This is a genomic window from Paenibacillus litoralis, from assembly GCF_046244365.1.
Lineage (GTDB): Bacteria > Bacillota > Bacilli > Paenibacillales > NBRC-103111 > Paenibacillus_V.
Genome location: NZ_CP176395.1, coordinates 1,326,068 through 1,383,738 on the forward strand (window position 1 = coordinate 1,326,068; position 57,671 = coordinate 1,383,738).

The 57,671-nt window shown below is 57.1% G+C and carries 45 protein-coding genes (2 of these 45 running past the window's edge); 40 read left to right on the top strand and 5 right to left on the bottom strand.

Annotated features, from left to right (window positions below; translation table 11 throughout):
* The 7 genes from ACKGJP_RS05660 to ACKGJP_RS05690 all read left to right on the top strand — a co-directional run.
* Positions 1-816, top strand: the end of a protein-coding gene (locus ACKGJP_RS05660) for a plastocyanin/azurin family copper-binding protein (protein ID WP_409344708.1). It extends 816 nt beyond the left edge of the window; 816 of the gene's 1,632 nt are visible here — the last part of the coding sequence; its start codon lies beyond the left edge, outside the window; it ends in the stop codon at positions 814-816.
* Positions 817-1,066: 250 nt separating this feature from the next.
* Positions 1,067-1,636 carry a sigma-70 family RNA polymerase sigma factor gene (locus ACKGJP_RS05665; protein ID WP_409344709.1) on the top strand — a complete coding sequence of 190 codons (570 nt, stop codon included), beginning with the start codon at positions 1,067-1,069 and terminating at the stop codon, positions 1,634-1,636.
* An 8-nt stretch (positions 1,637-1,644) separates the two neighbouring features.
* Complete coding sequence (locus tag ACKGJP_RS05670; protein WP_409344710.1) at positions 1,645-2,421, top strand: anti-sigma factor domain-containing protein; 777 nt, start codon at positions 1,645-1,647, stop codon at positions 2,419-2,421.
* Between the two features lie 199 nt (positions 2,422-2,620).
* Positions 2,621-3,037 (top strand): DUF2203 domain-containing protein, encoded by a 417-nt coding sequence (locus ACKGJP_RS05675; protein WP_409344711.1) that lies wholly within the window; start codon positions 2,621-2,623, stop codon positions 3,035-3,037.
* 50 nt (positions 3,038-3,087) lie between these two features.
* Positions 3,088-4,719: a copper resistance CopC/CopD family protein gene (locus ACKGJP_RS05680; RefSeq protein ID WP_409344712.1), complete on the top strand. Its 1,632-nt coding sequence runs from the start codon at positions 3,088-3,090 to the stop codon at positions 4,717-4,719.
* 179 nt (positions 4,720-4,898) lie between these two features.
* The gene (locus ACKGJP_RS05685) at positions 4,899-5,981 is read left to right on the top strand and encodes a glycosyltransferase family 4 protein (protein ID WP_409344713.1); all 1,083 of its coding nucleotides are present in this window, start codon (positions 4,899-4,901) and stop codon (positions 5,979-5,981) included.
* Between the two features lie 100 nt (positions 5,982-6,081).
* Complete coding sequence (locus ACKGJP_RS05690; protein WP_409344714.1) at positions 6,082-6,282, top strand: YwbE family protein; 201 nt, start codon at positions 6,082-6,084, stop codon at positions 6,280-6,282.
* A gap of 79 nt (positions 6,283-6,361) precedes the next feature.
* Here ACKGJP_RS05690 and ACKGJP_RS05695 read toward each other — a convergent pair whose 3' ends face one another.
* Positions 6,362-7,291, bottom strand: a complete 930-nt coding sequence (locus tag ACKGJP_RS05695; RefSeq protein WP_409344715.1) for an aldo/keto reductase — start codon at positions 7,289-7,291, stop codon at positions 6,362-6,364.
* Positions 7,292-7,506: 215 nt separating this feature from the next.
* Between ACKGJP_RS05695 and ACKGJP_RS05700 the strand changes: the two genes are divergently transcribed.
* From ACKGJP_RS05700 to ACKGJP_RS05715, 4 genes are all read left to right on the top strand, one after another.
* Positions 7,507-8,199, top strand: coding sequence for an HAD family hydrolase (locus ACKGJP_RS05700; RefSeq protein WP_409344716.1), 693 nt, complete (start codon positions 7,507-7,509; stop codon positions 8,197-8,199).
* Positions 8,200-8,618: 419 nt separating this feature from the next.
* Positions 8,619-9,650, top strand: a complete 1,032-nt coding sequence (locus ACKGJP_RS05705; protein WP_409344717.1) for a FecCD family ABC transporter permease — start codon at positions 8,619-8,621, stop codon at positions 9,648-9,650.
* The gene (locus ACKGJP_RS05710) at positions 9,650-10,675 is read left to right on the top strand and encodes a FecCD family ABC transporter permease (RefSeq protein WP_409344718.1); all 1,026 of its coding nucleotides are present in this window, start codon (positions 9,650-9,652) and stop codon (positions 10,673-10,675) included. The genes ACKGJP_RS05705 and ACKGJP_RS05710 overlap by 1 nt, the downstream gene beginning before the upstream one ends.
* A 24-nt stretch (positions 10,676-10,699) precedes the next feature.
* The gene (locus ACKGJP_RS05715) at positions 10,700-11,671 is read left to right on the top strand and encodes an ABC transporter substrate-binding protein (protein ID WP_409344719.1); all 972 of its coding nucleotides are present in this window, start codon (positions 10,700-10,702) and stop codon (positions 11,669-11,671) included.
* An 85-nt stretch (positions 11,672-11,756) separates the two neighbouring features.
* Here the strand turns inward: ACKGJP_RS05715 and ACKGJP_RS05720 are convergent, their stop codons facing one another.
* Together ACKGJP_RS05720 and ACKGJP_RS05725 are read right to left on the bottom strand one after the other, a co-directional pair.
* On the bottom strand, positions 11,757-12,677 hold the full coding sequence (locus ACKGJP_RS05720; protein WP_409344720.1) for a helix-turn-helix transcriptional regulator: 921 nt from the start codon (positions 12,675-12,677) through the stop codon (positions 11,757-11,759).
* A gap of 136 nt (positions 12,678-12,813) precedes the next feature.
* Positions 12,814-13,500, bottom strand: coding sequence for a phosphatase PAP2 family protein (locus ACKGJP_RS05725; protein WP_409344721.1), 687 nt, complete (start codon positions 13,498-13,500; stop codon positions 12,814-12,816).
* Positions 13,501-13,858: 358 nt separating this feature from the next.
* Here ACKGJP_RS05725 and ACKGJP_RS05730 point away from each other — a divergent pair, with 358 nt between their 5' ends.
* The 23 genes from ACKGJP_RS05730 (at position 13,859) to ACKGJP_RS05840 (ending at position 49,671) form a co-directional block, all read left to right on the top strand.
* Positions 13,859-14,530 (top strand): N-acetylmannosamine-6-phosphate 2-epimerase, encoded by a 672-nt coding sequence (locus ACKGJP_RS05730; protein ID WP_409344722.1) that lies wholly within the window; start codon positions 13,859-13,861, stop codon positions 14,528-14,530.
* A 32-nt stretch (positions 14,531-14,562) separates the two neighbouring features.
* Complete coding sequence (locus tag ACKGJP_RS05735; protein ID WP_409344723.1) at positions 14,563-15,543, top strand: N-acetylglucosamine kinase; 981 nt, start codon at positions 14,563-14,565, stop codon at positions 15,541-15,543.
* Between the two features lie 37 nt (positions 15,544-15,580).
* Positions 15,581-16,666, top strand: a complete 1,086-nt coding sequence (locus tag ACKGJP_RS05740) for a hypothetical protein (protein ID WP_409344724.1) — start codon at positions 15,581-15,583, stop codon at positions 16,664-16,666.
* Positions 16,667-16,691: 25 nt separating this feature from the next.
* The gene (locus tag ACKGJP_RS05745) at positions 16,692-18,137 is read left to right on the top strand and encodes an ABC transporter substrate-binding protein (RefSeq protein WP_409344725.1); all 1,446 of its coding nucleotides are present in this window, start codon (positions 16,692-16,694) and stop codon (positions 18,135-18,137) included.
* 121 nt (positions 18,138-18,258) lie between these two features.
* A complete protein-coding gene (locus tag ACKGJP_RS05750; protein WP_409344726.1) occupies positions 18,259-19,371 on the top strand; it encodes an ABC transporter ATP-binding protein in 1,113 nt (370 codons plus the stop codon).
* A gap of 33 nt (positions 19,372-19,404) precedes the next feature.
* The gene (locus tag ACKGJP_RS05755; protein ID WP_409344727.1) at positions 19,405-22,239 is read left to right on the top strand and encodes an extracellular solute-binding protein; all 2,835 of its coding nucleotides are present in this window, start codon (positions 19,405-19,407) and stop codon (positions 22,237-22,239) included.
* Complete coding sequence (locus tag ACKGJP_RS05760) at positions 22,236-23,210, top strand: carbohydrate ABC transporter permease (protein WP_409344728.1); 975 nt, start codon at positions 22,236-22,238, stop codon at positions 23,208-23,210. The genes ACKGJP_RS05755 and ACKGJP_RS05760 overlap by 4 nt, the downstream gene beginning before the upstream one ends.
* Before the next feature lie 5 nt (positions 23,211-23,215).
* Positions 23,216-24,088 carry a carbohydrate ABC transporter permease gene (locus ACKGJP_RS05765; RefSeq protein ID WP_409344729.1) on the top strand — a complete coding sequence of 291 codons (873 nt, stop codon included), beginning with the start codon at positions 23,216-23,218 and terminating at the stop codon, positions 24,086-24,088.
* Between the two features lie 16 nt (positions 24,089-24,104).
* Positions 24,105-25,544 carry a hypothetical protein gene (locus ACKGJP_RS05770; RefSeq protein ID WP_409344730.1) on the top strand — a complete coding sequence of 480 codons (1,440 nt, stop codon included), beginning with the start codon at positions 24,105-24,107 and terminating at the stop codon, positions 25,542-25,544.
* Positions 25,544-26,170, top strand: coding sequence for a YIP1 family protein (locus ACKGJP_RS05775; RefSeq protein WP_409344731.1), 627 nt, complete (start codon positions 25,544-25,546; stop codon positions 26,168-26,170). The genes ACKGJP_RS05770 and ACKGJP_RS05775 overlap by 1 nt, the downstream gene beginning before the upstream one ends.
* Positions 26,163-28,472, top strand: a complete 2,310-nt coding sequence (locus ACKGJP_RS05780; protein ID WP_409344732.1) for a DUF5696 domain-containing protein — start codon at positions 26,163-26,165, stop codon at positions 28,470-28,472. Before ACKGJP_RS05775 ends, ACKGJP_RS05780 begins: the two co-directional genes overlap by 8 nt.
* Positions 28,469-29,371: a carbohydrate ABC transporter permease gene (locus tag ACKGJP_RS05785; protein WP_409344733.1), complete on the top strand. Its 903-nt coding sequence runs from the start codon at positions 28,469-28,471 to the stop codon at positions 29,369-29,371. The genes ACKGJP_RS05780 and ACKGJP_RS05785 overlap by 4 nt, the downstream gene beginning before the upstream one ends.
* A 12-nt stretch (positions 29,372-29,383) precedes the next feature.
* Positions 29,384-30,376: a carbohydrate ABC transporter permease gene (locus ACKGJP_RS05790; RefSeq protein ID WP_409344734.1), complete on the top strand. Its 993-nt coding sequence runs from the start codon at positions 29,384-29,386 to the stop codon at positions 30,374-30,376.
* Between the two features lie 171 nt (positions 30,377-30,547).
* Complete coding sequence (locus ACKGJP_RS05795) at positions 30,548-31,651, top strand: Gfo/Idh/MocA family protein (protein ID WP_409344735.1); 1,104 nt, start codon at positions 30,548-30,550, stop codon at positions 31,649-31,651.
* Between the two features lie 113 nt (positions 31,652-31,764).
* Entirely contained in the window at positions 31,765-32,625 is an 861-nt protein-coding gene (locus ACKGJP_RS05800) for a PmoA family protein (protein ID WP_409344736.1), read from the top strand.
* The gene (locus ACKGJP_RS05805) at positions 32,622-33,632 is read left to right on the top strand and encodes an NAD(P)-dependent oxidoreductase (protein ID WP_409344737.1); all 1,011 of its coding nucleotides are present in this window, start codon (positions 32,622-32,624) and stop codon (positions 33,630-33,632) included. The genes ACKGJP_RS05800 and ACKGJP_RS05805 overlap by 4 nt, the downstream gene beginning before the upstream one ends.
* A gap of 415 nt (positions 33,633-34,047) precedes the next feature.
* The gene (locus ACKGJP_RS05810; RefSeq protein WP_409344738.1) at positions 34,048-37,152 is read left to right on the top strand and encodes a hypothetical protein; all 3,105 of its coding nucleotides are present in this window, start codon (positions 34,048-34,050) and stop codon (positions 37,150-37,152) included.
* Between the two features lie 210 nt (positions 37,153-37,362).
* Positions 37,363-37,929, top strand: a complete 567-nt coding sequence (locus ACKGJP_RS05815; RefSeq protein WP_409344739.1) for a hypothetical protein — start codon at positions 37,363-37,365, stop codon at positions 37,927-37,929.
* A 165-nt stretch (positions 37,930-38,094) separates the two neighbouring features.
* On the top strand, positions 38,095-38,211 hold the full coding sequence (locus ACKGJP_RS05820) for a YjcZ family sporulation protein (RefSeq protein ID WP_409344740.1): 117 nt from the start codon (positions 38,095-38,097) through the stop codon (positions 38,209-38,211).
* Positions 38,212-38,811: 600 nt separating this feature from the next.
* A complete protein-coding gene (gene pheS / locus ACKGJP_RS05825) occupies positions 38,812-39,846 on the top strand; it encodes a phenylalanine--tRNA ligase subunit alpha (RefSeq protein ID WP_409344741.1) in 1,035 nt (344 codons plus the stop codon).
* A 74-nt stretch (positions 39,847-39,920) separates the two neighbouring features.
* Positions 39,921-42,353 (top strand): phenylalanine--tRNA ligase subunit beta, encoded by a 2,433-nt coding sequence (gene pheT / locus ACKGJP_RS05830; RefSeq protein WP_409344742.1) that lies wholly within the window; start codon positions 39,921-39,923, stop codon positions 42,351-42,353.
* A gap of 1,711 nt (positions 42,354-44,064) precedes the next feature.
* Positions 44,065-49,119, top strand: a complete 5,055-nt coding sequence (locus tag ACKGJP_RS05835) for a hypothetical protein (RefSeq protein ID WP_409344743.1) — start codon at positions 44,065-44,067, stop codon at positions 49,117-49,119.
* A 12-nt stretch (positions 49,120-49,131) separates the two neighbouring features.
* Positions 49,132-49,671: a CvpA family protein gene (locus ACKGJP_RS05840; protein WP_409344744.1), complete on the top strand. Its 540-nt coding sequence runs from the start codon at positions 49,132-49,134 to the stop codon at positions 49,669-49,671.
* A gap of 134 nt (positions 49,672-49,805) precedes the next feature.
* On the opposite strand, the gene ACKGJP_RS05845 is transcribed toward ACKGJP_RS05840, so the two are convergent.
* Positions 49,806-50,483, bottom strand: a complete 678-nt coding sequence (locus ACKGJP_RS05845) for an SDR family NAD(P)-dependent oxidoreductase (protein WP_409344745.1) — start codon at positions 50,481-50,483, stop codon at positions 49,806-49,808.
* A gap of 179 nt (positions 50,484-50,662) precedes the next feature.
* Positions 50,663-51,031 (bottom strand): phage holin family protein, encoded by a 369-nt coding sequence (locus ACKGJP_RS05850; protein WP_409344746.1) that lies wholly within the window; start codon positions 51,029-51,031, stop codon positions 50,663-50,665.
* 261 nt (positions 51,032-51,292) lie between these two features.
* Between ACKGJP_RS05850 and ACKGJP_RS05855 the strand changes: the two genes are divergently transcribed.
* The 6 genes from ACKGJP_RS05855 to cysK form a co-directional block, all read left to right on the top strand.
* A complete protein-coding gene (locus ACKGJP_RS05855) occupies positions 51,293-53,665 on the top strand; it encodes an endonuclease MutS2 (protein WP_409344747.1) in 2,373 nt (790 codons plus the stop codon).
* Positions 53,666-53,960: 295 nt separating this feature from the next.
* The gene (locus ACKGJP_RS05860) at positions 53,961-54,638 is read left to right on the top strand and encodes a PspA/IM30 family protein (protein WP_409344748.1); all 678 of its coding nucleotides are present in this window, start codon (positions 53,961-53,963) and stop codon (positions 54,636-54,638) included.
* Between the two features lie 136 nt (positions 54,639-54,774).
* On the top strand, positions 54,775-55,194 hold the full coding sequence (locus tag ACKGJP_RS05865; protein WP_409344749.1) for a DUF350 domain-containing protein: 420 nt from the start codon (positions 54,775-54,777) through the stop codon (positions 55,192-55,194).
* 181 nt (positions 55,195-55,375) lie between these two features.
* On the top strand, positions 55,376-55,972 hold the full coding sequence (locus tag ACKGJP_RS05870) for a hypothetical protein (protein WP_409344750.1): 597 nt from the start codon (positions 55,376-55,378) through the stop codon (positions 55,970-55,972).
* Between the two features lie 224 nt (positions 55,973-56,196).
* Positions 56,197-57,537, top strand: a complete 1,341-nt coding sequence (locus tag ACKGJP_RS05875) for an MFS transporter (RefSeq protein WP_409344751.1) — start codon at positions 56,197-56,199, stop codon at positions 57,535-57,537.
* Positions 57,538-57,647: 110 nt separating this feature from the next.
* On the top strand, positions 57,648-57,671 hold the start of the coding sequence (gene cysK / locus ACKGJP_RS05880) for a cysteine synthase A (protein ID WP_409344752.1). It continues 897 nt past the right edge of the window; 24 of the gene's 921 nt are visible here — the first part of the coding sequence; the start codon lies at positions 57,648-57,650; the stop codon falls past the right edge of the window.

Genomic DNA, 57,671 nt, shown 5'->3' on the forward strand with positions numbered 1-57,671 from the left:
TATTACGCGGAAAACATCCAAATCCCCAGCGAGCTGAGCGCCTCCGATTTCCTGACGATCGTTCGCGCGGACGGCAAGAAGCAAACGACCTACAAGGGAATGCCGCTTTATTATTTCGTTAAAGACACCAAAGCGGGGGACGTGAACGGCCAAGGGGTAAACAATGTCTGGTACGTTGTCAATCATGCGGCGGTTTCCGTTTCGACGAAGGACGGCCTCGGCAAGTTCCTGGTCGATTCGACAGGCAAAACGCTTTACTTGTTCACGAAGGACAGCAAGGACATGAGCGTCTGTAAAGGGACTTGCGAAGCGAATTGGCCGATTTTCTACTCGGCGCATATAGCCGATACGGCAGATTTGAAAGCGGCAGACTTCGGCACGATTACACGGGAGGACGGCACGAAGCAGACGACCTATAAGGGAATGCCGCTGTACTACTTCGTCAAGGACATGAAAGCAGGGGACGCGACCGGCCAAGGCGTCAACAACGTCTGGTACGTCATCGACCCGTCGGCTAAACAATCCGCACCGCAGCAGCCGGCGGCAAAGACCTATGCCATCGAGATGGCCGACTTCGCTTTCTCGCAGGCGACATTGACGGTTGAAGCAGGTTCGACGATTACGTTCACCAATAAAGATAAGTTCGAGCATAACGCCGTATCCGACGCGCTGACGGCGGACGGCAAGCCGGTGTTCGCCACCAAGCTGCTCGCCACGGGCGAATCGGCGACGATTACCTTGGATAAACCGGGCGAGTACACGTATTATTGCGAGCCGCATAAAGGCTTTATGAAAGCGACGATTATCGTCAAATAACGAAGGGCGGGCGCGTACGCGCCGCCAGAATAACGTATCCCGTCAGGCCGGAGCGATCCGGCCCGAACGGGGCTTTTTATTTTTGCCGCGTGTATGGGGAGCGCTTGAATGCCGCATGTTTACTTCCCTAAAGGTCGCCAAAAAGCGCTTGCGGAAAGGAGCCGGATGTTAGATGATGACGGTAGTTCGTTTGCCCGTTAGGGGCCTTAACGATCAAAAGGGTTATAAACCCCCGGGGAGTGCCGATCGCGTGCATGATGTTTCGGATGAGCAATTGATGCGGATGATAGGAGACAAGCAAAGCGAGGCGCTGCGCGTGTTGTACGACCGGTACGTGCGTCTCGTCTACTCGTTTGCATGGAAAGCCAAAGGCGATCCCCAGTTTGCAAACGACGTGGTGCAGCTCGTCTTCACGAAGCTATGGACGACGGAAACAAGCTACGACAGCGCCAAAGGGTTGTTCGTCAACTGGCTGCTGACGGTAACGCGTCATGTCACGATCGATCAGCTTCGCAAAGAACGAAAGCAGGAGGCGCTCGTTCCCTATGACGACTTGTCCGTTCCCGGACTAGGAGAGGACGAACGGCACGACCGCACGCAGGATATCGTGGCGCAGCGGCTGCTGAAGCAGCAAATCGAAGAAGCTTCCCGGCAGTTGTCGGACAGTCAAGCCCGTCTTATCCGCGAGCTGTACTGGGAAGGCTATACGCTAAGCGAAATTGCGGAACGCAACCGGGAGCCGGTGGGCACGGTCAAAAGCCGGCTGCACCAGTCGCTCAAGCGGCTGCGCGAATATATGAAATCGTGGAGAGAGGAGTGAGCGGGAAGATGTCTACGCAACCGAAACCGTGCGGATCGTTGTTTTCGTATTTTCTGCAGGAGCTTTCGCCGGTAGAAGCGGACGCTTTTGCCGCTCATGTACAGGAATGTCCGTCGTGCCGGGAGGAGCTTGCGGAGCTGCGGCAGACGTGGGAGGCTTTGCCTTATGCGATGGAAGAGAAAGAGATGCCGCAGGAAGCCAGGGAGCGCGTGCTGGAGGCGATTTTGAACGGGGAAGGGCTGAACGAAGCGGGAGACGTACGGAAGGAACAACCGTCCGCAGCTTCGTTACCTGCGTATTTGCCTGCCCCTGCCTTCAGAAGAAAAACGTTGGCGTATGCCGCCGCGGCGGCCGTCGTCAGCCTGATGGTCGGCGGGTTGGCCGCATGGGGGTGGATGGCGGCTCGCGGCGGCGAAACGAACCAAGCCGACGTTCGGCTGCTGCCGCCCGCGCAAGTCGTGAAGCAGCTTTCGCTCAAGGCGTTCGACAAGTCGATGCCGCAGGCGAGCGGCACCGGGTGGCTTACCCGGCAAGGGGACCTGGAGCAGCTAGTGCTGCAGCTGAACGGACTCGCTTCGACGACTGGAGAAGAAGCTTATCAAGTATGGCTGATCAAGGAGGGCAAGCGTTATAACGGAGGAACGTTCCGGGTGGACGCGCAAGGGCGGGGCGTGCTGACGCTTGAGCTCCGTGAGTCCGAAACCGCGTTCGAGGCCGTGGGCATTACGCTTGAGCCCGACGCGAACGGCGTTCAGCCGAGAGGGAGAAAGGTGCTCGGCACGTGATGCGGGAAGCCGGCGGAAGCGCGGCGTCCCGCCGGCATGGAACGGTTTGGGCGTCGCATCGTTCACGTCTTGTTCACCTTTCCCTCCTCCGGTCCGTGGCTTTTGCATGTACTTTTTAGTAAACTGTTCTGGAAGCCGGAGGATCGTTAGGTCTTCAGCAAGCTCGCCGATTTCGCATTATTGGGGGGAAATGGCTCTGATGAGAAAATATTTTACGGTACAGGAAGCGAACGCGCTGCTGCCGGTTATCCGAACGGAGCTGGAAGCTTTGCAGGAGACGGTTCGGAAGATGGAAGATAAGGTAGCCGAGCTGAGGCTGCGCAAAATCGTCTCTGCGGCGAACGGGAGCGATGAAGAGGCCGATCCGTTTTTTGAACTGGAATGCGAGATCGAGTTTCTGCAAATCGAAGCGCGTACGCAAATAAACGGCATTCATTTGAAGGGCGCCGAGCTGAAAGATATCGAAAGCGGACTGGTCGACTTCCCTGCGCTGCTGGAGGGGCGGGAAGTGCTGCTCTGTTGGCGGCAGGGCGAGGAGCGCATTCTTTATTATCATGGCGTGGAGGACGGATTCAGGGGAAGAAAGCCTCTTGGGCAGGCGGATTGCGGCTGCTGAGCTTCCGCGCGGGAATGCGTGAACTATTGGTAAGGAAGAAGGGATACCTGTTGTTGAACTTATGGATGCCGGCGAAACGGACGACAATCTGGAAGCCGCTGCTGCCGCTGTTGCTTTTGCTTGCGGCGCTGCTTGCCGTTCCGTCGACCGCTTTCGGCCACGCTTCGCTCGTTCAAGCGGTGCCGGAGCCGAACAGCCAGATGGATACGCCTCCGCGGCAAATCTCGCTTACGTTTAACGAACGAATCGAAGAGAAGCTGTTCTATATGAAAGTTCTCGATGAAATCGGCCGGCCGGCCACGTCGGAGAAAGCGAAGCTGAATCCGGACAATACCGGATTGACGCTCGATTTGCCGGAGCTTCCGAAGGGAGCGTACCTCGTTACGTACCATGTCATTTCCGCTGACGGCCACCCCGTCGACGGAAGTTATGTCATTACGGTAGGCCCGCCGCGCAATACGACGGCATCGATCGGCAACGAGCACCAGCATAGCCTTTCTTGGAATATGGGCTTTCAGGATTTGCTGAAATATGCTTCCCGGATCGCTTCGTATTTGACCCTGCTGACGCTTGCGGGATGGATCGTTTGGTCGGCGCTGTTGTCCGGACAAACGGGAGAAACGAGAAACCGGCTCAACTTATGGGCGGTCGGGCTGCAGCGCGCCTATGTGATCTCGCTTCTGGTGCTTATTTACTCGCATTATGACGAGCTGCTCGGCGAAGGCGGCATTTCGGAGCTGTTCGGCTTGTTTACCGGGACGAGCATCGGCTTGTCATGGATGGCCTCGCTCCTTCTGGCGCTAGCCGGCTTCGTCCTGCTCCGGCGCCACCGCATCCTGGATATGATATGGGTTGCCGCGCTGCTCGCCGCCAAAAGCGTAAACGGACATGCGATGGCATTCGATCCGAGGCTCGCGACGGTGCCGCTCGATTGGATTCATTTGGCGGGAGCCGCGCTTTGGGTCGGCGGTATCGTGATGGTCGCCGTGTTTTGGCGAAACTCGGACGTACGGGAAAGGCTTTTGCCGCGTTTCTCGCGAATGGCGTTTCTGTCCATCATTGTGCTGACCTTGACCGGAGCCGCTTCGACGCTGCTCTTTCTGCCGAAGCTCGATTATTTGCTGTATACTCAGTGGGGTACGCTGCTGCTGATTAAAGTCGGCCTCGTGCTGCTTGTGCTCATATCGGCAGGCACGATCAGACTCATGCTCCGCAAACGGCAAAATACGGGAGCGAGGCTGTGGCTTCGGATCGATTTGACGCTGATGGTTCTGATCGTCATTGTTGTGGGGGTTCTCACGTACGTGGCGCCGGTGCCTCCCAATCAGCCGTTTGCCTACCATGAGATGGGCACCAAAGTGCATATGACGACGCGCATCACCCCGAACGTGCCCGGCACGAATACGTTTATCGTCAAAGCATGGCTGCCGGACAAGCTGGGCAAGCCGAAATATGTGCAGCTTAACATGATCTACAACGACGACAAGTCTATCGCGCCGATCGAGGTGCCGATCGAGCCTTACGACGATAAGGAGCTCGACGCCTTCCTGGACTTCACGCGCTACAGCTTCAAAGCGACTGGGCCTTACATGCCGTTCGCCGGCAGCTGGACCGTCGAAATCCGCGTGATGGACTCGAACGACGACGAGACTGTCTATAAGCAGCAAATGCGCATATACTGACGCACGGAGTACCCAAGCCTCCAAGTCCCACTTCACAAGTGGAGCTTGGAGGTTTTTGCTTGGGAAAAGGCTTTAATGCACGGACACCCTGTCGTTTCCTTTTCTCCGGAATATATTGAAGAGGAGGTAGAATAGCGTTTATTTGCAAGAGAAGGGAATGAAGAGCAATCAACATTCTGATGCTCGTCTATCGTTTGGATATCGGCGGTACCGAAAACTATATCATCAACTTGGCGCTTGCCTTAAGACCCTTGGGTGTTCGTGTCGGAATCGCGACATCCGGCGGCCCGCAAGTGGGAAGGTGCCGGAGGCAGGGAATTAAGGTTCATCTGCTCCCAGGCTTGGCTAACGCGAAATCCGCCGCCTCGAAACTGTCCCGTTTGATCGCAGCCAATGGGTACCAAATGGTGCATGCTAACGATTCGCTTACTTTCCGGCTGGTCGCAGCCTTATACCGCCGCCGCCCAATGCCCGTTGTCTTGACGGTGCATGGCCGTTATCACAGCCTTTCGTCTTTACGGGAGGCGGCGAGGATCGCACGCCGGATCATTACCGTTACGCCGAACCTGTCGGACTGGCTGCGAACGCTGCGAATTCCCGTTCATAAATTCGTCCATATCCCGATCGGCATCCGCACCGATCTTTTCCGACCGCTCGATCAAACGGCATGCAGAAGAAAGCTCGGTCTTCCGCTATCGGGGAGCATGCTGGCTTATGCAAGCAGATTGGCCGCGGACAAATATCCGATTGCTCGAAAGGTCATTCAGGCAAGCGAACGAATCGCCCGAATATCGCCGAAGTTTACCGCAGTGTTAGCCGGACCGGGCGTCTATCGCAAACGGCTGTCCCGACTTGCGGCTCAAACCAATCGGCGTATCGGAAGAAGGGCCGTGCTTGTGCGTCCTCCGATCATGGACGTTTGGCATCTTTACGGAGCGGCTAACGCAGTCGTCGGCACGGGAACGGTTGCGAACGAAGCGATGGCCTGCGGGAAACCGCTTATTGCGGCCGGAACCCAAAGCTATTTCGGCATCATCGGGAAATCGAATCTTGCGTCGGCGCTGCGCAATCAATTCGGCGATCACGGCGGCAGACGGCCGCTGACGGTCGGAAGCTTGGTTAAAGACATCGAGCTCGTACTTAACGCCCCCGCTTGGAGTGCATCGCTTGGGAGAATGGGACGCGCCGTTACGGTCCGCCGGTATTCCGTCGGCAAAGTGGCCTTGCGGATTCGCGAGGTTTATCGGAGCTGCGGCAGGTAGAGGGGACGCCGCAGCTTTTTATTAATCGTCCGAATTGTGGTAGACTGCTACAGGGAGTGCGAGACTCTCCATTGCAGCAGGACGGACAGGAGGACGAACCATGAACGGGCAAATCCGTAACCATATCGTGCCGGGCATCGAAGTGAACATCGTGCTCAAGCAGGACCAGCGCACCGGCAAGCTGACCAGGGGTATCGTCAAGGAGCTGCTGACTAAATCGCCGACCCATCCCCACGGCATCAAGGTAAAGCTGACCGACGGCCAGGTCGGCAGGGTAAAGGAAATTATTCAGGGCAAGTAAACGATCTTATCGGCAGCATGAAAACCCGCATGGCCTCTTCCGAGGCGCATGCGGGTTTTCGGTTTCGGCAGGTTGCCGCTTAGGCTTGTTGGCCTTGCCAGGCTTGGGGGTGGGTTTCTGCAACGTAGTCGACAGCGGCGGCGTTCGCCTCGACCTGGGCCTCGTCCTTGCAGCCCGGGATAACGCAGGTAACGGCATCGTGCTTCAGCACCCAAGCGAGAGCCCATTTGGCCATGTCCATGCCTTCCGGCACTTCATGCAGCCGGATTTCTTCGACCTGCCGCAGTTTCTCTGCGGTTTTGGCCGCGTCGTGGCTGCGCCTTACGTCATTTTCGGCAAACACTGCGCCCGGCTTGTATTTGCCGCTCAAATAGCCGCTGGCCAGCGGCACGCGGGCCAGAACCCCGAGGTCCTGTTCCCGGCAGGAAGGGAACACGCGGACTTCCGGCTGGCGGTCCAACCGGTTGTAGACGACCTGAATCGCCTTTGCGTTCACGCGGCTTGCCGCGGAGGTTTGATGGAGATTGTCGTTGCTGCCGATCGATATACCGAGGTGACGGATTTTACCGGCCTGCACCTGCTTATCGAGCAGCGTCCACAAATCGTCGTTGTCGAATGCCTCATCCGTGCCGGAATGGAATTGATATAAGTCGATATAATCCGTTTGGAGCGCTTGCAGCGACCGCTCAAGCTGCTCTTGCACATCGGCCGGCGTCCACAGCTGCGAACGGTCCAAATGGCCGTGGAACCGGTGGCCGAACTTCGTCGCGACGACCCAGTCCTCGCGTTTGCGGCCTTTCAAGTAGCCGCCGATCAGCGATTCCGACAGATGATCGCCATAGCATTCCGCCGTATCGATGAGATTGACACCGACGTCCTTCGCTTTATCCAATATGCCGTCGACCTCTTGCTGGGAGTAAGATTTCCCCCACTCGCCGCCAAACTGCCAAGTGCCGATGCCGATGACCGAAACCTTCAAATCCGTTGCGCCGAGTCTGCGGAACTTCATAGGATCACTCCTTCGAAAATGGGTTGAAATATCGCCGTCGCTGTTGGAGCGGGCGGCAATAGGCTCCTCTTGACTATAGGTTTTCCTCGCTGCAAGCGCAAGTCGGCCGCATACAAAATTGTAGCATGGCGCCATGTTTTGCTTTATGCTAGAAGTTACCAGTCATCAAAATTAGCGGCGGCTTGGAAGCCGGGGGGAGCGGGGAGGCGAGAGCCATGTATAAAGCGATTATATTCGATATGGACAATACACTTGTAAACTATGAGGTTTGCGAGCTTCAATCCATGCGGCTGACCTGCGAAAGGAATCGGCTTTTTGATGAGCGTTCCTTTGAATGGGAGCGGTTCTGGCCCAGCTATTTAACCAGCAACGCCGTTCATTGGGAAAGCTTCGTCACCGGCGGCGGGGTGAAGACGATCGGCGAGGTGCTCGCCAATTCGTTCCGAGATACGCTTGGCGGCGAGCTGGCGAATCCGGATGAGCTGGCGCGGACATACTGGGAGCATTTTTGCCAGATGTGCGTGTTCGAGGAAGGGGCCGACCGGCTGCTCGAGGATATAGCAGGCATCTACAAGCTGGGCATCATTACGAACGGAATCAGCGAGTCTCAGCGGGCGCGCCTTAAGGCGGGGAATATATACGATCGCTTCGATTCGATCGTCATTTCGGACGAGGTCGGCTTCCGCAAGCCGAGCAAAGCGATTTTCGACATCGCTTTGAGGCAGCTGCAGGCTGACAGCCATGAAGTGCTGTTCGTCGGCGATTCGCTGAGGGACGATTACGCCGGAGCCGTGAACGCCGGTATCGATTTTTGTTATTACAACCGGAACGGAACGGATGTGCCCGGCGGCATGCGTCCGAAGTTCGTTCTCGACAGCATGAGCGAGTTCAAGCGGATTTTCGGGTAATCCTAGTTCGGCAAGTCGTATGCTTCAAGGCCCGCGGTATTCGCAGGGCTTTTTTTGACGATTCAGAAAGTATATCTCCGCTGATTGTTCATCGTCTCGGTAAACGCAAGGCACCAAAAGGACGCCGGTAGGCGTTTATCCTTGTCCTTGTAAGCAAGGTTAGCCCCTTTGTAAGGCCAAAGCCTCTTGGGTGGCATGCCAATGACTGCTTTAGAGTCGGGCGGGGATGTTTGGGATAGCGGATTTTCGAGTGCTTATTGCTAGGGGGAGCGGCTTCGTTCGGGCGATAGAGGATTTCGAGCGGTTACATAAATATACAAAAAAATCCGTACAGGGGCCAAAAAAATCCGTCTGTGAGCAGCGCCATCTTCATGATAATGATAATCTTTATCAATGATTATGTTTTGGAGGCGTTGATCTTGATAACGGAAACTCAGAAGCAACCCGAAATCCGGACGCGTCCGGTTGCGGCTACGGTTATTTTAGTCGGGGGGCTTTTCGCGCTCGTCGCCGGTCTCGTTCTATCCGTTTCGTTTGGTGCCGCGGATATCAAGTTTCAAACGGTGTGGCAAGCCGTGTTTCAATTCGATCCAAGCCTTACCCAGCACCAGATCATCCAGGAGCTGCGGCTGCCTCGCGCGATGGCCGGGGCGATTGTCGGCGCGGCTTTTGCGGTAGCGGGGGCGATCATGCAAGGCATGACACGGAATCCGTTGGCCGATCCGGGCTTGCTTGGCATTAATGCGGGAGCGGGCTTCGTACTTGCGTTCTGCTTTGCATTTATGCCCGGTCTGCCGTTTCATACGCTTATTTTGTTTTCGTTCGTCGGTGCGGCGGTCGGTACGGGCCTCGTATACGGAATCAGCTCGCTTGCCAAAGGTGGCTTGACGCCCGTACGGCTGGCGCTGGCAGGCGCCGCAGTGGCGGCCTTGCTGGTCGCGCTGAGCGAAGGCATCGCCATTTATTTTAAAATCGGCCAGGACCTTGCGTTCTGGTATGCGGGCGGTGTCGCCGGGACGAAATGGCTGCAGATCAAAGTTTTGCTGCCCTGGGTGCTCGCCGGAATCGCCGGGGCGATCGCGATTTCCCGTTCCATCACTATATTGAGCCTCGGTGAGGACATCGCGGTCGGCCTCGGACAGCGGACAGGGCTGATCAAGCTGTTCGGCGTGCTGCTGGTGCTCGTACTGGCTGGGGCCGGCGTGGCTACGGTCGGTTCGGTCGGCTTTATCGGATTGATTATTCCGCATATGGCGCGATATTTGGTCGGGGTCGATTACCGCTGGATCATTCCTTGCTCGGCCGTTCTCGGGAGCTTATTCGTCGTATTGGCGGATCTCGGCGCGAGAATGATCAATCCGCCTTACGAAACCCCGATCGGCACGATCATCGCTCTTATTGGAGTTCCGTTCTTCCTTTACTTGGCGCGTAAAGAAAGGAGGGAGCTGTAATGACTCATACCATTGCGGCAAGGGCAAGAAAAATCCGCTTCATAACCGTCATGGCCATCATGGCGGCGCTGGTCACGACGGCTTTTATCGTCAGCATGAACACCGGCTTTATCCGGCTTTCGCCGATGGAGGTGCTCCGGACGCTGTTCGGCGGGGGCACCGAGAAGCAGGCGCTGATTCTTTTCGAATTCCGGCTGCCCCGCATCGTGATCTCCGTTCTGGTCGGCGCCGGGCTGGCGGTAGCGGGCGCTATTTTGCAGGGGCTGTCGCGCAACGGGCTGGCCGATCCGGGAATATTCGGCATCAACGCAGGAGCGGGCTTGGCCGTCGTGCTGTTCATCTCCTTCTATCCGACGAAGCAGGCGGCTCCGGTATTTATGATGCCGTTCCTTGCGCTTATCGGCGCCGGCGCTACGGCCGTGCTGATCTGCGTGCTCGCCTACAGACGGGGGCGGGGGGTAACCCCGGTACGCTTGATTTTAGTCGGTATCGCCGTCGCGGCGGGTATTTCGGCCGCGATGATCGTCTTGACGCTGCGCCTCAGTCCGGAGAACTATCAGTTCGTTTCCGTTTGGCTTGCGGGCAGCATTTGGGGCTCGAATTGGAAATTCGTCATCGCGCTGCTGCCGTGGATCGTCGTTTTGCTGCCGATCGCTTTCTATAAAGCGCGCACGCTTAACGTATTGAATCTGGGCGACGAGATGGCCAAAGGGCTCGGGACGCCGATCGTTAAAGAGCAGCTGTCGCTGATTGCGGTCGCCATCGGGCTTGCCGGCGCATGCGTGGCAACCGGCGGCGGGATCGGCTTCGTCGGGCTGATCGGACCTCACTTGGCACGGCGGCTGGTCGGACCGCAGCACGAGTTTCTGCTGCCGGCGTCGGCGCTTGCGGGCGGCTTGCTGCTGATCGTCGCCGATACGCTGGCCAGAACCGTTGTGCAGCCATCGGAAATCCCGACGGGTATCGTGGTCGCTATAATCGGCGCGCCATATTTCCTTTACTTGCTGGCCAAATCGAAAGCCTGACGAATGAGTAAGAGGAGGGGCTCCATGAAAACGAAAGGAATGGACAATATGACAAGACATCAAGCTTTTTTGTGGATAGGCATTCTGGCTGTTATTTTGACGCTGGCCGGCTGCGGGGGGAAGAAGGACGATAAGGCCGCTGCCGGCGGTTCCGCCGAGACTTCTACCCGCACGTACAAGCATGCCATGGGCGAGACGGTCATTCCGGCGAAGCCTCAGAAGGTGGTTACGCTGCAGTATGTCAGCCAAATGCTTTCCGTCGGCTTGAAGCCGATCGCCGCGCCCGATCATGTATTGGAAGATATGGGCGACGCGGTCAAGGGCATCGAGAGCCTCGGGAACGCAGAGAACGTGAACTTCGAGAAAATTTTACAGCTTCAGCCCGATCTGATTATTGCCGGGGACGCCGAGCAGGACGTTTATGACAAGCTGAGCAAAATCGCGCCGACCGTAGTCGTGCCGTGGATGAATTACGACGTGTCGGGTCATGTGAAAGTGATCGGCGATATTCTGAATCGCCAGAAAGAAGCCGAAGCTTGGCAAAAGGCGTTCGATGCGAAAGTTCAGGAAGCCAAGAAGCAGATCGAGGGAAAAATCGGACAAGGCAAAACGTTCGCCATTTACAACATCCGGCCTAAAGAGATTTATGTGTACGGCGTAAGGAATTTAGGATTTACGATCTATAAAGCGCTAGGGCTGACGCCGCCGGAGCCCGTGAAGAAGGAAATCGAGAAGGATCCGAATTTCTGGGCGAAGCCGGTTTCGCTGGAGGTACTGCCCGAATATTCGGCTGATTATTTGCTCGTTGCGACATTCCTGGACGACGACTCGAAGAAAAACCTGGAGAGCATCAAGAAGAGCGCGCTATGGGCCAATTTGCCGGCCGTTAAAAACAATCATGTGTACGAGCTGGATCTGAATCGCTGGTTCGGTTACACGCCGCACGATATCCAGAATCAGCTGGACGATGCCGTAAAGCTTCTGTCCAAGCCATAAGAAAAAAGCCGCAAGCTGCGCATGGCGCCGTTTGCGGCTTCTTTCTTTTTTGTTTGTGCGGCCGTAAAGGGCAAGCGGCAGGCTTTCACCCGTACTCGGCTGCGACCTTAAGCGCTAAGGCTTTAAGCCGGGAGCGGATATGGTCGGGCTCGATCACTTTGAGATCGGTGCCGAAGCTAAGAAGCTGGTTAATGATCCACGCTTCATCCGGAAATTCGGCTTGCACGAGGAGCGTTCCATCCGCTTGAGGCTCGATATGTTTGGTATAGTTTTCGAGCCTTCCCCGCGCGGCAGGCGAAATGCGCAGTGTAATCGGGATTTGAGGACTGCGCGATTCCCATTGATCGAGAGGTACGGGCGGGTTGGGGCGCCGCTCGAACGTCTCGAGCTCGATCCGCAGATCCTGGATTCTGGACAAGCGGAACGTCCGGAAGTCATTGCGGAGCCTGCAATATCCGTACACATACCACGATACCCATTTCAGCGCGAGCCCCATCGGCTCCAGGATCCGTTCGGTCGATTGTCCGACGGAGCTCATATACCCGAAGCGGACCACGTTGTTATTTTTGACCGCTTGCCGCAGAGCGGCGAATATTTCCTTCTCGGCGTTGCCGTTCCGCCAAGGATTAATGTCGATGACGAGTCTCTCCGAAGCCTCGTCCGTTTGCCGTTTCTCCGTCCGGGCGACCATCGCGCCGACCTTCTCGAGCAAGCCCCCCATTTCCTGCTCGCCAAGAGCGCTTTGAATGCCTTTCAGCGACGTTACAAGCGAGGAAAGCTCGCCGAATGACAGGAATTGGCGATCCAGCCTGTAGTGCTCCATGATTTCGTAGCCGCCCGAGGAGCCGTCGTAGGACACGATCGGGATACCTGCCTGATTGAGCGCCTCCATATCGCGATAGACGGTCCGTAAGGACACCTCGAAGCGCTCCGCCAATTCTTTGCCGCTCACTCTTTTCCGGTTCAAGAGCAGCATGGTGATCGCCAACAGCCGATCCAGCTTCATCGTTTCTCCCCCGTTTGAAATCCTCGCGATCCGGCATTGCCTTGAAGACCGGACCGTTTCCGTTTTCAACCAGTATACCACGAATAGCCGAATATCGTTTCCGCGCGGTTGATAAGCTGCGAGCGTTCCGCCCCTCTTAAGCGGATAGCTTCCGGGAAGAAGACGGCAGCGGCGATTTGTCTTGTACGGCGTTATCGGACCGGAGCTTGCGAGCTGCGTAGGCCCCCGTGAATAATCCGAAAAGCGGGAAAAGCAGTTCCACCAAAACGATGGCGCCGACCGCGTCCATAATGACATGCTGCTTGATCAGCAGCGTCGATGCGATAATCGCCCAGCTGAAAAATCCTACGGATGCCCGCGTCAGCAAACCGAAATTGCGGCTTGCCGTTACGCCCTTGATCATCAAATAGCTGGTAAGGACGTGGATGCTCGGGAAGCAGTTATAGGGTTGATCGGTCGAGTAGATGAACCGGACCAAACCTTCGAAGAACCCGTTTTCCGTAATGGCGGCCCGCGGAACCGTCGTTTGATAAACGGCATAAGTCGCGTAGGAGACGAGCAATCCGGCGCATAGCGTGAGCAGCGTACGGTAGTAATTTTGTCGGTTCTTGAAGAAAAATACGAACATCATGCCGAAAACGAACGGGTACCAAAGCAAGTACGGAACGGCAAAAGCCGGGATAAACGGGATCATGGCGTCCAAATCGGTAGCGAGGCTGCCGGCGCCGTTATTTCCGTGATTCAACACGCCGTAAAAAAGGTTTAAAACCGGAATGGCAAGCATCCAGAGCAGCGGCTTATTGGCCGAAAGTTTGTATTTCACGACCATGCCCCCTTTTGCAGCCCGTTCGGGTAAATCTTCTTCATGACATCCCTCACCCTTCGTTTCAACGTTTATGGATTCATTGTAGCGGCGGACGCAGGGAGGGGAAACGGACCGGCGGCGGTGCCGAAGACTGGACTTAAGGCGGGTTAAGCCAAACCGGGTATACGGCTTCCCGGTTCGGTATTTCCCAAGCCTCAACCGTTGAATTAGCCGCTTGCAAGTCAATGTCGAAAAAATATTTTTCTATATATTAATTATCGAAAAAATATTCTTGCCAAATATTCCCCGCCCACTTATACTGAAGTCAAATATTCCAAACCAGCCGGAAGGTAATGGAAAAGGAGAGGTGAACGCAATGATCGCATCCATGAAAAACAAGCTGATCGTGTCGTGTCAAGCATGGGAGGGGACCCCGTTCTACGGCGATCCCCGTATGATGCGGGCGATGGCGGAAAGCGCGCTGATGGCGAACGCAGGAGGCATTCGCGCCAACGGGGCGGACGATATCCGGGAAATCAAGAAGACGGTCCCTCTGCCGATGATCGGCATATACAAGGGGCTCGACAAGCGCGGGATCCGCATCATTACGCCTGACTTCGAAAGCGCCAAACGATTGGTCGACGCCGGCTCCGATATTGTGGCGATCGACGCCACGTTCGATGCGAGAAGCGACGAGACGGAGCTGCTCGAGCTCATTCAAGCGATTCGCGGCGACCTAGGCGTACCCGTTATGGCAGACATATCGAACGAGGAGGACGCGGTGCGTGCGGCGCGCTGCGGAGCGGATATCGTCGCGACGACGATGGCGGGGTATACCTCGTATACCTTGAAGACGGTAGGGCCTGACCTGGATTTGATCGAACGGCTAGTGCAAGCGGTAGACGTTCCGGTGATCGGGGAAGGCCGTTTCGCCAAACCCGAGGAGGTGCATGAGGCGATCCGCATCCGCGGCGCTCACAGTGTCGTGGTCGGCACGTCGATAACGGCTCCTTGGGAAGTGGCGGCACGGTTCGTACGGGCGATTTAGCATAGCGACAGAACATACAGCGGAGGGATACCATGTATTTGCTTGGGATAGACGGCGGTCAAACGTCGACCAAATCGTGTCTGTACGATCAGGAAACCGGAGTGTGTCTGCTCGCGAGCGGCCCTCCGATCGACCACATGCTGACCTTGAACGGGCAAATCAAGTCCAAGCAAGGCATACAGCTGTCGCTCCAGAAGCTGCTTGAGCAGGCGGCTCTGATCAAAACGGTCGAGATGGCGTTCGTCAGCATCAGCGGCGTTCACAAAGAGCATGAAGAGATGATCAAAAGCTGGATTCAGGAATGCATCCATGTCGATCGCTTTCTCGTCGAGGGTGACGTCAAAGCCAATTTGGCCGGCGCTTCCGCGGGGAAGAACGACGGGGTGTTGATTATAGCGGGGGGTGGTAGCATAGGATATTGCTTCAACGGTGAGAACGAATTCGTCGCCGGCGGATACGGGCATATTCTTGGCGACGAAGGAAGCGCTTACTGGATTGGACTGCAGGCGATCAAGTCGGGCATCCATTACAGTGACGGACGCGGGCCGTTTACGGTATTGCATGACCGCATTCTCGATCAATTCCGCGAAACGTCGTTCTGGGGCGTCAAAAAGCAGCTGCACGCTGACAAAATTCAGCGGAGCGACATAGCGGACCTGGCTATGCTCGTGGAAAGGGCCGCTGGAGAAGGCGACGCCGTCGCGCAATCGATTCTTCGGCAAGCGGGAGCGGAGCTCGGACAGCTGGCTATTTCCGTGCTGCGGCAAATAGCCGAACAGCCGGGAGCATCGGCGGTGCGCAAGGTGTATCCGACAGGCGGGGTTTTTCAATCGACGAACTGGGTACGGCGCAGCTTGACCGAAGTGCTTCACGTTTACGACCCGTCGCTTGAAGTGTGCACGCCCAGTTACTCGCCGGTTATCGGCACGCTTATTTTGTCGGCGCAGGCATTAGGGAGAACCATCCAACTGGGGAATGTGGAAGAAGCGGTAAAGGGAGGGCATGCTTCATAGCTAGGATAAGTCTACCATGCCGAAGGAGGTCCTATCAATGACGGACTATAGAGCGCCGGACGCCAGCAGGGCGGAGAAAGGAAGCTACGCTTTCTATGAAGATATCCTTCAAGGGGAAGCCGGCTGGATCGCCGGTCTGCAGTTTGAAAGCGGTGCCATTCCGACATATGGCGCTCCGGTTGATCGCTATGGCGGCAAATATAGAGTCGTTCCGTATTTCACGCATCTCGCTTTGCTCGGGCTGCTGGAACGGCCGGAGCATGCGCCTGTCGTCCGAGGCTATATGGACTGGTACTTCGCCCATCTGAACCGTTCGTCGGCGGAAACGGCCCCCGACGGCTCGGTTTACGATTACACGGTCGAAACGGACCGGTTGACCGAAACCGCAACAGGCGATTTCGACTCGACCGACTCGTACGCTTCGACATTCCTGAACGTGCTTCGCAAATATGCGGTTACGACGGGCGACATTGCCTATTTGCAGGCGCACCGAGACGATATCGCGCTGATAGCGGGGGCGATGATCGCTACGAAGCAGGAAGACGGATTGACATGGGCGAAGCCGGATCACCGGGTCAAATACTTGATGGACAACGCCGAGGTGTATGAAGGCTTAGGCGATATGGAATGGATCAGCGGCGCCGTATACGGCGACGAGGAAGAGGCGGCTGTTTATCGGCGGCATAAAGAGGAAGTGCTCGCAGGCATTCAAGGCGAGCTTTGGAACGAGTCGAAGCAAGCTTACGCCTATGCGAAAGCCGAAGACGGTTCGCTGCTGCAGCCGGACTGGGACCGCTTCTACCCCGACGCGACAGCCCAGCTGTTCCCGGTCTGGACGGGGGTGCTTGCGCCTGACAGCGGGCGGGCTCGGCATTTATACGATACGTTCAACTCGCACCATTCCGGATGGCCGGAGCTGCGCATAAGGGATTCGTTCCCGTGGGCGCTTCTCGCGTATACGGCGGCAATCATGCGAGACCGCGACAGAAGCGACCTTTTTCTCCAATCGGTTAAAGCTGCGTATGCCGACCGCGGCCGGCCATGGCCGTGGTATGTGATGGAAAGCGGCGTCACGATGCTTACGGCGGCGCGGCTGCAGAGTCTTACGGATGACGTTCTGTAATTTTCACTAATGGGGAGGGTTTATTTTGAAAGCTAAGAAACGGATGTCCATACCGTTGTCTCTCGTCCTTGTCTCAACGTTATTCGCCGGCTGTACCGGCAATTCGGCATCGCCGGCGAGCAGCTCGAATTCGCCGAAGCCTTCCGCGGACGCCAAGCCGGCGACGTCAGCCCCTTCAGCCGCGGCAGCCGACAATGGTCTCATTCCCGACGTCAAGGGAGAGCTTTCGACGCTGGTCGTGCTCGGCCAATTGAACGGGACGGATCCGGATCTGGGAGGCGTCTACGATTATTTCAAAAAATATTATCCCGACTTGAAGCTGAAGCAGCAGGACATTGCGCATGAGGAATATGCCCCGGAAACGCTCACGAAAGCGATTGCCGCAGGAAATACGCCCGACGTTTACGTCACCGTGCCGGGCGATATCCCGGATTTGATCAGCAAGAAATATATCGAGCCGCTCGACAGCTTGCTCAAGGCGGAGCCGAACTACGTCAAGACGCTCAATACCGCGGCAATGGACGTGAACAAGATAGGCGGCAAAACGTACGGCGTCACATGGATGACGCTGCCGCAGACGTGGATGATCAACACCGACCTGTTCGAAAAAATGGGCGTGCCGGTGCCGACGGACGACTGGACGATCGACGACTTCATCGCCATCAATAAGAAAATGGTCGATAAGGCGAACGGAATTACCGGCTCCAATCCGAACGTCAAGGACCCGTGGGTGCTGTATTCGTTCCTTGAAGCCTATGGGGTGAAAGGGGTCAAAACCGTCGACAACAAACCGGTTTCGAGCTTCGCCGAAGACCCGAACGCGATCAAGGCGCTGGAAAAATGGATCGAGTATACGTCCAAGAGCAGCATCGCCTTCACGGATCAAGAAATGACCAAATTCGGCCTCAATGATCCGTGGTCCGCCTATTGGTATAAAGGGCATGCGGGCATGGTGCCCTGGTCGCTTTGGGGGCAGCCGTATAACGCCGATACCAAGAAGAATGCATTCAACTGGACGGTCGTCCGCCAGCCCAAAGGTCCGGGCGGCAGGGCGGCGATCGCTTATGGCATCACGATGGCGATCTTCCCGACCTCGCAGAAAAAAGAGCTGGCGATGAAATATATCCAAATCGTCACCAGCAAGCATTTCTATGAAAATGCCAGGATCAAGGATCCGAAAACCGGCAAATTGAGCCCGCTTACGCTCAGCCCGAACGAGCCGGTATTCCCGATCGGCATTCCGGCGATCAACGTGAAGTTTCAGACGACGAAGGACAATCAGGCGGCGCTCGACGGCTTCGTCAGAGCGATGCAGGACGGCAAAATCGCCGACTACGGCGGTTTTGGCCAGACTGCGCTCAATGAAATGACCGCCAAACTCCCGGACGTCGCGGCAGGCAAAGTGCAAATTCCCGATATGCTGAAAGAGCTGGATCAGGTGTTGAACACCAAATATTACAACGCGAAATAAAGGCTGTCCCTCTCGCATGAAGCGGGCCGATGGAATACGGCGGTCCGTTTCATGCTTCAAGCTTCATGCAAGCGCCCGCGCAGAGCAGCGGTTCAACGATATGGACAAAGGGGAGAGAACGTTGGCTAGAGTCGTGTTAAAAAACTTGTGGAAAAGTTATCCCGGGGCCAAAAACGTCGCGCCTGCCGTGCAAGATTTCGAACTTGATATAGCTGACCGGGAGTTCGTCGCGCTCATCGGCCCGTCAGGCTGCGGCAAATCGACGACGCTGCGCATGATTGCGGGCCTCGAGAGCGCCACGCAAGGAGAAATCTATATCGACGATCAGCTTGTCAACGATTTTACGCCTAAAGAGCGCAACGTGTCGATGGTGTTTCAGAACTACGCTTTGTATCCGAGCCTCAGCAATTTCGAAAATATCGCATTCGGCCTTCGGGTCGGAAGAGTCCAGAAATATTTGATCGAGGAGAAAGTAAAGCGGGCTGCCCGAAATTTGGAAATCGATCATTTGCTTGACCGTTATCCGCGCCAAGTATCGGGCGGACAGCGGCAGAGGGTTGCGCTGGGACGCGCGATCGTCCGCGATCCGAAGGTGTTCCTGATGGATGAGCCGCTCTCCAATCTCGATGCCAAGATGCGCGTGCAAATGCGGATCGAAATTATAAAGCTGCATAAAAAATTGAACGCGACCACGATCTATGTAACGCACGATCAGATCGAAGCGATGACGATGGCGGACAGAATCGTGATTATGGATAAAGGCGTCATTCAGCAGGTTGGAACGCCCGAAGACGTTTATAATTATCCGGCAAATACGTTCGTAGGCGGTTTTATCGGCAATCCGCCGATGAACTTCATCCCGGGAAACATCGAGCGGCGGCAGGAGGCTTGCGTATTCCACAACAAAACGATGGCGCTGACGATCCCCCGCGACAAAGCGGCTCCGCTCGAAAGACAGCAGGTTTACTCGGTCATCGGCGGCATCCGGCCGGAACAAATGCGGATCGAACGCGGGGCAAGCGCCGGCGGAGACAACGCGTTCACCGGCAAAGTCGAAGTAACGGAGCTGATAGGCGCAGACCGGCATGTTCATGTCGATTTGGGCAACGCCGGCAGCGTGATCGTCAGAACCGGGGCCGAGACCCGGTTTAGCGAAGGCGAGAACGTGACGCTGAGCGTAAATTTGGACAAATTGTTATTTTTCGACCCGAATACGGGAACCCGCATCCACTAGAACAACGGTTTACGGAAACGGAGTGAGACGGAGTTGATCCCAATCAAAAAGATGGTGCCCGTTCTATGCATCCTTGCGCTGGTCTGCGTGCTTCCGTTCCCATCGCTCGCTCAAACGACCGGCGATAGGAACAAGGACGCGTACCCGGCCAAGATCAAGGAGCTGGAAAAAGCGGGCGCGGCCGACACCTCCAAGCAGGTTGTCGAAATAGCGGGAGACCGGTTCGCGGCTAAATCCGGCAACGGCGGCATTCGCGCCGGCGATTGGCAGGGAAAATCGAACGTGCTTCTATGGGACGATGCGGCGGGCGAGGTGGAATACGCCGTTACGGTGCCGGAGGGCGGCTTCTATTACGTGTATGTGGAATATGCGGACACGAATTCGTATGCCGAGACGATCGAACGAGGGCTGCTCGTCAACGGCATAGTCCCTTATGCGGGAGCCGATTCGTTTATTTTGGGGCAGCGGTACCGTTACGACGCATATCCCTTCTCCAAAGACGCGGAAGGGAACGAGAAGCGTCCCAAGCAAGTGGACGTGAAGGAATGGCAGACGGAGCCGGTCAGAGACAAAACCGGTATGACAAGCGCTCCGCTCAAGTTTTTGTTCCAGTCAGGCGCGAATACCGTCAAGCTTACCGGGATCAGAGGAAGCGTTGCGATCTCCAAGCTGATTGTCCGGTCGCCCGAGCCGGTTCCCGGCTACGGCGAATATGCATCGGCTCAGCCTGCCGCACCATCCCCCGCGAGCTTCGTCCATACCGTCGAGGGAGAAAACCCGTACGAGCTATCTTCGAAGGCCATCCAGCTATTCAACATTTCCGAAGCCGGCGTAAGTCCGGAAGCTTACGGCAAGCGGAAGTACAACGCGATCGGCGGACTGTCGTGGCGGCATCCCGGGCAATGGGCGGAGTGGCAGATCGAGGTGCCGCAGGACGGCGTGTACCAGCTCGGCATCAAATACAAGCAGAGCGACAACAACGCGCTCAGCTCCTACAGAACCGTCGAGATCGACGGCCGGGTGCCGTTCCGGGAAATGCTGAACGTGGCGTTCCCTTACAGCGCGTCTTGGGCCAATAAAGCGTTCGGAGACGCCAAGCCGTACGGCTTTTACTTGACCAAGGGCAAGCACCGGATCCGCCTGACCGTGACGTCGGAGCCTTATCAGGACGTATACAGGGCGCTCCTCCGGGCTGCCGATGCCCTTTACGAAACGGATATCGAAATCAAGCAAATTACGGGCGTATCGAGCAGCAAACAGATCGACATGTTCAAGCAGTACGACCTGCCCAAATATATGCCGGATTTGGATAAGCGGCTTTCCGGTCTGGCGGAAGACATCGAGAAGCAGATCGCCGCTCTGTCCGAGCTCACGGGCTCCGCGGAGAGCGGGTTCGATGTGCTGGGAACGGAAGCGGGCAGGCTGAAGGGCTACGCCAAGCATTTGAACGACATTCCCAAAAGCGTCGATTCGCTCAGCAGAATTCAGGCGAACGTAGCCAATTTTGCCGCCAGCCTTGCCTTTCAGCCGCTGCTCATCGACAACCTGACGGTGAAAAGCGCGGACGAACGGTTTCCGAAGGCCAAGCCCGGCATCTGGCGGGCAGCCGGTTATTTTGTCAAAAGCTTCTTGGCTTCCTTCACGAACGATTACGATACCAAAAAGGGATCCAAAGGCACGATCGAAGTGTGGGTGCAGCGCAACCGGGATTACGTCGATTTGATGCAGCAGTACACGAACGAATATTTCACGCCGCAAACCGGCTACAAAGTCAACGTGAACTACATACCGGGGGCGGACGTTCTCGTTCTGGCCAATGCCGCCGGCAAGCAGCCGGACGTCGTGACGGGCGTGGGGATGGATACGCCTTTCAATTTTGCGCTGCGGAACGCGGTCGTGAAGCTGAACGACTATCCGGAATTCGCGGAGCTTAGCAAACGGATTTCCCCGGGCACGGCCATTCCGTTCCATTATGAAGGCGGCGACTATGCCCTTCCGGAGGAAGCGACCATGAGCTTGATGTATTACCGGGAGGACGTCTTGAACCGCAACAACATCGCGGTACCGCAGACGTGGGAGGACGTCAGGAAGATCATTCCCACCCTGCAGCAGAACAATATGAATTTTTGGGCGCCGCAGGGCGACTGGCTGACGTTCTTCTATCAGAACGGCGTCGATATTTATTCCCCAGACGGCTCCGACGTCGGTTTCGACACGCCCAAAGGGTTCGCTTCCTTCAAAACGATGACCGACCTGAATGTCAAATACAATCTCCCCGAGGTCATCACGAGCTTTTATCAGCATTTCCGGCAAGGGGACGTTCCGATCGGCATTTCCGGCATGAGCGACTACTTGCTGTTCCGGCTCGCGGCTCCCGAAATCTCCTCGTTATGGAAAATCGCGCCGATTCCCGGCACGGTCGATGCCGGCGGAACGAACGTCAGGTGGCACGGCGGCGACGTCAGAGGGGTCATGATGATGAAGACGAACAAGGAACGTCAGGACCGGGCATGGCAGTTCGTGCAATGGTGGATGTCGACGGAGACGCAGGCTCAGTTTGCGGGCGATTTGGAGAACAATTACGGTATCGAATTCAGGTGGTATTCCGCGAATCCGGAGGTCGTGAAGCGTACGCCTTGGACGCCTCGGGATAAGGAAGTCGTGCTGGAGCAGCTGAAGTGGTTCAAGGGGATACCTTATGTGCCGGGAGGCTCGTATATGACCGGAAGAGAGCTGGCGAACGCGTGGACCGGCACCGTTATCGACAAAGGAAATTACCGCGAGAAATTGGAGTACGCAGTGGACGGCATCCGACGGGAGATAGCCAGATACCGGCGGGAATACGGGCTTTCGGAGGGATCGCAATGAGCGGCAGAGCGGACGCGGCGATGCGTACGGCAGATCAGAGAGGGCGGAAGCTGGCCGGCAGGACGGCCGTCCTCTGGCACGATATGAAACGAAACAAACTGGCCTACCTGTTTCTGGCCCCTTTCTTGATCTGCTTCTTCATTTTTATCGTTCTGCCGGTTTTATCGGCTTCGCTGCTGGCGTTTACGCGGTTCAACTCGATCGAAGCGCCCGTCTTCGTCGGGCTGCACAATTTCAAGGTCATGTTTACGGAAGACATCGTCCTCATGAAGCACGTCATTTCGAATACGTTCTTTTTCGCGGTATTCGTCGGGCCTGCCGGCTATGCGCTGCAATTTATGATGGCCTGGCTTATTTTGCAAATACCGAGAAGACTTCGCGCGATCTTCACGATGGCGATTTACGTGCCGTCGATTGCGGGCGGGGTCATGATGTCGGTCGTTTGGGTTATCGCCTTCAGCGGCGACCGGTACGGGTATTTGAACCAAATTTTGCTCTACCTCGGCTTTATCGACACTCCTGTCGCCTTTACGCAATCGAGCGGCTACCTGATGGGGGTCATGATATTCGTTACGCTGTGGAGCAGCATGGGCGTCGGCTTTCTGTCGCTGCAGGCGGGGATGATGACCGTCGATCCGCAGCTGTACGAGGCGGGCAAAATGGACGGCATCCGGAACAAAATCCAAGAGGTCTGGTACATCACGATTCCGGCGATGAAGCCGCAAATGCTGTTCTCGGCGATCATGGGCATCGTCGGCGCGCTGAAGGCGGGAGGGATCGGCGTCCAGCTGTCCGGAACGAACCCGACGCCGAACTATGCGGGCCAGCTTCTGCAGAACCATATCGAGGACTTCGGGTTTATCCGGTTCGAGCTCGGCTACGCGACTGCGCTTTCGCTCATGCTGCTCGTGCTCATGTACATGATTAACCGGGTATGCTTCCGGCTGCTTGGCACGAAGGAGGATGAATAAGGCGCATGCTGATCAAAAAGAGGATAAAAAAGCTGCTTCCGTTATCGGCGTCGGACGGAGTCAGGCTGTTGTTCGTCACACTGTATGCTTTGATGTCCATCGCTCCGATCGTGTACATCGTCAATACGGCGTTCAAGCCGTTATCCGAGCTGTTTTTGTATCCGCCGCGGTTTTTCGTAAACAACCCCTCATTTCATAATTTTTACGATCTTTTCTTTGCGCTCAAGCTATCGGTGCTTCCCTTCTCGCGGTATATATTCAACAGCGTCGTCGTCACCGCCGTCACGATCGCCGTTGCGGTCGCGATCAGCACGATGGGCGCGTATTCCCTTTCCAGAATGCGGTTTCCGGGGAAGGACTGGATTTTCGGCGTCATTATCATTTCGCTCATGTTTTCACCGGAAGCGGTCAAAATTACGCGCTACCTGATCGTGACGAAGCTCGGGCTCATGAATGCGTACGGCGGGCATATTTTGCCGCATCTGGCTTTGCCGATCTGCATTTTTCTGATCAAGCAGTTTATGGACCAAATCCCGCACACGCTTAGCGAAGCGGCCAAAATCGACGGGGCGAGCGAATGGAAAATATTCGCCTCGATTATTGTCCCGAACGTGAAACCGGCCATCGGTACCGCTGCGATTTTGACGTTTCAGGCGGTTTGGGGCGATACGGAAACGTCCACCTACTTCATGACCGACGAATCGATGAAGACGCTTCCGTATTTTGTGCAGACGCTGACCGGCGGCCTGTCCACGGTCGTCGCGCGTCAGGGGGCTTCGGCGGCGGCGGGGCTGCTGCTGTTTATTCCGAACCTGATCATTTTCGTTATTTTGCAAAAGTCGATGATCAACACGCTCGTCAATTCGGGGATCAAATAGGACGGAGGGATGCAGCTTGCTTACACGGAAACGGCTCGCCGTTACGCTGCTCGCCGCCATGCTCGGGCTGTTCGGCGCAAGCGGCGAAGCGGGTGCGGCAGCCCCTTACCGTTCGTTCGGTTATTTCGACGGTCACGGGTACAGTATCCAATCGCTTTACGTGCCGGAGCGCGTCATCGGCGGCCAGTTGTACAAGAACGGGAACGGCGTACAGGAAAGCGTCCCCGGACTGAACGGTCCGACCGGGATGTTCATCGATGCCGAAGGGTATCTGTACGTCTCCGATACGAACAACAACCGGGTTGTGAAAATGGACGACAGAGGCCTGCTGCTGATGGAGCTCGGACTCGGGAACGAGGACAAGGCGAAGCTGAAGGCGCCGGAAGGCGTCTACGTATCGGACCGCGGGGACGTCTACGTGTGCGATACGGGCAATAACCGGATAGCCGTTTACAACGCCAAAGGCGAGTGGATCGACGAAATCGTCAAGCCGGACGCCGTCAGCCTGAAGGATGTCACCTTCATTCCGTCCGGGATTTCCATGGACATCAGGGGATTTCTGTACGTCGTCGCCAAAGGGGTGAACGAGGGGCTGATCGTCATTTCGCCCGACAAGAAGTTCGACGGTTTTTTCGGCTCCAACAAGGTTCAGCCATCTGCGCTCGACCGGCTGAAAAACGCCCTGTATACGGACGAACAGAAGAAATCGGCGACCGCAAACGCGGCAAGCGTGTCCGACGTGTTCATCGATCAGGAAGGATTTGTTTATACGAGCACAATGGGCGCCCAAACCGAGCAGATCAAAAAATACAACGTCGGCGGCCAAAATCTGTTTGCCGGCAAAAACATGCAGGTAGGCAGCTCGGCGACCCTCATCGGCTCCTACTCCGGGATTACGGTGGACCGGCTCGGCAATATTTTCGGCATCGACACGGGGGCGGGAAGGGTCTACCAGTTCGATTCGGCGGGAGAGCCGGTGTTCTCGTTCGGCACCAAGCTGCCTGATAATAAGCTGCGTATGGGCATGTTCGGCGATCCTGTCAGCATCAAGGCGAACGCCAAGGGATACTTGTTCGTCACCGACCGCATGTTCAACGGCGTACAGGTTTTCCGGCCCACGGAGTTGGCGGCCAAAATCCATAAAGCAAATGAGCTGTTTAACGAGGGCGATTATGAGGAAGCGAAGAAAAGCAGCGAAGAGGTGCTGAAAAGCAACGTGTTCTACTCGAAAGCGCACTATATGATCGGCAAAGCGCTCTATCGGGAAGGGCAGTGGGAAGCTTCGATGGACCGTTTCGAAACGGTCTACGACACGAACGGCTATTCCGACTCGTTCTGGGAATGGCGCATCAAGTGGGTGCAGAGCCATTTCAGCTATATCGCCGCCGGTATCGCCGCCGTCTTATTCGCTCTTATGGCCGCAGGCAAATTGAAAAGAAAACGGAGGAACGACTAATGCGAAGATTGGGGGATCAGCTCGCCTACTCCTGGAAGTTTTTGTGGCATCCAATCGACGGCTTTTACGATTTGCGATTTTCGGGAAAAGGAAGCGTAGCGTCCGCCTCCGTTTTGCTGGCTCTCTATTATGGATGCCAACTGCTCAAGCTGCAATTTACCCATTTCGTCTTCAATCCGTTCGGTCTTGCGTTTACGTCGCCGTTCCAGCAGCTGCTCGTCAGCTTGCTGCCTGTGCTGATCTGGGTGCTCGCCAATTATCTCGTCAGCTGCATTACGAAAGGACAGGGGACGTTTAAGGCGGTCTATATATCCACGGCATATTCGATGGTTCCTTTCATTTACTTTTCGGTTCCGGTAGCGCTCGTATCCAACGTATTTTCGAATGCGGAAGGCGCCATATACGGCTTTATGAATGTCTTGATATCGGCCTGGATCGCCGTCTTGTTCTATATTCAGGTGAAGGAAGTGCACGGCTTCGAGGTGATGGAAACGTTTACGAATATAGGGTGGATGCTGTTCGCGGGCGTGGCGATCATCGCGTTTGCCGTCGCACTGTTTGGCATCGTGATCCAGTCCGTCAATTTCGCGGTCTCGTTCCTTAGGGAGGCGATCGGCTATGTCTAGAAGCGCACTGCTCCGAAAGCTCAAAATAGGTGCCGTTCTGGCGGTTATTGCGGTAGCGCTGTTCGGCGTGCGGATGCTGCTTGTCAGTCAGGCGAACATCGGCGTCTCCCAGGAAACGAGCGCGCAGCCGCTTCACGAAGCGGTGACGAACGACCGGCTTAAGCGGATGGAAGGCTCCGGGCTCGTCCGGGCAGCGGACAACGCGAACTTGTCGTTGTCGATTGATTTGAAGGACGGCAACATCGAAGTGCTCGACAAGGCGGGCGGTTTCGTTTGGCGAAGCAAGCCGGCCAAGGAGGAAGTGGACAAGGACGCCTCCAACAACTTATGGAAAAACAATCTGCAGTCGCCGCTCATCGTGGAATACGTCAAAAGCTACACCGAAACCGTGCCGACGTTCGCGAACGCCTTCACCCCGAATACGAAAGTGACGGTTTACGAGATGACGAATGGCGCGAGAGCCTACTATGAGTTCGAAAGCATCGGAATCAAGATGGCCGTCGACTATTATCTGCACGACGATCACCTGGAGGTCGAGGTCCCCCATTACATGATCGAGGAGCCGGCGGACGTTTACGAGACCGACGAGCAGGGTGTGACGACGCTCGACAGCAGCAAACTCCGCAAGATCGTCGCTTACAACGTGCTGCCGTTCTTCGGCGCTGCGCAAGCCGGCTCGTCGCAGGGGTATTTGATGGTGCCGGACGGTCCGGGCGCGCTTATCCGTTTCGGGCAAAACAAAACCTATAACCTCAATTTTACGGGGACGGTTTACGGAAGCGATCTATCGTATGCCAATTCCTTCGATTCGTCCTTGTACGCCGGTTTGGAGGAGCCGCGCGCTTTCTACCCGGCGTTCGGGCTGAACCGCGGCGACCGGTCGATGCTTGCCGTCATCCATAGCGGGGAAAGCGGGGCGGATATCGTCGGAAGCCCGGCTGGGGTCAATACGAGCTTCTACAACGCTTACGCGCATTTCAAATTCCGCGAAAAGTACAAGAAGTTAACCGACTTGACGGGGGCGGGCGTATTCCTGTACGCCGACTTTTCGGTCAACGTCACGCGCAACATCAAGTACTACTTGCTGCACGGGGAGAAATCGAATTACGCCGGGATGGCGGAAACGTACCGGAGCTACTTGATGAAGGAGAAGGGCCTTACGAAAAAGCCCGAGCGTGAAGACGGGCTGCCGCTTGAATTGCGCATCGTGGGCGGAGCGGAGAAGGACGGCTTCCTCGCTCCGGCATTCATTCCGATGACGACCTTCGGGCAGGCGGGCGGGATGCTCGATTATTTTCGGCAGAACGGCATCCGCAGCATGAATGTGGTCTATGAAGGCTGGGCGGACGGAGGGACGTCGGTCCGCTATCCGAACCGGTTTCCGGCAGCGTCCCGGCTGGGCGGGACGAAGGGGCTCAAGCAATTCGTCGAGCAGGCCCGCAGCTTCGGCTATAAAGTGCTGCTGGAGGACGATCATATGCGGGCGCTTACGGGAAAAGGAGTTTCGGAGCGCAACGACGTCGTCCGCAACATTCAGAACGCGCCGCTCGACATCGGCGAGAAGGGCGGGCGGGAGCTGGTGCTGAACGCGAATGCGATCGCCAGATTTATGGAACGAAGTATGCCGGAGTACCTTGAGCTGCAAATAGACGGCATCCAGGAGCGAGGATTGGGCGTGCTGAATTCGGACTTTAACGCTTCGCTTCCGATGAACCGGGAACAGATCAAGCGGAAATATGAAGCGTACATCGCCGCGATGGCGAAGGAGCTCGGAGCCGTCAGGCTTTGGCGCGGGATGGCCTTTCAATTGACGGGCGGCGTATCCGTCGAGAACGTTGCCGGCGATTACAGCTTCTCGCCGATTATCGACGAGGTCGTGCCTTTTTATCATATGGCGCTGCATGGGCTGGCGGATTACATCTCGGTTCCGTACAACCAGATGGACGAACCGGAGAAGGAGCTGCTCAAAGCGGTCGAGTACGGGGCGAACGTCGGCTTTGCCGTGACGGCGGAGAAGACGGAGCTGCTGAAGGATGCCAAGCAAAACCGGCTGTACAGCTCGGCTTTCGACATCTGGAAGGAAGATATCCTGAAGCTTTACGGGAAGGTGAATGCGGCTCTGGGCGGCGTATCCGGCTCGTTCATTACGGGACATGAGCAGATCGGCCGCGACGTCTTCCGCACAACGTACGAGAACGGCACGGAGATCGTGTGCAATTATTCGGATTCGCCTTACGCGTATAGAGGGAAATCGGTTCCGGCAATGGACTTTATTGCCGTCAAGGGAAGTGATGGGCCATGAGTAGAATGAGGATTGAGAAGAAGCAGAAGCTGCAGGGCTTGTTGTTCATATCCCCCTGGATAGCGGGCCTCCTGTTGTTTTGGGTATACCCGCTGGTTTATTCGTTCGTCATGAGCTTGAACAAAATTTCGATTCAGGCCGAAGATTTGATTTGGACGTTCGTCGGCTTTGCCAACTACATCCAAATCATGCTGAAGGATACCGGGTTTTGGGATCAGTGGATTCCATTTTTCCTGAAGTCGGTATTCATGATTCCGATCATCATCCTGTTCTCGATCATCTCGGCGCTTTTTCTGAATCAGAAATTCCCGGGCAGAGGCTTCTTCAGAGCCGTCTTTTTCCTCCCGGTGCTCTTTACGACCGGAGGCGTCATCATCAGTCTGCTCACGGCGAACACGGGCGGCGGCGTCGGCGCTGCCGGAACGACGAACACCCTTACGCTGGAATTTCTCCAGGATCAGAATTTGCGGGCGTTTATCCAGTCGAATTTCGACCCGAGGATCGCCGGCACCGTAACCGATATTCTGAATTCCTTCGTCATCATTCTTTGGTACTCCGGCGTGCAAACGGTGCTGCTTCTGGCGGGGCTGCAGAGCATCTCCCCGACCGTTTACGAAGCTGCGGCGATCGATGGAGCCAACGGGTGGGAAACGCTGTGGAAAATTACGCTGCCCGGCCTTATCCCTTTTATCCTCATCGTAGCGGTCTATTCCGTGGTCGATCAGTTTACGATGCCTTCGAACCCGATGATGGGGATGATTAACCGGAACATGTACGAAGGAACGAGAGGGATGGGATACGCTACGGCGATGGGGTGGATATACGTGGCGTTCATTATGGTCATTTTAGCGGCCGTCTTCCTCGTCTTCCGTAAAGCGTTCGTCCAAAAAGTGAGGTAGGGAGGGCTTGCTTTGAATGTACGGCAAAAAATACGGCACGGTATCGCGGGCATGGCTATGCACAGGCAAACGGTCCGCTATAAAGCGAAAGCGTTCATCCTCGGCACGAACAAGGAAAAGCAGGGCGTCCTGAAATATTTGCTGATCTATTTCATTCTGATTAACCTGGCCCTAATCTATATCGCGCCGATGGTTTCGATGCTCAGCACGTCGTTCAAAACGTTCTCCGATCTGATCGACCCGACGACCCGATGGATTCCGAAAAGCTTGAACCTCATAAACTATAAATTCGCCTTCGACTCGCTCAAGATCGCCGTTACGTTTCATGACGATTTCAGCCTGTGGGATAACCTGCGGCGCTCCACCTTGTTCAATACGCTGACCATCGTCGTGTCTTCCGCCGCGCTGCAAGTATTTTCGTGCGCCGTCGCAGGCTATGCGTTCGGCAGGATGACGTTCCCCGGGCAGAAGCTGTGCTTCGTGCTGCTCATTCTGACGTTCGTCGTGCCGCCGCAAACGCTGATGATCCCGCTTATTTGGACTTACAAGTCGTACGGCTTGCTCGATTCGCCGTTCGCGTTTATCGGTCCGGCATTGTTCGGGCACGGCATCAAAGGCGCTTTGTTCGTGTTCATGTACATGCAATTTTTCAAAAAGTTTCCGAAGGAGCTGGAGGAAGCGGCCGTCATCGACGGCGTCGGGGTCGTCAAAATGTTTTGGAAGGTCATGCTCCCGCTCGCAAAACCGGCTATCATCGTCGTGTTTCTGTTCTCCATCGTCTTTCATTGGAACGAAAGCATGCTTACTTCCTATTTCTACGCCAAATTGCAGACGCTCCCGATCAAGCTCGGCGTCCTTCAGCCTGAAGGCGACCCGACCCAGTTGTACGTGCTGCCGGTGAAAATGGCGGCGGGAATGATCGAGCTCGCGCCTTTGCTGCTGCTGTACTTTTTTACGCAGCGCTGGTTTACGGAAAGCATCGAGCGAACGGGTCTGGTCGAATAGGCGGGAAGGCTTGGCGAGAGCAACCGAATCGGACGTACCGTTTGAGGGTTTGATTTATATGGCGCGATTTAGCTGTTTTTGAGAATCATTCAACCGCCATGGAGAAGCTGTGCGGCCAAACGATAACCTATAATGGCCCTGAGACGAGGATCATGAGGAGGGATTTAAGCAATGGGGAAAACGATTCGGATGGCTGTGGTCGGACTCGGCTTCGGCGCGGAATTTATTCCGATTTACCGGGATCACCCGCATGCGGAGATGGCTGCCGTCTGTCAGCGCAATGTACGCAAGCTGAACGAAATCGGCGATCATTTCGGCATTGCGAAGCGGTACGCGAGCTTCGACGAGCTGCTTGGCGACGACGAGATCGACGCGGTGCACATCAATACGCCGATCCCCGACCATGCGGCTCAGAGCATTGCGGCGTTGCAGGCGGGCAAGCATGTGGCGTGCACGGTGCCGATGGCGACGACGCTGGAGGAATGCCGGGCGATCGTCGCGGCACAGAAGGCGTCGGGCAAGACGTACATGATGATGGAAACGGCCGTATACACGCGGGAATTCCTCTATGTCCGGGAGCTGGCGGTAAGCGGGCGGCTCGGCAGAATCCAGTTTCTGCGCGGCTGCCACCAGCAAGAAATGGCCGGCTGGCCCGGGTACTGGGAAGGGCTGCCGCCGATGCATTACGCGACGCATGCCGTTTCGCCGCTGCTTGCGTTGGCCGGGAAGGAAGCCGGTCACGTCGCCTGCTTCGGCTCCGGCCGCATCGAAGAGCGGCTCGCATCCAAGTACGGCTCCCCGTTCGCCGTGGAGTCGGCGCTGTTCCGGCAGCGCGATTCGGAGCTCGCGATGGAGGTAACCCGCTCGCTGTTCGAGACGTCGCGCGAATACGTCGAAAGCTTCGACGTTTACGCCGACAAGATGAGCTTCGAATGGCAGCGGCTCGAAGCGGAATCGCCGATCGTCTTCGCCGGAGAAGAGGGGCGCCGGGTGAACGTGCCGGATTATGCGCACCTGCTGCCCGAGCCGATCCGGAAGTACACGACGGAGGGCGTTTACGACGATGCCGGCAACGAGCACTTGTCGTTCAAGCAAGGCAGCGGCCACGGCGGCTCGCATCCGCATCTCGCCCATGAGTTCGTCATGAGCATCGTGGAGAAGCGCCGCCCGTTCCCGGACGCGCTCATGGCGGCGAACTGGACCTGCGCGGGCATCTGCGCGCATCAATCGGCCATGCGGGGCGGCGCAATCGTCGACATTCCCCGGTTTGACTAGGGCGGGAAGGCGTGCAAGGGGACAGCTTCATGGAGCCAAGTGCGAATCATCCGGCTGACGATACCCGTAATTGCGGTTGTTAAGAACGAGAAAGCGTAAGGAGGACGGCACTGATGGAGCGAACGTTTGAAGACACATCGCTTTACGCGATTCACGCGGATGAGGGCATCCGCATTTGCCGCAGCGGTCAGGATCAGCCGATCGTGGCGCAGCAAGCGGCGGCGCACAAGCGCCCTTATATTCATCCGATCGTCGCCCCCGACGGCAGAGGGACGCTCACGGAAAATGCGCCTCCGCACCATCCGTGGCAGCACGGGCTGTACGTCGGGCTAAACCAGGTGAACGGGATCGGGTTTTGGGAGGAGGGGCTGCTCGGCAACCCGGCCGACGGGTCCTTTCATCCGAAGCCGCTGGCGATGCCTTGGACCCGAGGCAATCGGGCCGGGTGGCACGTAGAGACGGACTGGCACAGTCCGGAAGGCGATACGATGCTCACGGAACGGCAGGAGTGGTCGCTTGAAGATTGCGGCAGCCGTTACCACCTCGATCTGATGTGGACGCTGAGCGCTCGGGTTGATCTCGTCTTCGGGCAATATGCGTACGGCGGCCTGTTTCTGCGGATGCCGTACCTGCACGAAGCGGGAGGAGAGGCCGTCAACGACCGCGGGCAGGCCAATCAGGATGCGGAAGCGCAGGCGGCCCGCTGGGTGGCGGTAAGCATGCCGATCGAGGGGCGAGAGGATTGGGCCGGCATCGCCATCATGGACGACCCCGGCAATCCGGAGCATCCGGTGCGCTGGCGGGTCGACGGGCAGCTCGGGATCGCTCCGAGCCGATGCATTGCCGGCGACTGGCGGCTGGCGAAGGGGCAATCCCAAACGTTCCGATACCGGTCGCTCGTTTATACGGGGCGGACGGATGCGGCGCTTGTTCAAGCAAGCTGGGATCAATTTGCAGGAGGGGATAGAGGATGAGAAGCGTCATTATCGTAAACCCGCGGTTCGAGGCGGTTTGGCCTTATGCGGCGGATCATTTTCACACGCTGTGGAAAGCGCAGGGGCCGGTCGAATTTATTCGGCTGGAGCACGGCGACGGTCGGAAGCTTGGCGAAATCGTGGACGACTGTGCCGGCATCGGACGGCTCGTCACGATGAACGTGCCGTTTACGAGCGAATGCTTGAGCCGTTTTGCGGATTTGCGCGAAACGGTCCTGCATGGTCCTAGCTGCACGGCGGTCATCCGCGAGGAGCTTGAGTCGCGCGGGGTGCGCGTGTACGGGCACCGCAGCGAAGGGTTCTGGGGGCAGTCCGTCTCCGAATTCGCGCTCGCCCTGACGCTGTGCGGGTTGCGCCGGATTCCCCAAACGCATCGGGCCATGATTGCCGGCCACGAGCCTTGGGCATATGTGCCCGAGGGCGGACTCGGCAAGCCGGGCGCGAGGGGCGAGCAGTTCGGCGACGATCCCGCGTTCGCTAACGGTACCGTCGAAGGCAAGCGCGTCCGTATCGTCGGCGCGGGCAATATTGCGAGCCGCTACGCCAGCTTCGTCCGTTTACTCGGTGCGGACACGGCGGCTTGGGATCCTTTCGCGAGCGAGCCGAGCTTTCACCGTGCGGGCTCGCGGAGGGAGCAGCATCTGGACCGGCTGGTTACGGATGCCGATATTTTTGCTCCGTTGATCCCGTTGACCGAGCAAACGAAAGGGCTTGTTACGGCGGATCATATCCGGGCCTTGCCGAAGGGCTGTTTGGTCGTGCTGGCGACCAGAGCGGGCATATGCGATATGAACGCGCTGCGCGAGCGGGTGCTGAACGACGAGCTCAGCCTTGCCGCCGACGTCTTCGACGTCGAGCCGCTGCCGCTGAACGATCCGCTGCTCGGCCGGCACAACGTCGTTCACACGCCGCACAATGCCGGGCGCACGATCGATGCGAACCGCAGATGGGCGGAAGCGCTCGCCGAGCAGTTTGTCCCCGTCTAGGAGGCCGTGCGAAACGATGCTGCGGTGATGTAGACGGAACGGCACTTCGCTAGCGGAACGTAGGTGCGCTAAGGTGGCGGATGGCGCGGAATCACTATTGCGGACGGAACGACGATACGCTAAATGTTAGTTTTGAGTGCGATTGCCCCGCATTTTGGCGCAAATAAGATACCGTCGTTCCGCAGCCGGTGCAGATTACCGATGAAACGCACAAATAAAGGACTGACGTTCCTCGCGTATCTATTCGAGCTGCTAAACGGAATCTAGAGGAACGCAGGTACGCTAATCCGAGCTGATGAAGGAACTCTGACGGAACGTAGACGTTAATCCCAGTTGAACAGATCAGGTCCGTACAACGATATACATCCAAGAAACCGCATCCCAGTGCCATATAAAGGTGACAGGAGGATGACTTATGGTTATCGGCAAATGGAAAAATCGTTTAACGCTAGCGCTTGGCTTTTGCCTCGCATGGGGGCAGGCATGCTCGGGAGCGGCTGCCGTTTCGCAGACGGCTTCGCCGGCGAATGCCGGGCTGCAGGAGGGGAACGCCGCAGGTTCGGCGGTTTCCGCTGCGCCTGCAAGCGGGGTTTCATCCGCCGTGGCGGTTACGGCTGCCACCTACGGGATGTACGAAGACATATTGAACCGGGAAGCCTCGTGGCTTTCCGGCTTACAGCTGGGTAGCGGCATCGTTCCGATGGCGCCGGGCAGCGGCCGCGTCGTGCCGTATTTTGCGAATCTAGCTTTGCTCGGGCTGCTGGAGAAGCCGGAGCAAGCGTCCGTAGTCCGGAAATATATGGACTGGTATTTCGCTCATTTGAACCGGGCAGGGACGCCGGACGCTCCTGCAGGCTCCATCTTTGATTACACCGTCGGAGCCGACGGGCAGACGGAAACCGCAAGCGGCGATTTCGATTCGACCGACTCGTATGCGTCGACGTTCCTTAACGTGCTGCGCAAATATGCCGCCAAGACGGGCGACACGGCGTATTTGCAAGCGCATCGCAGCGACATCGAGCTGATCGCGGGGGCGATGCTCGCCACGAAGCAGGCCGACGGTCTGACATGGGCGAAGCCCGCATACCGTGTCAAATATTTGATGGACAACGCGGAGGTCTACAAAGGCCTGCTGGATATGGAATGGATCAGCGGCGCCGTATTCGGCGACGAGGCAGGCGCAGCGCTTTACCGGCAGCATAAGAACGACGTATTGGCAGGTATCGGAGGCCTATGGTCGGACGGCAAAAATGCGTTCGCCTTTGCCAAAATGGAAGACGGCGGGCTTCTTCTCCCGGACTGGAACAGCTTTTACGCGGATGCGACGGCGCAGCTGTTCCCGATTTGGACCGGCGTGCTGGCGCCGGACAGCGAACGAGCGCTGCAGCTGTACAACACGTTCAACGAGCATCATCCGGGTTGGCCGCAGCTGAACAAGCCGGATGCGTTTCCGTGGGCGATTCTGGCGTACACGGCGGCAATCATGGGAGACCGTGTCAGAACGGATCAGTTTCTCGAATCGGTCAAGGCCGCATACATAGACCGCGATCATCCTTGGCCTTGGTATGCGATGGAAAGCGGCATGACGATGCTTGCTGCAGCGATTATGAAGGAGAAGCCGGACGCTCCGCGCTCCTGGAGCATGGGCAATCTGCAGGAGGGCGCAATCTTGACGGCGCTGCCTTATACGGTGACGGGAACGGCGGAGAGCGTTCAAGACGTGGAGCTGCGATGGACGAACGGCTTGACCGGACAAACACAAACGTTCCGTGCGACTGCCGCAGGCGGGAATTGGCAGCTGCCGATCGAAGGGCTGACGAACGGAACCTACACGGTGGAAGCGTCGGCCAAAGACCGTTTCGCCAATCTTATCGCCTCGCAGCGGTTAACCGTCACCGTCAAGGTTGCCGGCAGCGGACCGGCGATCGCCAAAGCGGTCGTTCAGCCGGACCGGGACGTGCTGCGGCGCGGCGAGTCCACGATGCTGCGAGTGCTGGCGTTTGCGGAGGACGGCCGGACGCCGGTCAGTCTGGAAGGCGCGCAAATCGCCTATCATACCGACCGGCCGGAGCTGGCGTCGGTCGATGCGCAAGGCATGTTGACGCTGCGGGCTTTGGCGGCCGACGTAAACCGCCTTACCGTATGGGCTTTCGTTACGAAAGGGTACGACGTCTTGAGAACGGAGCCCTTAACGGTCTCCATATCGCATGAAGCGATGACGATGGCCGACGACGTGCTGGACCGGTTGTCGGCGTGGATCGGCGGGCGGCAGCTGGCGAACGGCTCCATAACGCTAAAGGCGGACGGACGCGAAATCGTGCCGGAAGCCGCGAGTATCGGGGCGCTCGGCTTGCTGCTCCGCGAGGAAACGGTACCGAACGTCAAAAGATACATCGATTGGTATACCTCGCATTGGGCGTGGGGGGACCGGTACGGCATGTACGGAACGGTCGACAACTACCGGCTGAATGCGAATACGGGCCAGTGGGAATCGGCCGGCGCCTATGACAGTGCCAGTTCGAATATCGGTACGTTCATTTCGCTGCTGCGCGCCCATTACGAGAAAACGGGCGAGTTCAAGCTTCCGCAATCGAGCCTCGATTTGATGACGGGCGGCGTCGGCATGATGCGCTCTCAGGCGGGAGACGGGCTTATGTGGAAGCTGCCGGATGCGCAAACGAAGCGTCTCCGCGACAATGCGCTTGCCTATAAAGGGATGTCGGACAGCGTATGGCTGTTTCTTAACCGGTTTCAGGCGGCGGGCCCTGCTGGCTACTTCCGGAGCTTCACGGATTTTCTGCACGACGGTATCCAGAGCGAGCTATGGAACCCGGGAGCGGGCTCCTACTACTTGGCCTTGAACGAGCGGGGAGAGGGGCAGCCGCCGAGCTGGAGCGTCAAACCGGAAGCGGCCGGACAGCTGGCCGTCGTCTATACCGGAGTCGTTTCGCCGGATAGCGAAACGGCCCGGAATCTGTATGCGGCGTACAACCGCAGCTTCCCAGGCTGGTCCGGCGTCGACGCTTTGTCCGGCACCGATGCGGCGGTCGCTTACGCTGCAGCGCTTATGGGCGACAGGACGCGGGCGAGCGCTTACCTGGGCCGCTTGCTCGACGCTCTGAAGGCGGATCGTCTGCCGGCGGACTGGACGGTCGAGCATGCGGGGAATGCCATGCTGGCCGCCGAGCTGGTCAAGACGATGCCGGCCGCCGCCGTCGTTGCCATCGACAAACCGGACGACGGGGACCTCGTAAAGAATGGGTCTATCAAAGCGAAGGGGACCGTTAGCGGGGCGGTTCGGATACGCGTCGAGTGGCGGGAGAAATACGGCTCCGCCAAAGGACGCGAAGAGATCGACGTCCGCAAGAAGAACGGCAAATGGCAGCTGACGCTCGATCATTTGCGGATCGGCTCCTCCTACGAGCTGACCGTGTACGCGCTCGACGAGCGGGGCTACCCGCTGCCGGGAACGGCGCGAAGCGTGACCGCCCAGGTCGGGGGCAAACCCCGCGATCGATAGTATCGATATTTCCGTACATACGGAAGACGGAATACCAAATAAAGGAGTACTCCTTTCTCTTGATTATGGGGCGAGAATCCCACGTCGAGAGCCTGGGGTGCTCTTTTCCGTCTCCTAAGCAGACCTCGCAAAGAAACGCAAAATGCTTCCTGAAACATATCCGAGCGGGAAATCGTCATAAGGATGGAAAGAGGGAAGGAGAGGCCGCGAATGAAATTGATAGCGCTTACCATGCTGAAGGTCATAGTATTGACGGTACTTTTCGCTTGCTTGTATTCGCTCCAACCGAAGACAGGCTATGCCTGCTCCTGTGCGGGGCCGTTATCCGTGCAGCAGGAGCTCCAGAGCAAAACCGCTGTTTTTTCCGGAAAAGCGGTGAGCGTGAACGTACAAAAAGGGCTGCTCCGTTCGTCGGCCGATCCCGTCGCGGTGACGCTCGAGGTCGACCGGGTATGGAAAGGCGAGATCGGCAGGAAACAAACCGTCTATACGGCGATGGACGGCGCGAGCTGCGGATTCAAATTCGAGACGGGCCGCGAATATGTGATCTATGCTCACAGCGGCAATGACAAGCTGGAAACGAGCATTTGCAGCCGGACGAAGCTTTTATCGGCGGCAGCTGAGGATAGTAAGCTATTGGGTGCCGGACAGCCGCCCGGTCCAGACAACCGTGAAGCGAGCGGCAGCGCGGGCATATGGCTAATGGTTTCGGCATTCGCGATGATGGGCGCCGTCTCTTTTTACGTCATTTTCAGGTACAGAAAAAGGATGAAGTAACGGGGGTGATCGTCCCCTTGCAAAATGAGAAACAGGGACGGCTGCCCGGCTTGTCCTTACGGGCATTTTTTGAATATATGGGGGAATACCCAGTCCGCCGGGACATTTTCGACATACGATGTCTTGCGTCTACTAATTAACCTTACACGAAGGGTGGAAAAACAAATGGGCAATGTTGCGGGACTTGGTTTCGGCGGGTTTACTTCGACAGGCGTCATTTTGGTACTCTTCATTCTGCTTGTTATCGTAGCTTGCGCATGTTGCTTCGGCGGAGGCTGCTAATTCCCATTCAGCGATTATTCGCGATATAGCGGCACAGGAAAGGCTCTCGCCTATTCGGGCGGGGGTCTTTTGGGTTTTAGCCGGAGCTTGCAACAGTTCGCGGTTTTGCTTATAATAGCTGTTATTAGCGCGTGTTTGTAGGGGCTCGTTTACTAACCGGGCGCTTGCTGAACGTTCATATGAAAATGCTACGACGGAGATAAGTACGCAGTGCCTCTTTACAGGGAGAAGACGCCGGAGATTGAGAGCGTCTTTAAGGAATCAGGCTGCCGAAGTTCACTCCCGAGCAGTCCCTTGAAACCGTTGAAACGGCAAGTAGAGGGTACCGGCGACAAGCCGTTATCGCAAGGAAGCGAAGACATGCGGGACATCGTTTCGGCTCGAGCTATCGAATCGGGATGACGGTCCGGGAGAACGCCTGAGGGCGGAGAAGCATGACTTAACAAGGGTGGTACCACGGCGATTTCGTCCCTTATGGGGGATGGAAGCGTCTTTTTTGCGTTCATGCCCATCATGGCGATGAACTTGCGTAAGAGGGTTAGGCTTAAGAATCGACGCATCGCACCGCTTTGCGGGTTAAGACAAAAGGAGGCAACCGAAATGAAACAACGTTTGGAGGCGCTCAAGCAGGAAGCGCTGCAGGAGCTCGCACAGGTAACGAACAGCCAGCACCTGAACGACCTGCGCGTCAAATATTTGGGCAAAAAGGGCCCGCTTACCGAAATTTTGCGCGGCATGGGCGCGCTGAGCGCGGAGGAGCGCCCGATCATCGGGCAAGTGGCGAACGACGTTCGCGCCGCGATCGAGGAAGTCATAGAAGCGAAGCAGGCGGAATATCAGCGCCAGGAAACCGCAAGCCGGCTTGCGGCCGAAACGATCGACGTGACGCTGCCGGGACGTCCGGCAGGCCATGGCGCCGTGCATCCGCTCAGCAAGGTCATCCAGGACATCGAGGACATTTTTATCGGGATGGGCTATACGGTGGCGGAAGGTCCAGAGGTGGAGCAGGATTATTACAACTTCGAGGCGCTCAATTTGCCCAAAAATCACCCGGCCCGCGACATGCAGGATTCGTTCTACGTCACGGATGATATTTTGATGCGTACCCATACTTCGCCGGTTCAAGTGCGCACGATGGAGAAAATGAAAGGCGCCGCGCCGGTTAAAATCATTTGCCCGGGCAGAGTGTACCGCCGCGACGACGACGACGCGACCCACTCCCATGTGTTCACGCAGATCGAGGGACTCGTTATCGACCGCAACATTAAAATGAGCGACCTGAAGGGGACCCTGCTGCAATTCGTGCAGGAGATGTTCGGCAAGGATACGCAAATCCGTTTGCGCCCAAGCTTCTTCCCGTTCACGGAGCCGAGCGCGGAGGTCGACGTGACCTGCTGCATGTGCAAAGGCTCGGGTTGCCGCACGTGTAAGCAGACGGGCTGGCTCGAAATTCTCGGCTCCGGCATGGTGCATCCGCGCGTGCTCGAGATGGCCGGATACGATCCGCAGGAGTTCAGCGGCTTCGCTTTCGGTATGGGCGTCGAGCGGATCGCGATGCTCAAATACGGCGTCGACGACATTCGTCATTTCTACATGAACGACCTGCGGTTCCTGAAGCAGTTCGTGCATATTTAGGCTTTGGCCGATAGATCCCGTCATCCGGCTGAGCCGGTGCCGATTATTTTGAAGGAAGAGGGAGTGGCATAACAATGAAAGTATCCTATAAATGGTTATCGGATTACGTCGACGTTTCGGGCTTCACGGCTGCGGAACTGGCGGAAAAGCTGACGCGCAGCGGCATCGAGGTGGATGTCGTCGAGAACCGCAACAAAGGCGTCGAGAACGTCGTCGTCGGCTTCGTTAAATCGAAGGAGAAGCATCCCGATGCGGATAAATTGAACGTTTGTATCGTTGACGCGGGACAGGGCGAGGACCTGCAAATCGTGTGCGGCGCGAAAAACGTGGCAGCGGGGCAAAAGGTGCCTGTCGCGATCGTCGGCGCGAAGCTCCCTGACGGTCTGCAAATCAAGCGCGCCAAGCTGCGCGGCGTCGAATCGCAAGGCATGATCTGCTCGGCGAAGGAGCTTGGCCTTAACGACAAGCTGCTGCCGAAGGAGATTCAGGAGGGCATTCTGGTGCTGCCGGAGGACACGCAGGTCGGCTTGAGCATTCTCGACGTTCTGGCGATCGACGATCATGTGCTTGAGCTGGATTTGACGCCGAACCGTTCCGACTGTCTCAGCATGCTGGGAGCGGCTTACGAAATCGCGGCGATTCTAGGCCGCGAAGTAAAGCTTCCTTCGACGGATGCAGGGCTTCGGACGAGTGCAAGCAAAGCGGCTGATGCCGTGAGCGTAACGATTAGCGCGCCTGAAGCTTGCTCGCACTACAGCGCGCGGCTGCTCGAAGGCGTAACGATCGGACTGGCGCCTCTCTGGATGCAAAACCGTCTGATGGCGGCAGGCATTCGCCCGATCAATAACATCGTCGACATTACGAACTATGTCATGCTCGAATACGGTCAACCGCTTCACGCATTCGACGCGAACAAGCTGGAGGGCGGCCGCATCGAGGTGCGCTTCGCCCGCGAAGGCGAAACGATCGTGTCGCTGGACGACGCCGAACGTAAACTTGAGCCTCATATGCTGGTCATTGCGGACGGCGCGAAGCCGGTTGCCATTGCCGGCGTTATGGGCGGAGCGAATTCGGAAGTATCGGAGGGCACGTCGAGCATTCTGCTGGAATCGGCCAAATTCGCCGGCAGCACCGTTCGCAAAACGTCGCGTCAGCTCGGGCTGCGCTCGGAATCGAGCGCGCGCTTCGAGAAGGAAGTGAATCCGGAGGGCGTCCTTGCTGCGCTCAACCGCGCGGCTTCGCTGATCTGCGAGTACGGCGGCGCCAAAGCGGCCGAAGGTATCGTGGAAGCGGTCGCCGAGCGTCATACGCAGGTCCGGGTGAAGCTTACGCTGACGAAGGTGAACGGCTACCTCGGCACTTCGTTGTCGCTTGACGAGGTGAAGGCGATTTTCGACCGTCTGAACTTTGCTTACGATGCGGAAGGCGCCGAAACGCTTGTCGTCCATGTGCCTAGCCGCAGAGGAGATATTTCCCGCGACGTCGATCTGATCGAAGAGGTAGCCCGTCTTCACGGCTACGATAACATTCCGACGAGTCTTATGAGCGGGGTAACGACGCCGGGCGCGCTCACGAAGGAGCAGAAGGTACGCCGCACGGTGCGCAGCCTGCTGACGGAGAGCGGATTGCACGAGGTGGTCGCTTATAGCTTTACGCATCCTCAACAGATCGTCCAATTCCCGGGACGTTATCCGGACGCCAAGCCGGTGGCGCTGGCGCTGCCGATGAGCGAGGAACGCAGCGCGCTGCGCACGAGCCTCGTTCCGCATTTGCTTGATACGGCCGTGTATAACCGGAACCGGAGCAACGACGATATCGCCGTATTCGAAATCGGCAAAGTGTTCGTCTCCCGCGAGGAATCGCTGACGAAGCTGCCGGAGGAGCGGCTGCTGCTCTCGATCCTGTGGACGGGCAACCGCCGCGGCACGCACTGGACGGGGAAAGCGGAGAAGGTGGATTTCTTCGACGCGAAGGGCGTGCTGGAAAAACTGTTCGGCTACCTGGGCGTGAACGTATCGTATTCCGCTTCCTCCGAGCAGGATGGCTTTCATCCGGGTCGCACGGCCGTCCTATCGATCGGGGAAACGCAGATCGGCACGCTCGGCCAGCTTCATCCGGAGCTGCAGCAGGCGAAGGATCTGGACGACACGTACGTGTGCGAGCTGGAGCTGGATACGCTGAGCGGCTTCGTTTCGTTCGACATCGCCTATAGGACGCTGCCTCGCTTCCCGGCAAGCACGCGCGACATCGCCGTCGTCGTCGACCGCGGCGTAGCCGTAGGCTCGCTGGAAGCGGCGGTTCGCGAAGTCGCGGGCTCGCTGCTCGAATCGATTCAGGTGTTCGACATTTACACCGGCGAGCGTCTCGGTGCGGACAAGAAGAGCGTGGCGTTAGCGCTCGTTTACCGTCATCCGGAGCGCACGCTGAACGACGAAGAAGTAGCCGATCTGCACGGCCGCGCCGTGGCGGCGCTCGAGCAATCGTTCGGCGCGGAGCTGCGTAAATAGTCCGCTGCGACACTGCGGATAAATGTGAATGCAACCTCCCCATTAAAGGCGTTATGGCCTTTAATGGGGAGGTTTTTTTACGAAGGGGGAGGAATGCGGATTCGGTTGATACAGGCTGATCGGGGTGACGCGGGCTGACGCGAGCAGTCGCAGGTGGATCAGGCTAACTCGGCGGATGCCGGAGGGAGAGGCAGGAAGCGTAAATGCTCTATAGCTCCTCCGTATATTTAACTGCAAACGTACCCGGTACCAAGCGTCCGAAGCGAGCCGGCTGTAAATAACGAACGAGACGTCCGCCCCACCCGAGCGGGCTGCCAGCTACGAAGGAAGGAGCCAGTTATTACACTCAAGCGGGATGTCAGCTACGAAGGAAGGAACCAGTTATTACACTCAAGCGTGCTGCCAGCTACGAAGGAACGAGTCAGTTATTACACTCAAGCGTGCTGTCAGCTACGAAGGAACGAGCCAGTCATCCCGCCAAGCGTGCTTCCAGCAACCAACGAGAGCCAACCAATCTACCAAAGTGCTGCCAGAAACTAACACGAATCAACCGCCAAGCGTACTGCCAGCAACCAACCAACGAACGAGTCAACCAATCCACCAAGGGTGCTGCCGGCAACCAACGAATCCAGCAGCAAGGGCCTGATGTTAATACGCTTAGTTACCCTTCGCACAATTCCGTAGACAAACCTATCTCCCATCCAGCACTTCATTTCATCCGCACCTCCGTCCACATGTTTAGTTAGTAGTGTAATGCCCGGGGCAGAGCGGCCATTTTGTATGATCCTTACGCCTGCCTCGCTGGAAGTTCGTTACTGCCGCTGTAGAACGTCGATTTTTTGCTTTGAACAGGTTTAGTGAACCAAAGTTCATTATTTATTACCCTAAGTTCACTATTTCGACCGATCAACGGTGGAAATTGGTGAATAGTGAAGCAGAGGTCGCTAAATTACCGTGAAGTTCACTAATTATGAAGCTAGGTTCATTATTGTCTACTCAGGTCTCTTTTTAGCTGGAAATAGTGAACTTTGCTTCACTAATAGTGAACTGTCCTTCACTAAAATTACGGTATGCTTGGGCAAACCTTGGAGCAAACGGTGAGAATGGCGGTTTGGAGCTGCTCATGAGAAGTCGGAGTGTCTCCCGTTCGGCAATCGTCTTTTATACGGATGTTACTGAGTCTAGCGGCGTTTGATTATTCCGAATGCAGCACCCCAAATGGGAGAACTCGTTGGGGCAGCCCTCCTGTCCATATTTTCTTTCGGAACTTACTCGTTCCCTAACCGTAAACAGAATACGGCGTGGACACATGGTGGTGAAGCGCGTGCAGGGCTTGGCTTCTGTTTTTACGGAAGGCTGACATGTAACGTTATCGAGTTGGGCGGAATTCAGACGGCGAAGCAGCCGATAAATAGGCGAAAAATGACGGTTGTTGCTCACTTGAGGGGAGAAACGTTGCAGAAAGGTGTCGGAATCGCATAATTGAGCCTTTTTACACTAGTGGCAGAAGGAAATTGCACTTTCATTAGCGAATAGTAACGGATGAATCGGTTGCGCGTATGTGCAGAGCGAACCGGTTCCTGGAAATGGGATCAATTGCCGTTGAAACGGTTTGGATGAATTTATGAGACGACAACTATAGCAAAACGGTCACGTTATGCCGGATGATGCGAAATAACGGAAGCAGGGAGAAGTAAGGAGGACTTTAAACGTGAATGGCGAGGATAGCAAAATCAAGGTAACGGTTGATATTTACGGCACCCAGTATCGGCTTGTCGGCGAATCGAGCCCCGGCTATATGAAGACGGTGGCAGCCCAAGTCAATGAACATATGAAACGAATTGCGAGTACGGCTCCTCAGCTCGACACTATGCGGATAGCCGTGCTAGCGGCAGTACATATGGCGGATGAGTTCCAAGGAATGAAGACCGAGCTGGGGAAAACACGCGACGATATGCAGCAGCGTTTCGATTCGCTGCAGAAAGAAATTCGCGAATCGCATAGCCGCGTCAAAACGTTGGAGACGGATTTGTCCGGTGCGTTGGAGCACGGAATTGCCCAGGAAAAGGCGCTGCGCGAAGAGCTTGAACAGGTGCAAGCCGATGTTCAGGCTCAGGTGAAGGCGCTGGAAGCGGCAAAAGAAGCGGCGACGGCCAAGCAGCGCGAGCTGCAGCAGGCGCTGGAGCGTGCGCAAGGGAGTGCGAAGGCGGAGCGGGAGCGCTTGGAGCAGGCGCTTAATGCGGCGCGGTCGGAGGCGGCGGCGAAGCAGCGCGAGCTGCAGCAGGGGCTGGAGCGCGCGCAAGCGAATGCGAAAGCGGAACGCGAGCGTTTGGAGCAGGCGCTGAACACGGCGCGGACTGAAGCGGCGGCGAAGCAGCATGAGCTTGGCGAAGCGCTGGAGCGCGCGCAGGCGGAAGCGGGCGAGCAATCACGCGAGCTGACGAAGCTGCGCGAGGCGAAAGCGGAGCTGGAGGAGTCGGCGGCGACGCTGGAGCTGCTGCATGCGGAGGCGCAGGGCGAGTGGGAAGCGAAGCGGCGCGAGCTAGGCGAAGCGCTGGAGCGTGCGCAGATGGAAGCGGGCGAGCAATCACGCGAGCTGACGAAGCTGCGGGAGACGAAGGCGGAGCTGGAGGAGACGGCGGCGACGCTGGAGCTGCTGCACGCGGAGGCGCAGAGCGAGTGGGAAGCGAAGCGGCGCGAGCTTGGCGAAGCGCTGGAGCGCGCACAGGCGGAAGCGGGCGAGCAATCACGCGAGCTGACGAAGCTGCGAGAGGCGAAAGCGGAGCTCGAGGAGACGGCGGCGACGCTGGAGCTGCTGCACGCGGAGGCGCAGAGCGAGTGGGAAGCGAAGCGGCGCGAGCTTGGCGAAGCGCTGGAGCGTGCGCAGGCGGAAGCCGGCGAGCAAGCGCGTGAGCTGACGAAGCTGCGGGAGACGAAGGCGGAGCTGGAGGAGACGGCGGCGACGCTGGAGCTGCTGCACGCAGAGGCGCAGAGCGAGTGGGAAGCGGAACGGCGCAAGCTTAACGAAGCGCAGGTGCGTACGCAGGCGGAAGCCGAGGCGCGGGAACGCGATCTGGCGAAGTTGCGGGAGACGAAGGCGGAGCTGGAGGAGACTGCGGCGACGCTGGAGCTGCTTCACGCGGAGGCGCAGAGCGAGTGGGAAGAGGAGCGTTCGCGGCTGAACAGCCATGCGGATACGCTGCAAGCGGAGCTGAACGCGGCATTCGAGCGCGAGCAGCAGGCTGCACAGCAGCTTGAAGCGGCGCGTACGGAAGCGGGCGCGAAGCAGAAAGAACTGGAGGCGGCGCGCGAAACGGCCGGTGTAAAGCAGCGCGAGCTGCAGCAAGCTCTGGAACGGGCTCAAGCAGCTGCGCGAGCCGAGCGGGATCGTCTGGAGCAGGCGCTGCAAGCGGCGCGGTCCGAAACGGAAGCGAAGCAGCGTGAGCTTGACGAAGCGGTTGCGCATGCGCAAGCGGAAGCGGCTGAGCAAGAACGCGAGCTAACGAAGCTGCTGGAGGCTAAGGCCGAGCTGGAGGAAACCGCGGCAACGCTGGAATTGCTGCAAGCGGAGGCCGAGAGCGAGTGGGCGGCGGAGCGGTCTAAGCTGAGCGGCAAAGCGGAAACGCTGCAAGCGGAGCTAAGCGCGGCGTTCGAGCGCGAGCAGCAGGCGGCGCATCAGCTTAACGCCGTTCGCGAGGAAGCGGGAGCGAAGCAGAAGGAGCTGGAGGCCGCTTGCGAAGCGGCTGTCGCGAGACAGCGTGAGCTGCAGCAAGCGCTGGAGCGCGCCCAAGCGGGCGCTCGTGCGGAGCGCGATCGTCTGGAGCAGGCGTTGCAGCAGGCACGATCGGAAGCGGAAGCGAAGCAGCGCGAGTTCGGCGAAACGTTAGAACGCGCCCAGGTCAAAGCCGCATCGCAAGAGCTGGAATTAGCGCAGCTGCGCGAAGTGAAGCTTCAATTGGAGGAGACGGCGGCAACGCTGGAGCTGCTGCAAACGGAAGCGCTGGAGGAATGGCAGGCGGAACGCGAGCGGTTGAGCGGCCAAAAGGAATCGCTGCAAGCGGATCTCCATGCTGCAATCGAGCGCGAGCGGCAGGCGGCGCGGGAGCTTGAAGCGGCGCGTGCGGAAACGGACGCTGTGCGGACCGAGCATGAAGCGGCGGAATCGAAAATGCGCGAGCTAGAGCGGACGCTGGAGCAGTCGCAAGCAGGCGCGCAAGCCGAGCGCGAGCGCCTGGAGCAAACGCTGCAGACCGCACGCTCAGAAGCGGAAGCGAAGCAGCGTGAGCTGCAGCAGGCGCTGGAGGAATCGCAAGCGGACGCGCAAGCCGAGCATAAGCGTTTGGAATTAACGCTGCAAAATGCACGCACGGAAGCGGAAGAAAAGCAGCGTGAGCTGCAGCAAGCGCTCGAGCAGTCGCAAACAGACGCAGGAGCCGAGCGCGAGCGCCTGGAGCAAGCGTTGCAAACGGTACGTGCGGAAGCGTCGGCCAAGCAGCGTGAGCTTGGCGAAGCGTTGGAGCTTGCGCAAGCGGAAGGCGTTTCGAGAGAGCGCGAGCTCAAGAAGCTGCAGGAGGCAAAGGCGGAGCTGGAGGAAACGGCGGCGACGCTGGAACTGCTTCAAGTCGAGGCGGAGAGCGAGTGGCAAGCGGAGCGCGCCAAGCTGAGCGGCCAAGCGGATACGCTGCAGGCGGAGCTGAATGCGGCGTTCGAGCGCGAGCGGCAGGCGGCGCTGCGGCTGGAGGCGGCGCGCGAGGAAGCGGCAGACGCGCGTCAGGTGCATGAGGCGGCTGGCGAAGCGGCGCAAGCGAAACAGCGCGAGCTGCAGCAAGTATTAGAGCTCGCGCAAGCTGATGCGCTCGCCGAGCGCGAGCGCCTGGAGCAAGCGCTGCAAGCGGTACGTGCGGAAGCGGCCGCGAAGCAGCGTGAGCTCGGCGAAGCGCTGGAGCGAGCGCAGGCTGCAGGAGCGGTTCAGGAGCGGGAGTTGGCTCAGCTGCGCGCGGCGAAGACGGAGCTGGAAGAAACGGCTGCCATGCTGGAAGAGCTGCAGGCGGAAGCGCAGGGCGATTGGGATGCGGAACGCGCACGGCTAAGCGCTCAGGCGGATACGCTGCAGACCGAGCTTGAGGCAGCTGCAGAACGCGGGAAGCAAGCGGCGGCGCAGCTTCATGAAGCGCAAGCGGAAGCCGGTGCGGTGCGGCAGGAGCTTCAAGCGGTACGCGCGGAAGCGGAAACGAATCACCGCATGCTAAGCGAGGCGCTGGAGCAGACACAAACGGAGGCCCTCGCCAAAGAGCGCGAGCATGTGGATCAACTGCGGGCGCTGCAGGAACGCGCGCAGACGGAAATATCGCGTCTCACCCAGTCGCTGCAGGCGGTACAGGCCGACCGTTTGCGTCAGCGGGAAACGCTGGAGGGCGCTGCGGCCGAAGCGAGAGCGGAGCAGCAGCGGCTGAAAGAAGCGCTGCGGGCCGTGAAGAACGATTCGCACGCTACGCAAGAAGAGTCGCGCCTGCGGCTGCAAACGGCGGAAGCGGAAAGCGAACGGCTTCGGCTCGTTCTCCAAACGACGCTTTCCGATGCCCAGGAGGAACGCGAGCGTCTTAGAAGCGCAGCGGCGGAAGCGGAGGCGGAGCTGGCAGCCGAACGGGAACGCCGATCGGCGGAAAACGAGCAGCTTCGCGCGGAACTGGCCCGCATGCAGGAACAGGCGAACCAGCGATTGGCAGCCGTGTCTGCGGAGCAGGAAGAGCTGAAGCTTTCTCTCGAAATCGAACGCGACGAGCTGAAGCTTTCTATGGAAGAAGAGCTTGCAGCCGTTCGCGCAGAGCGAGAGCAGCTGCGGGATGCGCTGGAAGAAGTCGAGGAGCGCGCGCAAGCGGAGCAGGAACGGTTGTCGAAGTCGCTGCAAGCGGCTCAAAGCGAAAAACAACGGCTTCATGAGGCGCTGGATGCGGCGAATGGCGATGCCCAAGCGGAATGCCAGCGGCTGAAGGAGTCGCTGAAGACGGTCAAGATGGAAATGCAGACGGTGCAGGAGCTTGCACAGCAGTCGATGAAAGCCGCTCAAGACGAACTGGCGAAATTGCAGTACGCCTACGAGGACGTTGAGGAGCAAGCGGAGACGGAGCGCGTGCGGCTCGAGAAGCAGCTTGAAGCCAGCCGGGCGGCAGCGGAGAAGGCTTCCGAGGCGAAGAAAGAGCTGGAGCGCGAGGTCCAGGAATGGCACGAGCAAACGGCGGAAGCGCAGCAGGAATGGCGTGCCGAGCGCAGTAAGCTGAACGAGCAGCTCCAAGCGGCGAAGGCCGATTTGGAGAATGCGGTGGCGAGCGAAAGGAAAGCGGTTGAACGGCTTTCGGAAACGGAGCGGGAAAGCGGCAAGTTGATCAAACAGCAGGAGCAGTGGCAGGAAACGCTCGCAACGGTCAAAGCGGACTCGCAAGCCGAGCAGAAAAGACTACGCGAAGCGCTCGAGGCCGGTCAGGTGGAATGGACGGTCGAACAGGAGCGGCTGAGCGACTTGCTGCAAACCTTGCATGCGGCGCAAGCGGAAAGCGTCAAGCTTCGCGAGGCGTTGACCGCCGCCGAGGCGGAGCGGAACGAGCTGTCCGGCTCGCTGGAGGCAGCCGCTGCCAAGCTTGTCGAGCGCGATCAGCAGGACGGCTCGCTTGAGGCCAAATACAAGGCGCTGAAGGAAGAATACGAGAAGCTGAAAGTGGAATACAACGAATGGATCGAACTCGTCATGGAGGAGCCGGAAGCCAAGTAAACGGAGGACTCTATGAACATTGTGGACATCGCCGTTTGCATTTTGCTCGTGCTCGCCTTCGTTTCCGGTTACCGGCGGGGATTGATCCGGCAGCTTGTGTCGGTATTGGGCGTGATCGTCGCTCTCTTCTTAGCGTATAAGCTGTACGACGATGCAGCGCCCTTGCTGCGCGGACTGCTTCCGCTCGAAACGTTCGCCGCTTATCCGGGGTACGGCTTCGTTCTGAACAACACGCGGATCGAAGAATATGCGGTAAACGGTCTTGCCTTCGTGCTTCTTTTTGCGGTCGTGAAAATCGCGCTAAGCGTCGCCGGGCATCTGCTTCACTGGATTGCCGAGGCGCCCGGACTAAACGCCGTCAATCGATGGAGCGGCGCCATACTGGCGATGCTGGAGGCGGTTCTGCTGTTCGTGCTTGTCGTTTATGTGATGTCCGTCTGGCCGTCGGATGCGGTTCAGGCTTCGCTTGAAGGCTCGACGGCGGCCAAGCTTGCGGCCGACGTGGCTCCGGTATGGTTCGAAAAGCTAAGCGAGCTGTGGAGCGGCTTGTAGAAAATAATAGCGCCGGACTTGTACAAATAAAGAACGGCTGCATGACTCTCCCGATAGGGCGAGCATGCAGCCGTTTTTTATTTGCAAATATTCCAGCCCTTCACTTCCGTACCTCGTTTCAGCCCTTCGCCGGGTTACACCGCCGCATCGATCAGCTTGCCGCTAATCCCGTGCTTAGGCAGGGTGGCCAGCTTGATCAGCTCGGGCACGACGCTGTAGGGATCGCGTCCGGTTGCGTGCATATCCGTTTTGATGGCGCCGGGATTAAACATGTTGATGAGAATATCGTGGCCGATTTCATCGTCCGCGATGGTCCGCGTCAGCGATTCGAGCGCCGCTTTGCTCGCGCTGTAGGCGGCGAAGCCTCCCGAGCCGTTGTGGGCCAGCGCGGACGTAATGTTGACGATTCTGCCGTAGCCCTGCTCCCGCATCAAAGCAAGACTGGCTCGCGTGACGAGAAACGCGCTCGTTACGTTGTTGCTGAACTGATAATTCCACGACGCGAGGCTTGTCTCGCTGACCGTCCCCGGTTCGAAAACCGCCGCATTGTTAATAAGAATATCGATTCGTCCGAACGAAGCGCTTACTTCTCCGATCAGCCGCTCGACTTCCGTCTCGCTGGAAACGTCCGCTTGAATGGCGACCGCTTGGCCGCCGGCTTCCGCGATTTCGCTCCGCACGCGCTCTATTTTATCGAGTTTTCTTCCGCAAAGTACGACGGTTGCCCCTTCTTTGGCGAATGTCATGGCTGCCGCCGAGCCAAGTCCGCTACCTGCCCCGGTAATGAGGACGATTTTCCGCTCAAGCCCCATAATACCCACCTCTTTAGTATGCTTTGATTAGTATCATAACAAAAGAGTGACATTTTGGGAATGGGAACGAAGAAATAAATCCGACTAATAAACGCGGAATTTTATCGTGCTTGCTGGAATAGAAGAAAACCGCCCTGACGAGCAGGACGGTTTTCTTCGAGGCACGCGGGATTGCCGTCTTACGCCTTTGCGCGGTCATCGTCTTTATTGCGACCCGCATCGAATGGCGTAGGGATGAACAAGTCGATAATCCCGATTACGAGCGCCGCCAAAATCGCACCGATCAACGTTACGCTTACGCCGCCGACAATAAATTGCGCCAACCAAATGATCAGCGCACTTACGATAAAACCAACGATCCCTCTGCCGAACGGATTGATCCGTTTGCCGAAGATTCCTTCGACAATCCAGCCAAGCAAGGCAATGACAAGAGCGAGGAACAGCGCGCTCCAAAATCCGCCTACGCTAAAGTTCGGCAAAATCCATCCCACAAACATCAGAACCAAAGCGGCTACAATGAATCTGACTACATGTCCGAGAAAATGCACGGTCCTTCCTCCTTTACGGTTTGCGGAGCAAAAGGCATTTGCGGATCGGCTTCGTCCGGGCATAGGCGGCAAGAAAAACCGGCTGAGCCGAACCGCGACGTCATGTGTCGAAGCGGTGCATTTACTAGCTTTCCCGCGTACACGGCAAATATGTCGCCAGTATTGACCAGCAGGAAAGGGTTCGGAACGTTTCATTAAAAACGAATTCGCCGTTCGCTAATATGCCGGAGGTTGGATATAATAGGTTGGGGAGGGTCAACCATGTTCAATCGCAAAGTAAACCAAACACTCGAATTCCACAAAATTTTACATATGCTGATCAGCCGGGCCGAAACGTCGCTTGGGAAAGCCGAAGCGGAACGCTTGGAGCCGAGTCCCGATTTGGATGAGGTCAAAAAAAGGCTGCAGGCTACCGACGAAGCCGTAGCGGCGGAGCGGCTGAAAGGAGCGGCGCCGTTCGGCGGCATCCGCGACATTCGTTCCTCGCTGAAGCGCGCCCAAATCGGCGGTATGCTGAACGCTGCGGAGCTGCTCGACATAGCGACTACGCTTATGGGGGCAAGAAGACTCCAGCGCTTTATTACCGGCGTGCATGAAGAGCATCCGCTGCCTTTGCTGGAACAGCTTTCCGGCGAGCTGACGGAGGAACGCACGCTTGAGGAGCGGATCAAGTTTTGCATTGACGACACCGCCATGGTGGTCGATCAAGCGAGCACCGAGCTCGGTGCCGTCCGGCACGAGCTGCGCGGCGGAGAAGCGCGCATCCGCGAGCGTCTCGATCAAATGATTCGCAATCCGTCCATCCAAAAAATGCTTCAGGACAATTTGATAACGATCCGCAACGATCGTTACGTGATTCCGGTCAAACAGGAATACCGCTCGCACTTCGGCGGCATGATTCACGATCAATCGGCATCGGGCGCCACGCTGTTCATCGAGCCGGAATCCGTAGTGGCTATGAACAATCGGCTTAAAGAGCTCAAATTCAAGGAAGAGGCCGAGGTCGAGAAAATTTTGCTGATGCTGACGTCTCAGGTGGCTGACGTCGCCGATCCGCTCAAAGCGAATCTGGAAGTGCTCGCGGAGCTCGACTTTATTTTCGCCAAGGCGAAGCTTGCGCACGAGCTGAAGGCGACGCTTCCGATGATGAACGATCGCGGGTTTATCAAGCTGAAGAAAGGCCGCCATCCGCTCATCGCCAAGGAGAACGTCGTCCCGCTTGACGTAGAGCTCGGAAACAGCTTCTCGACGATTATCGTCACCGGTCCCAATACCGGGGGGAAAACGGTCTCGCTCAAAACGGTCGGACTGCTTAGCCTTATGGCGATGTCCGGTCTATTCGTCCCCGCGGAGGACGGCAGCCAGCTGTGCGTATTCGATGGGATCTATGCCGATATCGGCGACGAGCAAAGCATCGAGCAAAGCTTAAGCACGTTCTCCAGCCATATGACGAATATCATCGGCATTTTGCGGGATATGACGCCCAAAAGCCTTGTGCTGCTCGACGAGGTTGGCGCCGGTACGGACCCGGCGGAGGGCTCCGCGCTCGCGATCTCCATTCTCGAGTCGATCCATAAGCTCGGCTGCCGAATGATCGCGACGACGCACTATAGCGAGCTTAAGGCATACGCCTACGAACGTAGCGGCATCATCAACGCCAGCATGGAGTTCGATATTCAGACGCTGAGCCCGACTTATCGGCTGCTTGTCGGCTTGCCGGGACGAAGCAACGCGTTCGCCATCGCAGAGCGCCTCGGCCTAAGCAAATCGATCATCGAGCATGCGAGAGGGCAGGTCAACGAGGAAGATCAGCGCGTCGAATCGATGATCGCCACCCTCGAAGAAAACCGGCTTTCCGCAGAAGCGGAGCGGCATGACGCCGAGCAGTTGCGCCGTGAAGTAGAGCAGCTTAGAGCGAAGCTGGACGCCCAGCAGCGCGAATTCGAGGAGAAACGCGACAAAATGCTGGAAAAAGCCGAGCGGGAAGCGCGGGAAGCGGTCCAGAAGGCGCGGAATGAAGCCGATGAAATCGTTTCGGAGCTGCGGCGGATGGCGCTTGAAGAGCGAGGCGCGCTTAAGGAGCATAAGCTGATCGAAGCCCGGCGCCGACTGGATGAAGCCGAACCGAAGCTGCGCAAGAGCAAGGCTGCGGCGCCGGCTGCCGGCAAAGCCAAGCGGCCGATCGAGCCCGGAGACGAGGTCCGCGTTGTCAGCTTAGGCCAGAAGGGACATGTCGTCGAGCTGGCCGGCTCGAACGAGGCGTTCGTGCAGCTTGGTATCATGAAGATGAAAGTGAACCGATCCGATCTGGAACTGATCGGCGCGACGCCCGAGAAGAAGCAGCCACAGCAGCAAGCGGTAACGGGCCTCAAACGGTCCCGCGACGAAGACGTCAAGATGGAGCTCGATTTGCGCGGCGCGAATATCGAGGATTCGATCGTAGAGGTCGACCGTTTTCTCGACGAATCGTTCCTCGCCAATTTTCACCAGGTGTATATCATCCATGGCAAAGGCACGGGCGTTCTGCGTACCGGCATACAGCAGTATTTAAAAAAACATAAGCATGTCAAAGGCTTTCGGCTTGGCAATTACGGCGAAGGCGGCGCCGGCGTGACGGTTGTCGAATTAAAGTAGGATACTCCGCAGTAAGGGCTGCCCGTTAACGGGCGGCCTTTTGTACGTTTCCAGACGCATAGAACGGTTGGAAAAATTATTTTTCGAAAAAAAATGTGAAGCCTTGAAACCTCCCTGCCGGTAAAGCGTATATACAAGTGTAAGCAACAAGCGCTGTAAATTCGAAGGTAGGCCTAGCGGATTTACGGCAGCAATTGAAGAAACACGCCGGAAGACAGTCGACTAAAAGCCATCCAAGGCGTACAATTGGTAAATAAACACAACTACTCATACATTTCAAGGAGGAACATGAACAATGGGAATTTTTAAAAGATTGCGCGATTTGACGGCTGCTTCGATCAACGATTTGCTGGACAAAGCAGAAGATCCGGTGAAAATGCTGAACCAGTTCCTTCGCGATATGGAAGAAGATATTATGGAAGCGGAAGCGGCTGTAGCGAAGCAAATCGCCGTGGAGAAAAAATTCAAGCAGCAGTATGAAGAAGCGCTTGAGATGGTGACGAAACGCGAAGAGCAAGCGATGAAAGCTTTGGAGCAAGGCAACGAAGACTTGGCGCGCCGCGCGCTTGCCGACAAGAAAGAGCATCAAGCCCGTTATGACGAAATGAAGCGTCAATACGACATCGCCAAAACGAATGCCGATCAGCTTCGCAGTCAATTGTCGGAGATGAAAGACGAGTTCGGCAAAATGAAAAACAAGAAAGATCTGCTGATCGCCCGTGCGGAAGCGGCGAAAGCGCAAAAATCGATCAACCAAGCGATGTCCGGCTTCGGCACCGACAATGCCGCCCGCGGCTTCGACCGGATGACCGAGAAGGTCATGCAAATGGAAGCGGAAGCGCAAGCGAGCAACGAACTGCGCGCCGGCAACCGCAGCTTGGACGACGAGCTCGACAAGCTGGATAAAAGCGGCGGCGTAGACGACGAACTTGCCGCATTGAAAGCGAGAATGGCCCAAAAAAACCAGCAATAAAAACTAACGGTCCGCAATGACTCACATACCTGCTTGGGAAGAGACTGAAGATACCTTCAGTCTCTTCCGTTGTGTGCGGCGGCTTTGACTGTATGAACGGTCCCGTTTATAATTTCCATAGAAGGCAGGGATAACGATGAACGCAGAGGTGGATCAGGTCATGAACAACGTATATTTGAAGACGCTTGCTTTTTTCTCGGTATCGATCGTGGCGCTTGTCATTTTTCTTGCCATATTCGGTTTGATTACGCGCTACAAAGATTGGGAAGAAATTAAGAAAGGGAATATTGCGGCAGCCATGGCGACGGGAGGTAAAATTTTCGGAATATGCAACATTTTCCGTTTCGCCATCTTAAATAACGACACGTTGTTCGAGGCGGTTACCTGGTCTGCGTACGGGTTCTTATTGCTGCTTGTCACGTACTTTATTTATGAGTTTTTGACGCCTTATTTCAAAATCGACGAGCAAATCAAGAACGGCAACAGCGCCGTCGGCTTAATTTCACTCATCATTTCCGTGTCGATCTCGTATGTGATCGGGGCTAGCGTAACCTAAGCGGACGATAAGATAGGAGCATTTCGATGAAGTATTTATGGGGGAGCTTATTGGCGCTTGCCATTATTTTTTTGGCGGTCGGCGTGTACTACGTCGTTCGATACGCTTGAAGCCATAACCATTGACAACGTGAGATAAGATGATAATCTGTATGGAAACAGCGAATGGAAGGTGTTTGTGAATGGAGCGGGAAGCGAATCAACTATGTCCGTGGTGCCAGACCGAAATCGTCTGGGATCCGGAAATCGGAGCGGAAGACGAATGCCCGCATTGTTTGAACCAATTGGGCGGCTACCGCAGCCTGACGTTTTCGGTGAAAAGCAAAGGCGATAATCCGGCGGCGAAAGCGTCGTCCGGCGCGGCAGGACATGAGACGTTGGACAGCGAGCTGGACGATTGGGAGGAAGAAGAAGATTTCGAAGCCGATGAGCTTGACGAGGCAGGACCGGCGGCCCATACGTCACGCAGCGGCAGGAGCCCGATTTTCGCAGGAGCGGATGACGGCTTTGATGACGTCTACGGTGAGAAAGTGGAGCGTTACATCGACACGCAGGAGGAAGCGCCCGAGTGCATAAGCTGCCGGGAACTGATGCTGCTGGCCGGCCATCGCGAGCTTGGTTCGGACTTCGTTCCGCATACGCCGGACATGATGAAAGGACCGTTCCTGATCGGTCCGGTTCGAATGGACGTTTATGTATGTCCGAACTGCTTCCGTACGGAGACGATGCTAGCGGAGGAAGATCGTATCAAGATGATCAAAGCGATTAAAGAAGGCTAGCCTGTAAGCTGCTTTCCTGAACAATAACTCCTGTATTCGCGCTGAAGTGTGCGACTACGGGAGTTTTTTGTCGTCCGATGAAAGAGGGAATGCGATTTCCGTCATGTTTTCATCCGTTTATGGGAACCTTATGGGGGTCATGGCACCGGATGTCTGGTTAGAGCGTGGCCGGCGTCATAGATCCGGGGCAATTAGCCCCGTAATCAACCTAAAGGGGAACAAGGATGCGTGAACAAACGAAACGCCGCTGGTCCGTTCGCGAATGGGCGGATCGTATAAGCAGCGGCGGCCATTCAACAAGTCCCGCAAGGAAAGAAGAGCCCGGCGGGAAACCAACAGGGAAACCGAAGGAAAAGCTGTCCCGCCAGGCCCTGCTGCTGCTTGCGGTCAATGGGCTGTTTGCCGCCGCCAACGCTTTATCCGGCACGTTCGTGAATGTCTACATATGGAAGATCAAAAACGATTTTACGCTCATCGGCTGGTTTGCCGTCATGCATCAGGTTACGATGGCGCTGACGTTCTGGCTTGCGGGGAAATGGGTGAAGGAGCATAACAAAATGAACGCCCTACGGGTGGGCGTCGCCTTTTCGGCTCTCTTCTACGGCCTTGTGCTGCTTCTCGGGACGCAGGCGGCTTCCTATATTCCTCTAATTGGTTTCGTGCAGGGAATATCGTCAGGTTTGTTCTGGCTTTCCTTCAATGTCGTCTATTTCGAGGTGACGGATCCGGGCAACCGGGACCGGTTTAACGGCTGGGCCGGCTTGCTCGGTTCCTTCGCAGGCATGATTGCTCCCTGGGTGTCCGGCTTGGTGATTACGCGTATGGAAGATACGAGCGGTTACCGGCTTATTTTTTCCGTTTCGCTAGGCGTCTTTATCCTTGGGGCGGTTCTCAGCTTTTTTCTGCATAAGCGGAAAGCGCAAGGCAAGTATGATTGGCTCGGCGGATTTCGCAGCTTGCGGGAACCGGGCAGCCCATGGAAGACGGTAAGTCTGGCGATGATCGCGCAAGGGCTCCGCGAAGGGATCTTCGGGTTTATGATTGCGCTGCTCGTGTACATTTCCACGCAGAACGAAATGAAGCTCGGCAGCTTTTCGCTGGTTACCTCGGCGGTGGCGCTGTGCAGTTTCTGGTTCGTCGGCAGGCTGCTCAAGCCGCGATACCGCAAGTGGGGCATGTTCGTCGGTGCCGTCATGATGAGCGCCGTCATTTTACCGCTGTTTTGGCAGGTGAATTACGGGACGCTGCTGGCATTCGGCATCGGAACGGCGCTCTTCTTTCCGCTCTATACGATTCCGGGCGTATCGATCGTGTTCGATATTATCGGTCAAACGGACGAAAGCGCAAAACAGCGAGTCGAATTCGTCGTGTTTCGCGAGCTTTGCCTGAATACGGGGCGGTTTATCGGTACGATCGCTTTTATTATCGTCATTTCGCGAAGCACCGCGCCGCTGGTCGTTAACACTCTCCTCCTGATTTTCGGAAGCTCTCCGATCCTCGTATGGTGGCTGATGCGGGGAAGGCTCGAACAGGAAATAAACCGCTCGCCAAAGCCTGCCGTTTAAGCATATCCTGCCCGTCAATTCCGGCAATCGGATTGCCGTAGGGTTGTCAAAAGTCGCAAATACCGATAAAATAAGTGGGTAAATGACGGCTGGCAGGGGAGAGATCGAATATGGCGAGTAGAATGGTGAACAGC

Coding starts and splice junctions, on each gene's coding strand:
- ACKGJP_RS05765 (WP_409344729.1), top strand. CDS start 23,216: ATGCTGATCAAAAAGAGGATAAAAAAGCTGCTTCCGTTATCGGCGTCG.
- ACKGJP_RS05870 (WP_409344750.1), top strand. CDS start 55,376: ATGGAGCGGGAAGCGAATCAACTATGTCCGTGGTGCCAGACCGAAATC.
- pheS (WP_409344741.1), top strand. CDS start 38,812: ATGAAACAACGTTTGGAGGCGCTCAAGCAGGAAGCGCTGCAGGAGCTC.
- ACKGJP_RS05785 (WP_409344733.1), top strand. CDS start 28,469: ATGAGTAGAATGAGGATTGAGAAGAAGCAGAAGCTGCAGGGCTTGTTG.
- ACKGJP_RS05875 (WP_409344751.1), top strand. CDS start 56,197: ATGCGTGAACAAACGAAACGCCGCTGGTCCGTTCGCGAATGGGCGGAT.
- ACKGJP_RS05760 (WP_409344728.1), top strand. CDS start 22,236: ATGAGCGGCAGAGCGGACGCGGCGATGCGTACGGCAGATCAGAGAGGG.
- ACKGJP_RS05720 (WP_409344720.1), bottom strand. CDS start 12,677: ATGAAGCTGGATCGGCTGTTGGCGATCACCATGCTGCTCTTGAACCGG.
- ACKGJP_RS05690 (WP_409344714.1), top strand. CDS start 6,082: ATGAACGGGCAAATCCGTAACCATATCGTGCCGGGCATCGAAGTGAAC.
- ACKGJP_RS05675 (WP_409344711.1), top strand. CDS start 2,621: ATGAGAAAATATTTTACGGTACAGGAAGCGAACGCGCTGCTGCCGGTT.
- ACKGJP_RS05865 (WP_409344749.1), top strand. CDS start 54,775: ATGAACGCAGAGGTGGATCAGGTCATGAACAACGTATATTTGAAGACG.
- ACKGJP_RS05805 (WP_409344737.1), top strand. CDS start 32,622: ATGAGAAGCGTCATTATCGTAAACCCGCGGTTCGAGGCGGTTTGGCCT.
- ACKGJP_RS05740 (WP_409344724.1), top strand. CDS start 15,581: ATGACGGACTATAGAGCGCCGGACGCCAGCAGGGCGGAGAAAGGAAGC.
- ACKGJP_RS05735 (WP_409344723.1), top strand. CDS start 14,563: ATGTATTTGCTTGGGATAGACGGCGGTCAAACGTCGACCAAATCGTGT.
- ACKGJP_RS05840 (WP_409344744.1), top strand. CDS start 49,132: ATGAACATTGTGGACATCGCCGTTTGCATTTTGCTCGTGCTCGCCTTC.
- ACKGJP_RS05710 (WP_409344718.1), top strand. CDS start 9,650: ATGACTCATACCATTGCGGCAAGGGCAAGAAAAATCCGCTTCATAACC.
- ACKGJP_RS05670 (WP_409344710.1), top strand. CDS start 1,645: ATGTCTACGCAACCGAAACCGTGCGGATCGTTGTTTTCGTATTTTCTG.
- ACKGJP_RS05860 (WP_409344748.1), top strand. CDS start 53,961: ATGGGAATTTTTAAAAGATTGCGCGATTTGACGGCTGCTTCGATCAAC.
- ACKGJP_RS05685 (WP_409344713.1), top strand. CDS start 4,899: ATGCTCGTCTATCGTTTGGATATCGGCGGTACCGAAAACTATATCATC.
- ACKGJP_RS05800 (WP_409344736.1), top strand. CDS start 31,765: ATGGAGCGAACGTTTGAAGACACATCGCTTTACGCGATTCACGCGGAT.
- ACKGJP_RS05780 (WP_409344732.1), top strand. CDS start 26,163: ATGTCTAGAAGCGCACTGCTCCGAAAGCTCAAAATAGGTGCCGTTCTG.
- ACKGJP_RS05795 (WP_409344735.1), top strand. CDS start 30,548: ATGGGGAAAACGATTCGGATGGCTGTGGTCGGACTCGGCTTCGGCGCG.
- ACKGJP_RS05730 (WP_409344722.1), top strand. CDS start 13,859: ATGATCGCATCCATGAAAAACAAGCTGATCGTGTCGTGTCAAGCATGG.
- ACKGJP_RS05855 (WP_409344747.1), top strand. CDS start 51,293: ATGTTCAATCGCAAAGTAAACCAAACACTCGAATTCCACAAAATTTTA.
- pheT (WP_409344742.1), top strand. CDS start 39,921: ATGAAAGTATCCTATAAATGGTTATCGGATTACGTCGACGTTTCGGGC.
- ACKGJP_RS05775 (WP_409344731.1), top strand. CDS start 25,544: ATGCGAAGATTGGGGGATCAGCTCGCCTACTCCTGGAAGTTTTTGTGG.
- ACKGJP_RS05695 (WP_409344715.1), bottom strand. CDS start 7,291: ATGAAGTTCCGCAGACTCGGCGCAACGGATTTGAAGGTTTCGGTCATC.
- ACKGJP_RS05715 (WP_409344719.1), top strand. CDS start 10,700: ATGAAAACGAAAGGAATGGACAATATGACAAGACATCAAGCTTTTTTG.
- ACKGJP_RS05815 (WP_409344739.1), top strand. CDS start 37,363: ATGAAATTGATAGCGCTTACCATGCTGAAGGTCATAGTATTGACGGTA.
- ACKGJP_RS05700 (WP_409344716.1), top strand. CDS start 7,507: ATGTATAAAGCGATTATATTCGATATGGACAATACACTTGTAAACTAT.
- ACKGJP_RS05820 (WP_409344740.1), top strand. CDS start 38,095: ATGGGCAATGTTGCGGGACTTGGTTTCGGCGGGTTTACTTCGACAGGC.
- ACKGJP_RS05845 (WP_409344745.1), bottom strand. CDS start 50,483: ATGGGGCTTGAGCGGAAAATCGTCCTCATTACCGGGGCAGGTAGCGGA.
- ACKGJP_RS05810 (WP_409344738.1), top strand. CDS start 34,048: ATGGTTATCGGCAAATGGAAAAATCGTTTAACGCTAGCGCTTGGCTTT.